We start from the raw sequence: 57671 nt of genomic DNA on the forward strand, positions 1-57671 counted from the left end.
AACCGCCGCCCCACCAAACCCCTACCCTCGACCTAACACACGCACTGTCCGACATGTCCCTTCACCGACTGTCCGACATCTCCCTTCACAGCACAGCCCGATTCGGGGGTGGGATCCTCCCCGCAGTGGACTCGGCAAGCGCCCTCACCCGCGACCTGGTGTCGCCGGAGTGGGTGATGCTCGAAGCGCTTTGTGGCGGCGGCGTGTAGTCGCGGCGACGACGGTTGGGGACGACTGCGGTGCGAGTGCGTCGGAGGCGCCCAACGGGCTGTCGCGGCGGAGCCGTGTTCTTCGGGCGCGTGTCTTTAGTTCTTGGTGGCTAGGAGGGCGGCGATCAGGCGTTGGTAGTCGCCTAGGTCTTCGGGGGCATCGGGGTTGCGCCAGAGGGCGGCGGGGACCAGACCGGGCTCTTCGATGGAGAAGCCTTCGCCGAGGAGGGCGCGGATCTCTTCGTCGGTGCGCCAGCGGCCGCGGCCGAGGGAGCCTTGGAGGACCTGCTCGAGCTCTTGGCTGCGGGGGTCGTTCTCGCTGCGGAAGTGGCTGATGAACAGGTAGCTGCCGGAGACGATCCGGTCGTACCAGAAGCGGACCAGGCCGGCCGGGTCCTCGTCGTCGTTCACGTGGTGCAGGGTGGCGCTGAAGATGACGGCGACCGGCTGGGTGAAGTCGATCAGCTCGCCGGCGATCTGGTCGTAGATCGCCTTCGGCTCGCGCAGGTCGGCCTGGATGACGATCGTGTTCTCGTTCTCGGCGAGCATGGCGCGGCCGTGGGCGAGCACGATCGGGTCGTTGTCGACGTAGACGACCTTCGCGTCCGGGTCGAAGCGCTGCGCGACCTGGTGCACGTTGTCGGCCGAGGGCAGGCCGCTGCCGAGGTCGATGAACTGCCGGACCGGCGTGTTCGTGACGATCTCGCGGACGGCCCGGATCAGCACGCCGCGGTTGTCGCGCGGGATGTCGAGCGAGCCGGGCAGTTCCTTGATGAACTTGTCCCCGAAGGCACGGTCGACGGCGAAGTTGTCCTTACCACCCAGCAGGTAGTCGTACGTGCGGGCGATACTCGGCTTGGTGATGTCGAAACCGGGGAACGGCTTCTCGGTCACCTGCTCGTCGTCGTCGGCCATCGCGGCGGTCCTTCCCATCCGGTACTGACGGTAGTCACTCTATGCGATAGAGGCACTACCCCGCCGCCACCCCAGGACTCTTTACCTAATGCGGCCTCATGCGGCCTAATGCGCTCCGGCAGCAGCCAGTACGTCGTCCGCCAGCAGCTCGCGGAGTTCGTCCGTGGTCGGCATCCGGCCGAGCAACCGCAGCCGCTGGGACTGCGCTTTACGCATCCCCTCGACCAGCCGGCGTGCCTCCCGGGCGTTGCCGAAGTTCGGTCCACCGGAGATCCGGTCGAAGTACGACGTCAGCGGCGCGCCCGCCGCCGGGTCGAGCAGGTAGTCCCCACCCGCGACCATCCGATCGGTGATCAGCAGCAACTCCTCGGCGCTGTAGTTCTCGAACTCGATCGTCTTCGAGAACCGGGAGCCCAGACCGGGGTTGGCCGCCAGGAAGTCCGTCATCTCCACCGTGTATCCGGCGACGATGACCGCGATCTCGTCGCGGTGGTCCTCCATCAGCTTGACCAACGCGTCGATCGCCTCCTGGCCGAAGTCCCCGCCGCTCCCCGCGGAGCGCGACAGCGTGTACGCCTCGTCGATGAACAGCACTCCGCCGAGCGACTTCTCGAACACCTGCGTGGTCTTCTCCGCCGTGTGCCCGATGTACTGCCCGACCAGGTCCCGCCGCGACACCTCGGTGAACCCACCGTCCGGCAATACCCCGAGCGCCTTCAGCAACTTCCCGTACAACCGGGCCACCGTGGTCTTCCCGGTCCCCGGCGCCCCCGCGAAGATCAAGTGGTGGCTGACGCCGCCCACCGACAACCCCGCCGTACGACGCCATTCGTTGACCTGGATCTCGTCGACCAGCGCCCGGACCTCGGCCTTGACCCCGGGCAGCCCGACCATCTCGTCGAGGTCCGCGAGCAGCTCGTCGATCGGGCCGCTCGACGCGGCCGTCAGCGGACTCGCCTCGATCACCTCGACCGTGGCGCCCGGAGCAACCTGTACGGCGGGTTCCGCCGTGTTGGATGCCCGCAACCCCTCGATCGTCCCGCCACACCCTGGTCCGACGGTGACCGCCGGCCCGCGCGTGTCATGCACGGTGACCCGGCGAAGTACCGGCGTACTGCCGTGGGCGACGCCGATCCCCTCAGCCCCCGTGTTCCCGATCTCCACATCCGCCACCGAAGGCCGGCTGTACTGGTAGACGTAGAGGCCACGACCGCCACACCCACTGACGTCTCCACCAGAGACCGTCGGGTCGGCGCCGAGCGCGAACACCATGCCGTCGCCGGACATGTTCCGCACCGACGTCTCGGTGATCTCACCGCCCGCACCCTCGACGATGATCCCGGTCGCCGCACCAGTCACGGTGCACCGATCGATCCGGACGCCCGGTCCCGCGTGCACGCTCACCGCGGGCCGCGAGCCACCCGTGATCGTGCACTGCACCATCCGGAGAGCCGTCCGCTCGGTCGACACCGTCAAGTTGTCGGCCGAGCGGACGACGACACCGTCCAGGGTCAGTGAGCCGTCCACCGCCCTGATCGTCGGCCAGTCCGCACCCGAACCGTCGATCACCACCTCGGCGCCGGGCTCGGCGCGCAGCGTGACCGTGCGTCCGGTCAGTTCCAGCGTCTCGGCGTAGGTCCCGGCCGCGATCATCACCGCGGCACCGTCCGGAGCGTCGAGCAGGGCCGCGCCGATCGTCGGGTACGCACCCGGCCGATCGGTCGCGACGGTCAGGATGCGCGACATCAGCTCGCCCGCTCCAGCAGCCAGCCACGGTCGGCCGCCTTCACGCCGGCCTGGAAGCGGCTCCGGGCGCCCAGCCGATGCATGATCTGCGCGACCATCCGCCGTACCGTCCGGACCGAGATGCCCAGCTGGGCCGCGGCCGCCTCGTCGGTGGCACCGAGCCCGAGCAGCCGGAGCATCTCGCGCTCGCGCATCGACAGGTCGGTGTCGTCAGGCAGGTCGTCGGCAGCCAGCGGTACGGCGTCCGGCCACACGCGCTCGAACAGCTCGAGCACGGTGATGACCACGCTCGACAGCCGCAGTACGGCGACGCTCCCGTTGGCTGCATCAGCCGGCAGTACGGCGACCTGACCGTCGATCACGAGTGCGTTCATCGGCACCAGCGGCATCGTGCGGACGGCAGCACCGGCCATCGACATCGCACCGAGGTGGCGGCACAGGTTCGGCGCCGTACGGGCGGTGTCGGGGTAGATCGCCCGGTAGCGGACGCCGTGCTTGACGTCGCGCGGCCCGAACGCCGGCCCGGCCGGGGTGAGGTTGCTGAGGGCAATGACCTCGTCCTTGGCGCCGGCCAGCAGTTCGGCGATGGCACCCTGAGCGGGGACGTGGTGGAAACCGGTGGGCCGGTTGATCAACGTGACAGTCATGATGCTGGTACCCCCAGAGGAAGCGTGGCGGCGACACCGGACGCGTGCCGGCCGTCGAGGCGTTCCGGCTCGATCCCGAAGGACCGCGCCAGTGTGATCAGGACCGACGTCGCCGAGTCGAGCGTGGCGGGATGTGCCGCGGCCAACCGGAGAACGACGTCGTGACGGGTAGAGGTGGTGTTGCCGGCGGCCGCGGTGACGGTGATCGCGACGGTCTGCGCAGCGCCGGTCCCGGTGCCGAGCAGGCTGCCGACCAGCGCCTCCAACGTTGCTGTGGGCAACGAGGCAGAGCCGGCCAACCGGATGGTTACTTGATGGACGGGGCCGCAGGCCCAGGTCGACCAGCGTTCTTGGAGCTGACCGCGGCCGGCGTTGGCATGCGCAAGGGCACCGATCGAGGCCAGTACGTCGGACTCGTCGAGCGCGAGGTACTCGACCTGCTCCCGGTCGAACCGCCGTACCAGCCGGCGAACGGTGTTGGCGACCACCTGACGCAACTGCTCGTCGGTGGCGATATCCGGCGTCCGCTCGGCGGCGACCGCGATCCAGGTCCGCGGCTGCCGGTTCTGCTTGAGACCCGAGTGCAGGATCAGCTGCAGTCCGACACCGACCGGCTGCTCGTCGGCCGCCTCGGCGAGCGAAGCGAGCTGCGGAAGCAAGCGATACTGGGCATCCGGGCCGAGCCGCAGCGCGACACTGACGCCCGCCGGTCGACTGAGGACGCCGTACGGCTGTTCCCGCACGGTCACCACATCGGTCGTCGTACGGCCGAGAAAAGTGCTGACCAGGTTGAGCGCAACGCCGTCACCGAGGTCGATCCGGCGCCGCCGCAGGGCGAAGATCAGCAGGACACCGATCCACTTGTACAGCCACAGTCCGCGAATCCGGACCGCCGTCAGCAGCACCAGCGACAGCGCGGCAACCGACGTCAGGATCAGCACGGTCCGGGAGCCCGTGGTCGCCGCGGCGACCATCACCAGCGCGAGCTGCCAGCACACGATCTGCCCGACCCGAATCACCCGATCCGGCCGCTCGACCGGATCCGCGACAACTTCAGGCGTCGGCGGCTGTACGACGATCGCCGAGCGCGCCACCGGCCCCGGTTCCGGGGAAGCCACCGCAATAGGTGCTGAGGGCAACTTCACGGATGGACGAGTCAGCGGGACGCCGACCGCCGTGGCCTGCGGAACCCGAGCAGCAGCAGGGGTTGCGGAGTTTTGACGATCAGCGGTCGGAGCGGCCGCCGTGGCCTGGGACCTCATGCGACCAGCTCCGCCGTGGGCCGACGCCCTTCGGTTGCCTGCAGCAACCGATAGGCGTGGTCGCGGACGATCGGCAGCAGCTCGAACCGACCCGGCGCCGACTCGGCCACCAGATTCAGATCCATCAGGTGATCGACCATCGCCTCGGCCTCGTCCGGCCGCACGCCCGCGAGGCGAGCAGCCTGGGTGAGATCGAACCGGACCACTGTGCTGATCCGCCGGTACAGCTGCTGCGCCGGCTGCAGCGCCAGCGCGTGGTACTCGCCATCGAACCGGGTGAGCACCTCGCCCAGCGCGTGGCAGCGACCAAGCTGGTCCTCAAGCTGAGTGATCATCCGCGCCGCGGTCCACGGCTGCCGGTTCCGGATCCGCTCGATCAGGTGCCGGATCGCGCCCGGGTGGCCGCTGGCCGCCGAGAGAATCTGGGCATTGTCGGTCAGCTCCGCGGCCTCGCTCGGCGCCAGGAAGTCCAAGGTGATCGCACCGCTGCGGTTCAGCCCGGTCAGTCGCCGACGGCTGATCACCAGCACCAGCGCGGCCGGGTCGTTCGGCAGCAGCGACCGCACCTGCTCGGCGTGCTCGACGTTGTCCAGGATCAGCAACCCACCGGTCGGCGCGACCACGCTCCCGGCGCGGAGATCGACGTACTGCTGGGTCTCGTGACCGGACAGCGCCGCCGCCTCGAGCGCGAAGGCCGTCTTGCCGATGCCCGGCATCCCGTCGATCGTGACGACGCCGGTCGCGCCGCGCAGTGACTCCAGCTCCGGCTCGCGGCCGACGAAGTCGGCGACCCGCGGCGGCAGGTTCGAACTGACCGGCGCCGGCACGGGTCGGCGGGTGTCCTCGCTGAGGATCTCCAGGTGCAGCGCGGTCAACTCGGCACCGGGCTCGATCCCGAGATCGCGGACGAGCGCCGTACGGGCTCGCTGGTACGCCGCCAGTGCGTCGTGCCGGCGTCCGACCAGGCGGTACGCCGCCATCAGCCGGGCCCAGGCCAGCTCGCGCAGCGGCTCCTCGTCGGTGAGCACCCGCAGTACGGCGATCGCCTCCGACGGCCGACCGAGCGCGAGGTGCGCGTCAGCCAGGTCCTCGCGGAGCGTCCGGTGCAGTTCAGTGAGCCGGTCGACAGCCGAGGCCGCGTCCTCCGTGAGGCCGTCGTACGGCCGACCGCGCCACAGATCGAGAGCCCGCTGTACGACGGTCACCGCCTCCGCAGCGGATCCACGGGCGAGCAGCGCCCGGGCCTCGTCGCCAAGCGCCGAGGCGGCGTCCGCGTCGAGCTCGCCGGACAGGACCCGGACCCGGTACGCGCCCGGGCGGCTCTCGATCCGGTCGTCCGGGAGGGTCCGGCGCAGCTGCCAGACGTAGGTCTTCAGGTTGTTCTGCGCAGAGGCGGGCACATCGCGGCCGGACCAGACAGCATCGATCAGTTGATCGGTGCTGACCCAGGCGTTGCGGTGCAGCAGGAGCAGGGCCAGCACGGTGGCGGGCTTGCCCCCGCCGACGTCGATCTGGGTGCCGTCCGGGCCGTCCACCTCCAGCGGCCCCAGCACGCGGAAGGCCGGTGACAGGGCCGATGGGTGCGCTGAGTGACCGTTCATGACACATACGATCCGGGGTGACGATGACATTTCGATGACACACGATCCGTGAGGGGACCCAGTGCGGGTATTGGTGGTCGAGGACGACCCGGAGCTGCAGGTCGCCGTCCCGGCGGCGCTGCGTTCCGCGGCGCTCGCAGTGGACCTGGCCGGCACCATCGCGGCCGCCGACGAGGCGCTGTTCATCAACGCCTACGACTGCGTCGTGTTCGACCGGATGCTGCCGGACGGCGACTCGATCGGGTACGTTCGCAGCCGCCGGCAGGAAGGCTTCGCCGTCCCGGTGCTGTTCCTGACCGCGATGGACCAGCTCGCCGACCGGGTCGACGGGTTCGAGCACGGCGGGGACGACTACCTGGTCAAACCGTTCGCGGTCGAGGAGTTGATCGTCCGGGTGCTCAGCCTGAGCCGGCGCGGCCCGACCATCCGGCCGCCGATCCTGCGGTACGCCGACGTCGAGCTCGACACCGGCCGCCGGGAGGTCCGGCGGGCCGGCGTCCTGGTCACCCTGCGAGCGAAGGAGTTCTCCGTGCTGGAGTTCCTGATGAGCCGGCCCGAGCAGACCGTCTCCCGGAGCGACCTGATCGAACACTGCTGGGACGCCGCCGCGGACCCGATGTCGAACGTCGTCGACGTCACCATCACCCGGATGCGAGCGCGCCTCCGCCCCGGCCCCGACCTCATCGAAGCCGTCCGCGGCCGCGGCTACCGCCTGATCGCCCCGGCCGGCAAACGGTGAGAGGACCCGCCGCCGACCGCCTCCGCCGTCTCCGCTGGTGGCTCACCGCGGTCTTCACCGTCGCCAACACCATCGGCCTGCTCATCCTCGCCCCGGTAGTAATCCGCCAAGACGCCCAACGCGACGCGGCTGCGGCAGACTCCGAACTGGGCGTCGTCACCGCCCCGGTTCTCCGCCTGGCCACTTCCAGCGGCAGCAGCACCACCACCGACCTCATCAACACCGCTGCGATCACCCAAGATCCGCTCTACGGGCGGTGTCCGGACTTTGCGGTCCTGCCCGGTGGCGGCACCCCGTTCACTCCGCGATACAACGTTCCGACCTGCATCGCGGTCGACCCGGCGATACTCAACGAGCTGGCCACCCAGGCGACTGCCACCGGTGATGTGACCTTCTTCGACCGGAAGGCGACCAACGGTCACGCGATCCGGCTCAAGGCCGAGCCGTTCAGGCTCCCGGAGAGCAAGCAGAACGACGGAGCGGTGATCGCCTGGCTGGACGTTCAGGACAAGGCTGATGGCCATCAGCAACTGGTGTGGGTTGTGCTGGCTTTGTGTGCTGGGCTGATCGGCGCAGCAGCGGCGGCCAGCTACTGGTTATCGGGCCGCGCGATTCGTCCGGCGATGGCTGCCCTCGAACAGCAGGAGACCTTGCTCGCCGAGACCGCACACGACCTCCGCACCCCCGTCGCCGCACTCCGTGCACTCGCGGAGACCGCCGTACGGGATCCTGGGCAACGAGCCGAACTGCTTCCGCGAACCGTAAGACTGGCCGGACGGATGGGCGACATCATCGACGGTCTGCTCGTGCGGGCCCGGTTGGCGGCCGGTGTGGAACAGCTCGCCGTACAACCCGTTTGGCTGGACCAACTGGTGGCCGGCGTGGTGGAGGACTTCCCCACCGAGGGCGCGCGGATCTCACTCGTGACTGCACCGAGCATGGTGCGCGCCGATCCGACTCTCCTGCAACGGGCCATCGGCAACCTTCTCGACAACGCGCTCAGGCACGGGCGGCTGCCCGGTGCGCCCGAAGCCATCATCACGGTCACGGTCGCCGACGGCCGGATCACGGTGGCCGATCAGGGTCCCGGGATCGATCCGGAGATCGGTGAAGACCTCTTTGAGCGCTTCAACAGCGGCGGTGGCTCGAGCGGTCTCGGGCTGTCGATCGTCCGCTGGGTCGCACTGTCCCACGGTGGTGATCTGCGGGTGTACAACGGCGACGAAGGCGGCGCGATCTTCGAGTTCCAGTTGCCCACCACGCAGCAATAGACCGGACCTGGACGGCGTCTGGACCACGGCCCTCTACCCTCGGCGAGATGCTGAGGGGAGATCCATCATGAGTGCCACGATTCCACCGGGCGAGGCGTACCGGCTGGTCGCCGACAACCTGGGCAAGGTGATCCACGGCAAGCCGGAGGTGATCCGGCTGGCGCTGACGGCGCTGTTCGCCGAGGGCCACCTGCTGATCGAGGACGTACCGGGTCTGGGCAAGACCACGCTGGCCCGCTGTATCGCCCGCAGCATCGACGCGACCTGGAACCGGATCCAGTTCACCCCGGACCTGCTCCCCGGTGACATCACCGGCGTGATGGTCTACCACCAGGGCAACGAGACGTTCGAGTTTCATCCGGGTGGTATCTTCGCCAACGTGGTGGTCGCCGACGAGATCAACCGCGGTACGCCGAAGACGCAGTCCGCGCTGCTCGAGGTGATGGCCGAGCGCCGGGTCACGGTCGACTCGAACACCCGCGCGGTCCCGGATCCCTTCCTGGTGATCGGAACGCAGAACCCGATCGAGATGGAAGGCACCTACCGGCTGCCCGAGGCGCAGCTCGACCGGTTCCTGATGCGGATCGAGATCGGTTACCCCGATCACGACGCCGAGGTCCGGATCGTGCTCGGCGACACCGGCCGGATCGGACCGGACTCACTCAGCCCGGTAATCGACGTACCGGCGTTGCGGAACGCGATCTCGGCCGTCCGCTCGGTCCACGTCGACCCCGCGATCAGCTCGTACGCCGTCAAGCTGGCTGCCGCCACTCGCGAACACACCGCGGTCCGGTACGGCGCCAGTCCGCGCGGCAGCATCGCGTTGGTCCGCGCGGCCCGGGCGTACGCGGCGACGGACGGGCGCGCCTTCACGACACCCGACGACGTCAAGCAGGTCGCGCATCCGGTCCTCGCACATCGACTGGTCCTCACCCCGGACGCCGAGCTGAGCCAGCGCCCGCCGGCCTCGGTGGTCGACGAGGTGCTGGCAGCCACTCCGGCGCCGACGGCGGGCGTCAACGCAGGCTGACGAGGCGACTGGGGAGGCCGGTAATGCAGCTCAATCAGCTCAAGGCGATCGTCCGCCGACGCAAAGAGGCGGACGGCCCGACGCAGTGGCGTTCGCGCGCCACTTTGGCAGCCGTCGTGGCGATCTGCGTGACTGCGACCACCCTTGCAGTGACGACAGCGGGTGCGGACTCGTCGGGCCAGAAGTTCCTGCAGTCCGGCCACCTGATCTACAACAGCACCATCGGTGCGGTCTTCCACATCGATGGCGGCAGCAAGCACGCGGACGGCTCGGTCGCGGTCCCCGGACTCACGCCGGGGACCCAGGCAGTACAGACCGACACCCAGGGCTATGTGCTTGCCCGCGGCACCATTACCGCCTTCGAGAAGTCGACGCTGCAGGTCGAGGGGGCGCAGGCCGCGCCGTCGGACGAGGTGCCGGTCGGCCTGACAGCTTCTGGCGTCGCGTACGCCGTGTATCGCGCGGCCGGATCGATCGTCCGCCTCGGCCCGACCAGCCTTGTCCTGAAGGACAACGGGGCACTCGGTCGGCCGGTCGTGACACCGGACGGGACTCTGTGGGTGCACCGGCTACTCAACAGTGAGCTGTGCCTGCTGCCGTCCCAGGCTGGTCGTCTGAGCTGCCCAGCCGAGCTGCAGCGCGGCAACGTCGGTTCGCTCGCCGTGGTCGGCGATCGGGTCGTGTTCGTCGACACGACGGCGGGCCAACTGCGCACGGTCTCCTCGTCGGGACTCGGGCGACCGCTGACAGTTCCCGGCCTGACCCTGTCGCCCCAGTCGATCATCGTGCCGAACGACGTCGACGGCCGGATCGCGATCGTCGACCCGGACAAGTCCAAGCTGCACCTGGTCGACACCGCGGCGATCACCGGAGCAGCCACGACCGGGACGGCCACCGTGGAGCGGCCGATGCCGCCGGGCAAGTTCACCCAGATCGAGTCGTCCGGCCACACCCTCGCGATGGTCGACGAAGCCGGTCAGAACCTGGTCACTTTGGACGCCGACGGCAAGCAAAAGGACAGCAAGCCGATCCCGGCGCCGTCCGATCAGGTCAAGCCCGGACCGAACGACCGCCCGCTGCTCGTCCGTGGTGCCGACCAGCGCCTGTACGTCGACACTGTCGGCGGAGAGCAGGCACTCGTGGTCGACCGCGACGGCTCGGTCTCCAAGCCGGTCCCGGCCTCGGGGCCGACCAAGACCCCCACGGCACCGGTGACGACGCCGACGGTCACCCCGCCGTCCACACCTCCGGCCGTGGATCCGACCATCCCGCCGCAGCACACGATCGATCCCGGTGGTGACAAGACTGTTCCGCCGCGCCATACCGAGCCTCCTCGGCGCACGGCGGAGCCGCCGCGGACCCAGCAGCCGCCCCCGCCGAAGCCAAAGCCAAACCCCAAGCCGAGGCCGTCGACCCCGAAGCCCTCGATCCCGAAGCCACCGCCGCCTTTGGTCGCGACGCCGGCCTCGGCCCCGCTCTCGCTGCGCGCGACGGGCGGCAACGGCAAGGTGACGCTGACCTGGAAGCGGCCGAGCCTGAACGGTGGCACGTTCCTCAGCTACAGCGTCCTCCGCGTGAACGACAGTGAGCCGGACACGACGACCTCGGCCCGCTACACGTCCACCGGTCTCGCCGACGGGAAGCGCTACACCTTCCAGGTCCGCACGGTCACGCGTGGATCCAACGGCAAGACACTGATCGGCGCCACCGCGACCGTGTCGGCGACGACCCTCGGTGGGGTGAACCCGGACCTCACGATCAGCAAGGGAACCAAGTACACCGGTTCGGATCCGTGCGACAACGTCGATCGTTGCTACAACATCCACATCGTCGCGACCGGTCTGAAGCCGAACACCAGCTACTCGTTCAGCGGCTACACGTCGGGGTACGGACGGCTGCACACCGACAACGTCACGACCGACGCGAACGGCCGGATCAACATCCAGAAGTTCTACAACGACGACGACGGCAGCCAGGTCTGGGTGACCGCGATCGTGAACGGCAAGACCATCAAGTCCAACGAAGTGACCTGGTAGGGCGGACATGCGACTGACTGGGCGAGGGATCGCCGTACTGCTGGGCTCGATCGCGCTCTACGCGCTGGGCGAGCTCGCCGGGTACGCCCTCTTCCGGGCGCTGGCGGGGATCGGGATCGGGGCGCTGATCGCGGCTGTCGTCCTGACCTTGCGGCAGCCGCAAGTGACCGTCCACCGGGTGCTCTCGCCGGATCGCGTCGAGCGTGGGCGACCGGCGTTGGCGACGCTGCGGGTACGCAACGAGGGCACCCGGCGGCAGGCGTCGTTCTCGGCGCGGGACTCCGCGGGCGCGGCCTGGAAGGAGGTTCGGGTTCGCCAACTGGGTCCCGGGATCGAGGCGACGTACCGGTATGAGCTTCCGACCTCGCGGCGCGGCCGGATCGCGGTCGGTCCGCTGACGCTGGAGCGTCGGGACCCACTCGGCCTGACCCGCAACAGCAAGGCGACCGGCGAGGTCGGCACGCTCTGGGTGCACCCGCGCCGGCACCCGACGAAGACCGTGGTCGCCGGCCGACCGCGGCACCACCACGTCGGCCGTACGGCGGACGACTCGCTGCGGGGATCGGCCGATCTGCGCGATGTCCGCCCGTACGTCGTCGGGGACGAGGTGCGCCACCTGCACTGGAAGGCGACCGCGCGGACCGGGCAGTTGATGGTCCGCGACTACGCCGACCCGGACCAGCCGCGGTTGACCGTGCTGCTCGACACCCGGACCGAACCGTTGCCTGAGGCCACATTTGAGGAGGCTGTCGAGGTGGCGGCGTCGATCCTGTTTGCTGCCTCGACCGCCGGGCACCGCTGCCGGTTCGTCACAACGGCGGGCGCTGACTTCGCGGCTCCGGGTGGAGCGGTGGCGTCGCGGATGTTCCTTGATGAACTGTGCATCGTGCAGCAGCGCGACGAGAAGGCTGCGCTGGTGCCTCCGGTGCTCACCACCGGTACGTCGGCCGGCGGGGCGATCGTGGTCGTCACCGGCGCCCGCGGCTCGGCCACCGATCTCGCGCCACTGCTGACCCGTTATTCATCAGTCACCGCCATCGGCCTCGGCCCGCTCCAAGGAGTCGCCCCCATCTTGGGAGCCCAAGTAGTGCTCGCCGGAACCGCCCGAGAAGCCCTGACCCAGTGGACCGGAGTGCTGCGATGAGCTGGGGATCAGATCAGAAGCCGGCGGACACGAAGGCCGCAACACGTGGCAGCGCGACCGCCAAGACGGCGGTGCGTGGAAGCGCGAGCGCGAAGACGGCCGGGCGCGGCAGCGCGAGCGCGAAGACGACGGTGCGTGGAAGCGCGAGCGCGAAGACGACGGTGCGTGGAAGCGCGAGCGCGAAGGGATTGGCGCGCGCCCTCGACACCACCCCGCCCGCGAAGAGGCGGCGGACGGTTGCTGTGCTGGCTGGGATTGTATTGGGCGGGCTTTGTTTCGCGCCTGTTTTCGGGGTGCAGCACCTGTGGCTCCCGGTGGCGTTGGTATGCCTGGTGTCGTTCCTGGTGACCGAGGCGTGCCGCCGGTGGACCGGTCTGCTGGGTTGGCGGCCGTTGGTCGTGGTGGCCGCCGGGCTGCTCGCGATCACCGAATCGGTGCTCCAGGCAACTACCTTGGCGGGACTGCCGACGCTCTCCTCGATCCGTGCGTTGGGTGATGGGCTGACCGCCTGGCGGTTGACACTCGAGTCGACCTGGCCGGCTCGCCCCGAACCCGAGTTGCTGATCTTCGTTCCCCTGCTCGCGTTGGTCGCCTGCGTACTGACGATCGAGCTTCTCGACCGCGCCCCGCCGCTCGTCGCCTTGCTCCCCGCGCTCGCCGTCATCGGCGTCAGTCAGCTGTACGTCGCCGCCGAGGGCCTCACCGCCGTCTTGATCGCGATCGCCTTCGGCCTGCTCGTGATCGCCGTACTGATCCCCGATCATTTCGAGTACCGCAAGCTCACGCCATGGGCGACGACCGCCGCGGTCACCCTGGCTGCCGTCATCTGTGGGACGTTCGTGAGCACGATCGACCCGCACGGGCGGACGCCGTACTCGCTGCAGCGGGTGCAGTCTGCCAGTGCGCCGACGACCCGGCAGACGAGTCCGCTCGACGAGCTGGCCGGTCGGCTGAGCCCGAGTGCCCGGGACAAGGTCGTGTTCAAGTACCAGACGCCCAAGCCGGTCGACCGCTGGCGGCTGGTCGCCCTCGACAGCTTCGACGGCGTGAACTGGACGACGGATCACCCACTGCTGCGGATGGGTTCCCAGCTCGCGCCCGGCCCCGAAGTACGGGTGGAGACGGAGTCGCAGAGTGCGACGATCCGGCCCGAGGACGCGCTGGAAGGGCCTTGGCTGCCTGGACAGCTGCTGCCGGAGACCGTCGGCAACGCCGTCGACCCGCAGGTCGAACCGATCGGCAGCACCCTCGTCGTACCGGAGCGGCCGGACTACTACAAGCTGACCTGGGCCGAGCCGATCATCGACGCGGCCTACCTCGGCAGCGCGGGCCTCGACAGCACGGCTCCCGGCGGCCTGAATGACATGGGTCCGCTGCCGCCCGAGATCGCCGACCTCAACCCGCTCCAGGACAAGCGCGCCACGATGCAGACCGCGATCGCGCTGGAGAAGTGGTTCCGGAAGAACTACCGGCTGCCGGACGCTTCGAGCCCATCGCCGACCGGCTACAGCTGGCCGCAGCTGCGGACGTTCCTGAAGGGGCAGAAGATCGGCAGCAGCGAACAGTTCGCCGCCGCGTACGTCGCGCTGGCTCGGCAGAACTCGATTCCGGCCCGGCTCGTGGTCGGGTTCCGGGCACCCGAGAAGCCCGATGCGGCCGGCTGGTACACGGTGACGAACGCGGATGCGTACGCCTGGCCCGAGGTGGCGGTCGCCGGGCTCGGCTGGTGGCCGCTCGACCCGGCGGCTGGCGCCAAGACCGGCAACACCAACTCGGCCGGTTCGGCAGCCTCCATTACCGACCAGGCTCGCGCCGCGGTCCCGGAGATCAACAAGATCCAAGACCCCGAGCAGCAGCCGCCGTCCGCCGACGATGCGGACGACGCGAACTCCGGCGCCTTCCACATCCCGCTGACTCCGGTCTTCGGTGTCTCGGCGGCATTGCTGCTGCTGTGGCTGGCCGGCGTACCGCTGCTGAAGCAGTTCCGCGCTGGTCGTCGCCGTCGGCGCGGTGGAAGCGCAGCGGTGGTTGGCGCTTGGGCCGAGGCCCGGGACCGGATCCGCGCGCACGGCATCCCGGTCACCGCCGGCATGACGGTCCGGGACCTCGCCCACGCGGCCCGCGATCTCCCGGACACCGGTCCGGGGCTCGCGAACGTCGCGCGAGCGGTCGACCAGGCGCTCTGGTCAGGTGGACCAGCTACCCCGGACACAGTTGGGCAGGCCTGGACCGGTGTCCACGCCGTACGCCGGGCTCTGCGCTCCCGGCCCTGGCTCGATCGGCTCCAGGCCGCACTCGAACTACGAACCCTCGTTCCGGGTCCGCGTCAGAAGTAGCTGGTGGGGTGACCAGGTCTGGCGGGCCGTGCCACCCCTCAGATCATCAGCTGCGTTTGGGTTTGTCGTGCGCTGCAGGACGGCGATCGTGTTTCGCCGTGGCGGAATCGGTGGTCCGTGGCGCCGGGCACACCGGCCCGCGTGGCACTGGCCCCCCGCCGAGCCTTCGGCTCTTCCACTGCTTCTCGTCGTAATCGTAGTAGGTGTCGACGCCTCCGACTGTCATGTACGTCCTCCCGTCGCCCCGCTCCCGCTGCTGGCGAATTCAACACTCCGTTACCGGGAGTCAGGACACAAGCGATTCCGGAAATCGACACCGAAGAACAAACTCGAACGCCGTGTTCTGTGCGTTTCACCCACGAATACGAGAGATTCCCCGGACAAGCACCCCCACCACCAAACACCCACCCCTCCCGTCCCCGCCTCCCCACTGCCGGCGCAGATCCCGCCCAACCCGCTGTGGGGGCGGATCCCCACCTGCCCAGCCACCCCCTCAGGTCCCGACCCTCGGCCGTCCGCACTGTGAACGGATCTCCCCTCAGGTTGTCCCTTCTCCCCTCAAAATTTGAGTGGAGAACCAGCACATTGAGCGGATACCCCCTGAAATGCCCAAGTGCCGTGGGGCGCGAAGGCGGCGGCCCACACCATGGCCGACCCACATCCCTCCCCAAACCGCTTTGGGGAGGATCCCGGACCGGATCGGGGGGTGGATGCTCCCCGAACCGGTTTGGGGAGGCGGGCGGGGGCTAGCGGGTGAGGACGATTGCTACGGAGTGGGGTGGGAGGCGGACGGCGTCGGCGAGGAGGGTGGGTTGGCCGAAGGCGAGGAGGGTGTAGGACGCGCCTTCGACGGGGATCAGGGACTCGTCGGGGCTGAGGTTGACGACGATGCGCAGGTTGCCGCGGCTGATGATCAGCCGGCCGGGACCTTCGCTGACGGCGACCGAGGTCAGTTGGTCGTCTTTCAGTTCGGGGGTTCGGGCGCGGAGGGCGAGGAGATCGCGGTACCAGGTCAACAGCTCGCGGTGCGGCGCTTCGTCGACCTCGGACCAGTTCAGGACCGAGCTTCGCCAGGTCGCCGGGTCCTGCGGATCCGGGATCTCCTCGGCGTTCCAGCCGAAGGCGGCGAACTCCTGGCGTCGCCCGGTCCGGACCGCCTCGGCCAGCGCCGGCTCGTCGTGGTCGGTGAAGTAGCGCCACGGTGTGGACGCACCCCACTCCTCGCCCATGAACAGCATTGGCGTGTACGGCGAGGTGAGCACGAGCGCGGCACCGATCGCGTACTGCCCCGGGGTCAGCGCTGGTCGATCCCCCAGCGCGCGGTTGCCGATCTGATCGTGGTCGGACGTGTAGGCGAGGAATTGACCACCGCGATGCATGGCCGGATCGACCGGGTGCCCCCAGTCCTTCCCGCGGAACGTCGAGTAGGCGCCGTCATGCAGGAAGACGCGAGTCAGCACCTTCGCGAACACCCCGGGCTCAGCGAAGTCCTCGTAGTACCCAGCCCGCTCGCCGGTCAGCATGGTGTGCAGCGCGTGATGGAAGTCGTCGTTCCACTGCGCAGTCATCCCCAGTCCGCCCTCGGCCACCGGGTCGACCATGCGTGGGTCGTTCAGATCGGACTCTGCGACCAGTCCGAGCGGACGGCCGAGCTCTTCAGCCAGACTGGCGGTTTTGGTCGACAACTGCGCCAACAGGTGCGTCGGACTCTCATCCAGCAACGCATGTACGGCGTCCAGTCGCAGCGCGTCGATGTGGAAGTCGCGGAACCACCTCAGTGCGTTGTCGCAGATGAACCGGCGTACCTCGGTGCTGCCGGTGTCGTCGAGGTTGACCGCCGGTCCCCACGGAGTGGTGTGCTTATCGGTGAAGTACGGGCCGAACGAGTCCAGGTAGTTCCCGCTCGGTCCCAGGTGGTTGTAGACGACGTCCAGACAGACGGCAAGTCCCACCTCGTGACAGCGATTCACGAACGCCTGCAGGGCTTCCGGACCGCCGTACGGGTCGTGGACGGCGTACAGGTCGACGCCGTCGTAGCCCCAGCCGTGGCGGCCCGGAAACGCGGCCACTGGCATCAGCGAGACGATCTCGACGCCGAGCAGCACCAGGTAGTCCAGGTGGTCCGCAGCCGCGGCCAGCGTCCCCTCAGGAGTGAAGGTGCCGACGTGCAGCTCGTAGAAGACCGCACCGCGCACGTCCCGCCCGGCCCACTCGCTGTCGGTCCACCGGAAGCGACTGGTGTCGAAGACCCGACTGAAGCCGTGCACACCGTCAGGCTGCCAAGGGCTGCGCGGATCCGGCAGGGGATCACTACCGTCGATAGTGAACGCGTAGTCCGTGCCATGGTGCGCTTCGACCACCTCACGCGCCCACCACCCATCAGCAGCCGCGCGCATCGGCAGTACGCCGTCTCGGAGGACCAGGTCGACAGTGGAGGCCTCGGGTGCCCAGACGGTGAAGGTGTGCAAGCGGTCAGCTCCTCACGAGCAGTGCCACCGGGAGGTCCTCCAGCAGCTCCTGAATCCGAGCCGCTCCACTACCCACGACCCGGCCGGTCAACACGTTCTTCCACTCACCACTCGGCAGTACGACGGTGCTGTCGCCCCAGCCGCCCAGCCGGTACAGAGCGGCCGGCAGTCGCGTGGCGATCGTGATCACCTCATCGCCACGAGCAAACGCGACCGCATGCCCGTTGGATGTGGGCAGTGGGGTGTAACCACCGGCAAACGCCTCCGGGTACTGCCGACGCAGCCGGAGCGCCCGTGCCGTGACCAGCAGCTTCTCGTCGGACAGGTCGTCCGGCTTCGCTCCCTCGTCCAGCCGGCGCAGCCGCGCGATCCGGTCCTCGTAGTCGACCTCACGCCGGTTGTCCGGGTCCACCAGCGACAGGTCCACCAGCTCGGTGCCCTGGTACACATCCGGTACGCCGGGCATCGTCAACTGCACCAGCTTCTGGCCAAGCGTCGCCGCGCGAACGAACTCGGTCTGCTTGTCCACAAAACGCCGTACCGACTCAAGAACCTGTGAGTCAGCCAGGACCGCAGTCACGAAGGACGCGACGGCCTGCTCGTACTCCTCGTCCACCTCGGTCCAGGTGGTGTGCCGCTTGGCCTCGCGGATCGCCTTGACCAAGTAGCCCTGCAGACGGTCCTCAGCGATCGGACCGTCGCCCCACGTGCCGAACAGCGTCTGCCAGAACAGGTACTCAGTGCTGCCGTCGAGAAGCGGACTGCGGTGGTCCTCAGACAGCCGCCGCCACTCACGCACTGCCTCAGCCCAGGCAGCAGGCTGCTCGGACAGTACGCCGAGCCGCGCCCGCACGTCCTCGGAACGCTTGGTGTCGTGTGTGGACAGTGTGGTCATCGTCCGCGGCCAACGCCGGTTCAGCTGCGCCGAGAACGCGTGGAACTCCTCCGGTGTCACACCGAAGTGCTCCGGGTCCCCACCGACCTCGTTGAGCGAGGAGAGCCGGAACCAGCGGTAGAACGCGGTGTCCTCGATCCCCTTGGCCATCACGGGCCCGCAGGTCTGCTGGAACCGCACGATGAGTTCATGCCGCGCGTGCTCGTCGATCCGGCTCGCGGTGCCGACCTCACGACCCATCAGCAGGTCCAGGACGACGTCCAGCGTCTCCTGCCGATCCTCATCGAGGTGCTCACGAACCTTGGTGGCCGCCCGCTCCAGCACGCGGATCGCTGACGGCGCCGGCGGCTCCCCCGGTACGACGTACGCCCGGTAGACGTCGAACTGAACGAGCAACTCGGCCACGACCTCATGGAAAGCCCGCCGGGTGTGGTCACGCAGTCTGACGTCGTCCTGGCAGATGCGTGCCAGCAACTCGACCAGCCGGTGCACTTCGGCGTACTGGCCGTGTTTGACGATCTCTCGCTTCGCTTCGACCACTACTGGACTGAAGTCGGCCGGCTCGCCAGTCAGCTCAGAGTGCAGTGCTGCAAGGGGTGCTGCGCCTGCGGGGTCGATGAACAGACCGCCTACCCGCAGCAGCGCGTCATAGCCGGTGGTACCGGCGCACGGCCAGTCGGGCGGCAGCTCCTCCTCACCCTCGAGGATCTTCTCCACCACAACCCATGCACCGCCGGTCCGCTCGGCCAGCCGACGCAGGTAGCCGCGTGGGTCAGCCAGACCGTCCGGGTGGTCGATGCGGAAGCCGTTGAGCTTCCCCTCCTGCAGGAGCTCGAACAGCAAGGCATGCGTGGCTTCGAAGACCTCTTGCGTCTCCACGCGTACCGCGGCCAACGTGTCGACGTCGAAGAAGCGCCGGTAGTTCAGCTCCTCGTCAGCGACTCGCCAGTGCGCCAGCCGGTACCACTGCTCCGTGACCAGCTCGGCGATCGGGAGGTCCGCCGTACCGGGTCTTAGTGGGTACTCGTGGTCGTAGTACCGCAGGACGTCGCCGTCGACCGCCAGCTCGCCCTCGGCGAGCACCTTGCCGATCCGCTGCCCCAGGACAGCCATCAGCAACGGCTGGTTCCCCGAACCCCAGTCGACGTCGAACCACTCCGCGTACGGCGATCCTGGGCCGTCCCGCAGGACTGACCAGAGCGCCTTGTTGAGCCGGGCCGGTGTGGGCACCGCGACGTGGTTCGGGACCACGTCGGCGATCGCGCCCATCCGCAGCTCGGCCAGCCGGGCGGACAGCCGCTCGAACCCCCGACGGCCGCCCATCGGCTCGGACAACCGGCTGTGGTCCACCACGTCGTACCCATGGGTGGAACCGGGCGCGGCCTGCAGGATCGGAGACAGGTAGGCGTGAGAGATCCCGAGGCTACTCAGGTACGGGACAACCCCTGCCGCATCCTCGAACCCGAACTCGGCGCGCAACTGCAGCCGGTACGTCGCCTGCGGGATCTGGTTCATCCTGCGGTCCGCCGCGGCCGGGTGAGCACCAGCATGCCGTGGTCCTCGAGCCGGATCGTGCTCCCTGCGGGGTGCTCCCCCTCCTCAGCCCGGCCGGTCGGGCGGACGGTGTCCACCACCACCGTCCAGACCTCGCCGAACTCGCTCCCGGGCAGCAGGAACTCCTCCGGCTCGTAGTTGCTGTTCAGCAGGATCAGGAACGAGTCGTCGACCACCGGCTCGCCGCGCGGGTCCGGCTCGGAGATCGCGTCGCCGTTGAGGAAGACGGCCACCGCGCGAGCGTCGTCGCGGCTCCAGTCGCCGTCCTGCATCTCCTTGCCGTCCGGGGTGAACCAGACCAGGTCGCCCAGCCCGTCGACCCCCTGGTCGCCGTGGAAGAAGCGGCGGCGCCGGAAGACCGGGTGCTCGTTGCGCAGCCGGACCAGCTGACCGGTGAACTCGAGCAGGTCCTTCTGCTCCTCGTCCAGATCCCAGTTCACCCAGGCCAGCTCGTTGTCCTGGCAGTAGACGTTGTTGTTGCCGGACTGGGTCCGGCCCAGCTCGTCGCCGTGCGCGAGCATCGGGACGCCCTGCGAGATCAGCAGCGTGGCCAGGAAGTTGCGCTGCTGCTTGGACCGCAGCTTGCGCACCTCCGTGTCGTCGGTGGGTCCCTCGACGCCGCAGTTCCAGGAGCGGTTGTGGCTCTCGCCGTCGTTACCGCCCTCGCCGTTGGCCTCGTTGTGCTTCTCGTTGTAGGAGACGAGGTCGCGCAGGGTGAAGCCGTCGTGCGCGGTGACGAAGTTGATACTCGCCAGCGGCCGCCGGCTGTCGTCGCGGTACAGGTCCGACGAACCGGTCAGCCGGGAGCCGAACTCGGCCAGCGTGTACTTCTCACCACGCCAGAAGTCGCGGACGGTGTCGCGGTACTTGCCGTTCCACTCGGTCCACAGCGGCGGGAAGTTGCCCACCTGGTAGCCGCCGTCGCCGACGTCCCACGGCTCGGCGATCAGCTTCACCTGGCTGACGATCGGGTCCTGCTGGACCAGGTCGAAGAACGCCGACAGCCGGTCGACCTCGTGGAACTGACGGGCCAGCGTCGACGCGAGGTCGAAGCGGAACCCGTCCACGTGCATCTCGGTGACCCAGTAGCGCAACGAGTCCATGATCAGCTGGAGGACGTGCGGGTGCCGCATCAGCAGGCTGTTGCCGGTGCCGGTGGTGTCGTAGTAGTGCGACTTGTCCGCGTCCACCAGCCGGTAGTACGCCGCGTTGTCGATGCCCTTGAACGACAGCGTCGGGCCCATCTCGTTGCCCTCGGCGGTGTGGTTGTAGACGACGTCGAGGATCACCTCGATGTCGGCCTCGTGCAGCGCCTGCACCATCGTCTTGAACTCGGTCACCTGCTGACCGCGCGTCCCCAGCGACGAGTAGGAGTTGTGCGGGGCGAAGAACCCGATCGTGTTGTAACCCCAGTAGTTCGTGAGGTTCAGCTCCTGCAGATGCCCGTCCTGGGCGAACTGGTGCACCGGCATCAGCTCGATCGCGGTCACCCCGAGCTCCTTGAGGTGCTCGATCACCGCCGGGTGCCCGATCCCGGCGTACGTGCCGCGGATCTCCTCCGGCAGCCCCGGGTGGGTCTTGGTCAGCCCCTTGACGTGCGCCTCGTAGATCACCGTCTCGTGGTACGCGTGCCCCGGCGGCCGGTCGTTGCCCCAGTCGAAGAACGGGTTGGTGACCACCGAGAGCATCGTGTGCTCGCGGTTGTCCATCGTGTTCAGCTCGCTCGGGTTGCCGAACCGGTAGCTGAACAGCGACTCGTCACCGTCCACCTGCCCGTCGATCGCCTTCGCGTACGGGTCCAGCAACAGCTTGGACGCGTTGCACCGGTGCCCGTCGGCCGGGCTGTACGGCCCATGCACCCGGAACCCGTACCGCTGCCCCGGCTGCACCGCCGGCAGGTACGCATGGTGGACGAACCCGTCCACCTCCGTCAGCTGCACCAACTGCTCGGTCCCGTCGTCACCGATCAGGGCCAGATCAACTCTCTCGGCCACCTCCGAGAACACCGCGAAGTTCGTCCCGGAGCCGTCGTACGTGGCTCCGAGGGGATAAGGACGACCAGGCCATTTCTGCACCTGAAGACAGTAGCCACCTCCACCCCCAGACCTCGCATCCCGGTCTCGATTACTACCGAGTGTTCACCCGCGATCGCGTGTTCATCCGACTACGTGGAGTAAGTTCAGGCGCATGTTCAGGCGTTCGATGATCTTGGGTACGGCGTTTTTGATCGTGGCGGCCGGGTCGGCCGCCGCGACCCCGGTGCGGCCGATGGTGGTTGGGGGGACGTTGGCGAGTGTTGCTGAGGCGCCTTGGGCGGTGGCTATTACCAATTCGGGGGCCGCGCGGGCGAGCAAGCGGTGGTGTGGTGGGGTGCTGGTTGCCCCGAACAAGGTGCTGACTGCGGCTCACTGCGCCGCGCGGCCGCTGGCGTCGTACGGCGTGGTTCAGGGGCGAGCCGATCTGGCCGACCTGTCGAGTGGGCGGTACTCGGCGGTCAGTGCGGTGTGGGTGCATCCGGGGTACAGCACGACGACTAACCGCAACGACTTCGCCGTACTGACCTTGAAGAAGCCGATGACCGGGGTGCCGGTGATGGGGTTGGAGACGAGCGCGAAGGCCGACCGGCGCGGCGCCGTACCGACTGTTTACGGGTGGGGTGACACGGCGGGGACCGGGCCGGAGGACACGCTGCAGAAGGTCGCGGTGCCCGATCTCGGGGACGCGACGTGCCTGGGGATCGAGGGGTACGCCGAGAACGGGTACGCGGCGGCGGCGAACGTGTGTGCCGGTTATCTGGATGGAACAGGCGACGCGTGCCAGGGCGACTCGGGTGGACCGCTGGTGCTGAACGGGCGGTTGCTCGGGATCGTCTCGTGGGGCAAGGGATGTGCGGAACCGCACTATCCCGGCGTTTACGCGGAGGTCGCACCGGTGGTCAAGACCCTCCTTCAGCAGGTATCACTGGGGGTATGAGTGAGCCTGTTCGGGTGATCAAGGCGGGTGACCTGGTGGCGGCGGATCCGACCAGTGGGATGGTGCGGATGCGGGCGTTCGAGCTGCCGTTGTTGTGGGCGGGGCAGGTCACGACGGAGCCTGGGGCGATCTCGGGCTGGCATCACCACGACAAGAACGAGAGCAGCCTGTACATCGTTTCCGGCGTACTGCGGCTCGAGTTCGAGGGCACGGACGAGTACTTGGATGCGGTGGCCGGGGACTTCGTGCATGTGCCGGCGTTCACCGTTCATCGGGAGAGCAACCCGGCCAAGATCCCGTCGCTGGCGATTATCGCGCGGGCCGGCGGCGGGATCCCGACCGTGAACGTGGATCAGCCGAAGCGGTCGTAGGCGGGCAGCGTCAGGAAGTCGACGTACTCGTCGGCCAGGGCCACCTCGAGGAAGAGCGCTCGGGCGGACTGGTAGCGCAGTGACTCCGGGAGAGCGTTGATCTCTTCGTCGGCGATGCGCTCGACGAGTTCGGTCGTGACCGTGTCGCCGGTGTCGAGGACGACGCCGTTCTTGCGCCACTGCCAGATCTGCGAGCGGGAGATCTCGGCGGTGGCGGCGTCCTCCATCAGGTTGAAGATACCGACCGCGCCGGTGCCTTCGAGCCAGGCCGCGAGGTACTGAAGCGCGACGCTGATGTTGTTGCGCAGACCGGCTTCGGTGACCGAGCCAGGAGTGGCGGCGACGTCGAGGAGCTGTTCGGCGGTGACGTCGACGTCTTCGCGGAGCTTGTCGACCTGGTTGGGCTTGTCACCCAGTACGGCGTCGAACACCGCGCGGCACGTCTCGACCATGCCCGGGTGGGCCACCCATGAGCCGTCGAAACCGTCGCCGGCCTCACGGGTCTTGTCGGCCTGGACCTTCGCGAAGGCCTGCTCGTTCACGGCCGGGTCCTTGCTCGGGATGAACGCCGCCATACCGCCGATCGCGTGCGCACCGCGCTTGTGGCACGTCCGCACGAGCAGCTCGGTGTAGGCGCGCATGAACGGCACGGTCATCGTGACGCTGTTGCGGTCCGGGAGCTGGAACTCGACACCGCGGTCGCGATGCGTCTTGATCACGCTGAACATGTAGTCCCAGCGGCCCGCGTTCAGACCGGCCGAGTGCTCGCGCAGTTCGTAGAGGATCTCCTCCATCTCGAACGCGGCCGGGTACGTCTCGATCAGCACGGTCGCGCGGATCGTCCCGCGCGGAATCCCGAGGGCCTCCTGCGCGGTGACGAACACGTCGTTCCACAGCCGCGCCTCGAGGTGCGACTCCATCTTCGGCAGGTAGAAGTACGGGCCCTGGCCGCGGTCCAGCTGCAGTTGTCCACAGGCCGCGAAGTACAGCGCGAAGTCGACCAGCGAACCGGAGACCGGCACCCCGTCGACCAGGATGTGCTTCTCCGGCAGGTGCCAGCCCCGCGGCCGGACGACGATGGTCGCGAGCTCCTCGTCGGGCTTCAGCGCGTAGGACTTGGTGTCGGTGCTGAAGTCGATCTTCCGGGTGATCGCGTCGAGCAGGTTCAGCTGACCGCCGACCACGTTCTCCCAGGTCGGGGTGTTCGCGTCCTCCTGGTCGGCCAGCCACACCTTGGCCCCGGAGTTGAGCGCGTTGATCGTCATCTTCCGGTCGGTCGGCCCGGTGATCTCCACCCGGCGGTCGACCAGCCCGGGCGCCGCCGGCGCGACCCGCCAGTCCGGGTCCTCCCGGACGGCCTTCGTCTCGGGCAGGAACCCGAGCGACGCCCCACCCGCGATCGCGGCGATCCGCCCGGTACGGCGGTCCAGCAGGCCCAGCCGGCGTTCGTCATACTCGCGATGCAGTGTCTCGATCAGGGCGAGTGCCCGCTCGGTCAGGATCTCGTCGTACCGGTCGCCCTTGGTTCCGATCACCTCGATAGCCATGCCGGTCAGCCTAACTTCGGGAGCACGTCGCGGAGGACCTGGGCGTGGTCCTCGGGACGGGACAGGCCGTAGTTCATCGTGTTGACGCAGAGGTGGGTGGCGCCGAGCTCACGCCACGCGTCGGCGTACGCACGCCAGTCCTGCTGCGGTACGGCGTTCAGCGACAGGCGGGCCTCGATACCGATCTCGGCGGGATCCCGGCCGGCCTCCTCCGCGGCGTCCCGGATGATCTGGATCTGCGCGCGCATCGCGTCGTCCGGAGCACCCTGCGGCATCCAACCGTCCCCGATCCGACCGGTCCTGCGCAGTACGGCGTCTGCACCGCCCCCGAACCAGATAGGGATCTTCCGGCCAGGCAGCGGGTTGAGGCCGGCCTCATTCACCTGGTCGTACTTGCCTTCGTGGGTGAGGACCGGGTCGGCCCAGAGCTTGCGGAGCAGCTCGACCTGCTCGGTCAACCGCGCTCCGCGCTGCGTGAACGGTACGCCGAGAGCGTCGTACTCGACCTGGTTCCAGCCGATGCCGACGCCGAGCCGCAGCCGACCTCCGGAGAGCACGTCGATCTCGGCCGCCTGCTTCGCGACGAGCGCGGTCTGGCGCTGCGGCAGGACGAGTACGCCGGTCACGAGCTCGAGCGACGTGGTGATGGCGGCCAGGTAGCCGAACAGCACGAAAACCTCGTGAAACAAGGACTTGTCGGTGTATCCCTTCCAGCCCGGCCGGTTCGTGGGGTCCGCACCGAGCACGTGATCGTAGGCGAGCGCGTGCGTGTAGCCCGCCTCCTCGACCGTCAGCGTCCAGTCCCGCACGACAGCCGGGTCCGCGCCGATCTCGAGCTGCGGGAAGACTGCACCGATCCTCATGCCTTGATCAACTCCAAGAGTCCTTGAACAGCCTGCTCGAACGGTTCCGGCGATCCCGCCGCGCGGGCGAGTACGTACCCACCCTGCAGGACGGCGGCGATCGTGGCCGCCAGTCGCGGCGGGTCGACGGTGGTCGCGAACTCACCGTTGCGCTTGCCCTCGGCAATCACTTCGGCCAGCCGGCCGCGCAACCAGCCCAGCGTCTCGTCGACAGGTGCCCGGAGGTCGGGGTCCGCAATCACGTCCGGGTCCGCGGCGAGCCGGCCGACCTGGCATCCACGCAGGACCTCGCGGTCCCGTTCGAGATAGCGCGTGATCCGCTCGGCCGCCGTACCGGATCCGTCGAGCTGCTCCTCGGCCGCGGCGCGCAGCTCGGCGCCGGACCGCTCGATCGCGGCCTTCGCCAACTCGGCCTTGCCGCTGAAGTGGTGATACATGCTGCCCTGACCGGCCCCCGCGGCCGCCTGGATCGCCTTCGGGCTCGTCCCGACATAGCCCCGCTCCCACAACAGCTCCTGCGTACTGCGAATCAACCGCTCGACCGTCTCCACCCACTCACTGTACCCAGAGGTACACAGCCACGTCAGGTGGCTGAGAGTTGAGGGGGACCGATAGTCTGCAGGCCTATGAGTACCAGTGTCGCCATTGCGGTAATCACGTTTAGGCGGCCTGGTCTGTTGCGTGGACTCCTGACGAGTTTGCAGGCCCAGGAGCTGCCCGAGGGCTCGGATTATGCGGTCCGGATCGTCGTCGTGGACAACGATGCCGACGGCACCGCGGCCCAGGTGGTGGCCGCGTTCGACGGCGATCGGTACCCGATCGAGTCGGTGGTGGAGCCCGAGCCGGGGATCCCGTTCGCGCGCGAGCGCTCGGTGGAGCTCTGCTGGAACGACGACGCACTGATCTTCGTCGACGACGACGAGGTCGCTCCGTCCAACTGGCTGGCGACGCTGCTGGACGCCTGGGAGAGATCCGGTGCCGACGTTGTCACCGGCCCGGTGAAGGGCAATCTCCCCGACGGCGCCCCGCCGTGGAACCACTACAGCGACGTCCACGACTCGACCGGCCGGCACACCACCGGCCTCGAGATGCGCAAGGCGTACACGAACAACACGCTGGTCAGCCGGCGGGTTTATCACACGATCACGCCGGGCTTCCATCCCGCGTTCCGCTACACCGGCTCCAGCGACCTGCACTTCTTCCTGCGGGTGCACCGGGCCGGCTTCCGGATCGTCTGGTGTGAAGAGGCCGTGATCGCCGAGGAGGTCCCGCCCGCGCGGACCACGCTCAGTTGGCTGGTACGGCGTGCCTTCCGCTCCGGCAGCGGGGACACGATCAGCCGCCTGCTGATCCGTCCGGGCGCGGTCAGCTACGTGCTGGTGCTGGCCTATGCTTCCGCCCGGGTGGTCTCGGCGATCGGCTACGCGCTCGCCGGACTGCTGCTCGGCCGGAAGACGCACCTGCTCAAGGCAGTCCGCCGGTTCTTCTCCGGGGTCGGCAGCCTGGCAGGCATAGTAGGGATCAACCATGACGAGTACCGGGAACGGCACGGCGCCGAACACGACGGTGGCGAGCCTGTGCCGGGCGATCTGGCAGGTGGAGCAGGACCTGAGTCTGCTCGACTGGCAGATCCGGGGCGCGCACCCGTGGCCGATCATCCGGATGCGCGTCTTCCATGAGCTGACCCGTCGTTCCGGCATCCACGGTGTTCCCCATCCGGTCCGCCGTTCCACCGGCGCCAAGCTCGGCCTGGTCGGGCGGCATGTGGCCGGTCTCGCGACCCGCAACCCGTTCCTCGGCCGGTACGACGCTCTCGTCGTACCGCATCCGCGGAAACCGGACGGTGTCGAGATCTACACCGACGAACTCCGCTCTGCGTTGGGCCCGTCCGCGTTGATCCTCGACTCGGGGATCAATGGGGTACCGCTGCCCGGCAGCCGCAATCTCGACTTCTTCACCTCGGCCGCTGGTGCGGTGCACTCACGGTCGGTCGACGACCGTGGGGTCGGGGCGGCGTTATCAGCGTTGACCGGAGTCTCGGTGCCGGTCGGGGCGCTGCTCGCTCGCGAGGTGCCCAAGCATCTGCGGCTGCGGGCGCTCTACCGTCGGTTGCTGAAGCGGCACGACATCAAGACCGTGTACGTCGTCGTGGCCTACTTCCACCAGCACATCGTCGGCGCCGCCCGTGACCTCGGCATCCGTGTCGTCGAACTCCAGCACGGCGCGATCAGCCCCTTCCACCTCGGCTACAGCTACCCAGGCCGCCCGGTCGTCGCTGACCAGCCCGACGAGCTGTGGACCTTCGGCTCGTACTGGTCCTCGGTCGCCGACCTCCCGGCCGGAATGCAGACCTCCGTCGTCGGGGTGCCGTACCTGCCTGCTGTTGAGCCGAAGGACCCTTCGCTCGCGGTCTTCCTCTCCCAAGGAACAACCGGCGGCGATCTCCTCCACGTCGCGTCGTCAGTTGCCAAGGCCAACCCTGGGTTGAAGGTCCTCTTCCGCCTCCACCCCAGTGAACATGCCGCCGACTACACCCCCGCGCCCGGCGTCGAGCTCTCGACCACAGGCAACACCCTCGACCTCCTAGCGCGAGCGACGTACCAGGTAGGCGTCTCCACCACCGCCCTCTTCGAAGGCATGGCCCTAGGCTGCCGCACCGCCGTAGCCAACCTCCCCGGCCACGAGTACCTGGCCGGACCCATCACCGCCGGCCACGCCGTACTGCTCACCGACCCAGCCGACCTCCCGAACGCCCCTCTCTGCCCCACTCCCGACATCTACTACGCCCCCAGCGCCCTCCCCCCACTTTGAGCACCCACCGACCATTCGCGGGCGGCTTGGGTGGTTGAGCCGTGCTCAAGGTGGATTGTCGGTGGGGGCTTTTAGGGTCGCGGCATGCGGAGTGTGGAGTTGGGGCGGACGGGGTTGCGGGTCAGCAGGTTGGGGTTGGGGCTGGCTTCGATCGGGGGGATGTTCGCGGCGGTGCCGGAGTCGCAGGCGATCGCGACGATCGACCGGGCGTGGGAGCTCGGGGTGCGGTTGTTCGACACTGCGCCGGTCTACGGGTACGGCGTCTCCGAGCAACGGACCGGGTTGGCGCTTCGCGGGCGGCCGCGGAATCGGTTCGTGCTCTCCACCAAGGTCGGGCGGCTGATCGAGCCCGGCGGACCGGACCTGCAGCCGATCTGGGCCGAGCCACCGGCGGGTGTCGGGCCGCGGCTCGATTACTCGTACGGCGCGGTGATCCGCTCGTTCGAGGCGAGTCTGGAGCGGATGGGGATCGACCGGATCGACATCCTGCACATCCACGACCCTGACCTCGACTTCGCGACCGCCTCGACCGACGCCCTCCGCGCGCTCAACGAGCTGCGTGGCCGCGGCGCGATCCGGGCGATCTCGCTCGGCGTGAACCACGCGGACGTCGCCGCCCGGTTCCTCCGTGAGACAGGTACCGCCGGACCGGACTGCATCCTGCTCGCCGGCCGCTACACGCTGCTCGACCGCTCCGCGACTGACGAGCTACTCCCACTGTGCTCGGACCTCGGCGTGGCTGTCATCGCGGCCGGGGTGTTCCAAGGCGGGGTGCTCGCCGACACCGCGGACGGCGCTCCCCACGGGTACGCCCGAGTCCGACCCGAGCTGCTCGCCCGGATCGACCGACTCCGCGCGCTGTGCCGCCAGTACGACGTACCGGTGCTGGCGGCCGCGATTCAGTTCCCGCTCCGGCATCCCGCCGTACCGGCTGTGGTCGTCGGGGCGCGGAGTCCGCGGGAGATCAGCGAGGCCGCGGGGTGGCTGGAACACGCCGTCCCCGAAGCATTCTGGGCGGAGCTGGTCACGCACTAAGGTCGGCGGTATGCGGTTCATGCTGCTCCACAAGACGAACGACTCACTCGAAGCCGGCAACCCGCCGTCCGCGGAGATCCTCGCGCGGGCGGACGCGGTCCTCGAAGAGATGCGGCAGGCCGGCATCCTGCTGGTCGCCGAGGGCCTGATGCCGAGCGCCCACGGCGCCCGCATCTCGGTCGCGGAACCAGGCCCCGCACGCGTCATCGACGGCCCCTTCGCCGAGACCAAGGAGCTCGTCGCCGGGCTGTCGATCATCCGCGTCGACTCCAAGGAGGACGCGGTCCGCTGGGCCCTGCGCTTCGCCGAGGCCGACCCCTACACCGAGATCGACATCCTCGAGATCGCCGGCTAAAGCTTCAGGTGCAGGATCGGGGAGGGCTTGTTGGTCGAGTCCCGCTCGCTCCGGCCCACCAGCTTGAACCCGTAGTGCTCGTAGAAACCAACCGCCTGCGGGTTCTGCTCGTTCACGTCCACAGCCGTCGCCGCAAACTCCTTGCGCGCGTGGTCGAGCAGTAAGGTCCCACCGCCCTGCCCGCGGTACGCCGGATCCAGGAACAACATCTCCACGTTCCCCTCGGCCACCCCGACGAAGCCGACCAGGTACCCGTCGTCGGTCCGCAACCCCGCCAGCTGCGGGATCTCCGCGAACGCACCTCGCACCAGCGGCCGGAACACGTCGAGATCCGCCTCGGTCACGAAGTCGTGAGTAGCCCGGACCGACGCCTCCCACAACTCGGCCGCCCGCCCGTACTCCTCCGCCCGAACCTCCCCGATCTCCATCCCCACAAGGTAAAGCGGCCCAGCCTCTTCGGCCATCACATTTCTGCGGACCGCCATCACCCACCAACCTCTGCGCCTCGTGCACCTCCACGCCTGGCGACCTGTCAGCAAGCCCTTCCCGCCGACGTCAGTGGGTGGTGGAGGTCCACCTGGGCCCGGCTGAGGTCGCGTGAACGAGCAGCTGCATCGGGAGGAGGTGGGGGTTGGTGTCGGGGGTGCCGGTCATCAGGTGTTCGAGGAGGTTGGCGGCTTGGCGGCCTAGGTCGTCGCGGGGCATCGCGACGGTGGTCAGCGTGGTTTGGCCGGACCAGTCGAGCGACAAGTTGTCGAAGCCGATGACCGAGAGATCATCCGGTACGGCGACGCCCAGCTGCGCGAGTTTGTTGAGTGCACCTTGGGCGACCAGGTCGTTGTAGGTGACGACTGCGGTGGCACCCGTCGGGAGGATCTGGTCGGCGGTCGCGTGACCGTCGGCGGCGGTGGCGCCGCAGGGGATGACCGTCACGTGGAGGCCGAAAGCGGCAGCGGCCTCTAGCGCGCGGATGCGTTCGCCGTTGGCCCAGGAGGCTTCCGGCCCGCTGAGGTAGGCGACCTCGCGATGGCCGAGTTGAGCGAGATGCCCGCAGATGAGCGTCGTACCGCCGTAGAAGTCCACCGAGATCGACGGTACGGCGAGGCCGGGGACGATGCGGTTGACGAGCACCATCGGGTGCCCGCGGTCGGCGAGGTCGACGAGCTGGTCGCGCGGCATGCGGGGTGAGCAGAGCAGGAGGCCGTCGCAGCTGCGGAGGAGGTCGGCGACCAGCTCTGGTTCGACGGCCGGGTTCTCCTCGGACTCCATGATCATCACGCGGTGACCGTTCGCGCGGGCGACGGCGCTGACGGCTTTGAGGATCTCCGGGAAGTACGGGTTGGCGAGGTCCGGGACGAGCACGCCGATCGTGCCCCAACGCCCGCGCGCCAGTCCTTGGGCGGCGGCATTCGGGCGATAGCCGAGGGTGCGAACCGCCGTCTGGACGCGGTCCGCGAGGGCCGCGTCGACCTTCGCCGTGCCGTTCAGGACCCGAGAGACGGTGGCCGGCGAGACCCCGGCGGCCGCGCCGACGTCGGTGATCGTCACCCGCTGCATGGCTCGCGACTGTCTCACCTCCTTCTGAAATCCCTTTCTCAGGATCACTGATCCACAAGGTCATGCACAACCTGTGGATATGAAACCGCTTTCTCAGCTCTTGCCGCGAGCGACCCGCCGGATCTACCCTGAATCCGGCAAGCGCTTACCAACGAGGGAGTGTGCAGCAGTGGGCCACGGCGTGTTCGCGTACACCTGGGACCTGATCGGCGACCCGGACGCCGCCGTACGGATCGCTGAGCTGGGCGCCGACACGGTCACCCTGCAGGCGGCGTACCACGCGGTCCGCGGCATCACCCCCTGGCACCCGGCCCACCGCGTCGTCCACGCTGAGCACGCGGCGGCGTACTTCCCGATCCGCCCAGACCGTTGGTCCGGCCTGCGCCCACTTGCCCCCAGCTGGGCTGTGGATAACCCCGACCGCTTCGGTACTGCGGCCGCCGCGCTCACCGCCGCTGGGCTGTCGGTCGAGGCATGGCTCGTGCTGACTCACTCATCTGCCGTCGGTGCTGCTCACCCGGACGTGACCGTGCGGAACGCGTACGGCGAGCGGTATCCGTATGCGTTGTGCCCGTCGCACCAGGCGGTTCGTGAGTACGCGCTGACACTCGTGAGCGAGGTCTGCGACCAGTACGACGTCGGCGCGCTGATGCTCGAGGCGTGTGGCTGGCTCGGCTTCGACCACGGCAGTCACCACGAGAAGACCGATGGAGCCGAGCTGTCGGCCACCGCCCGCCGCCTACTCTCCCTCTGTTTCTGCCCTGCCTGCCGTACGGCGCTGGGATCCGACGCCGACCGGATGGCCCAGTCGGTGCGAGCCGCCGTCGACGCCGAGCTGCACGGCTCTCCCGCGCCCAACATCGACGCCACTGCCCTCCTCAACCACCGAGCCACGGTCATCGCCGACCTGGTCCGCGAAGCAAAGTCGCTAGCGGGAGGAGACCGCCGAGTGTTGCTCATGGCAACAGATGACCCCTGGGTGACCGGGCCAGATGTAGGCGTTGACTTCCAGAGCGTGCAGCCCGATGCCTTCGTCCTGAAATGCTGGGGCGACGCCGGCGCCGCCGCCCGCCAACTGAAGGCAGCAGCCCAACGAACCGACGTCCCGCTAGTGGCCAACGTGACAGCCCTCAACGAGCACTGGGACGGCGTCACCGAGTTGCTAGAAGCAGGAGCCGCCGAAGTCAGGTACTACCACGCGGGCCTGGCCTCGCAAGCACGTCTGGAACGGATCCGCACCGCCATCACCGAGGCACGCTCATGACCTTGGTGCTGGTGATGTTGCCGCCTCTGAGTGCGGAAACTGCTGAGTGGCCCGGGCGGTTGGAGGCCGCCGTACCGGGGGTGCGGGTGGTGACAGATGCTGAGGCGATCGAGCGGGCGGATGCGGCGTATGGGGTGTTGCCGGAGGAGTTGCTGAAGCGGGCGGGGCGGCTTCGGTGGTTGCAGGCTCCGCAGGCTGGGCCGGCGCCGGACTTCTACTACCCGGCGTTGGTTGAGCATCCCGTGGTGGTGACGAACATGCGGGACACGTACACCGATCATGTGGCGACGCACACGCTCGCGTTGGTGTTGGCGATGGCTCGGGGGCTGCCGCGTTACGTCCGCGAGCAGCAGGCTGCGCGGTGGGCGCCCGACTGGGATCCACAGGCGGTCCTGCCACTGGGTGAGGCGACGGCACTGATCATCGGAGGGGGAGCCGTCGGGGCTGAGGTTGGGCGGCTACTTGCAGAGTTCGGTACGACGGTCATCGGGGTTGATGCTCGGATCACCGAGCCACCGAAGGGGTTTGCCGCGCTGCACCCCGTGGACCACCTGGACGAACTGCTGCCGACCGCGGATGTGGTCGTACTGACCGTGCCGCACACCCCGCAGACCGAAGGCATGATCAACGCCGAACGCCTCAAGCACTTCAAGCCGACCGCCCTCTTCGTGAACGTCGGTCGCGGTCCCACCGTCCGGCTCGATGACCTGGCCGAAGCTCAGCTCGGCGGCATCGCGCTCGACGTGTTCGAGACCGAGCCACTACCGCCCGACCACCCGCTGTGGTCGCGGCCCGACGTACTGATCACTCCGCATGTGGCCGGGGCAGGGCCACATGCGGCCGAACGACGATTCGCCGTACTGCTGGAGAACACCCGTCGGTTCCTCGCTGGGGACCCGTTGATCAACCAGGTCGACAAAGCCCAGCGGTTCTGATGATTGCCCACCGCCCCCGAAGGAGAACAGCATGTTCGTCCGAGCACTCCTCGCCACCGCACTGCTGGCCGCGTCCGCCGCGGCCGTACCCGCGACTGCAGCAACAACGGCCTGTACGACGCCGGCCGACGTACTGAATCTGGCCAACTGGAAGGTGCAGTTGCCGGTCGACAACCCGAACCAGTCCGGCACGCAGGTGCTGGAGGTCGGCCAGCCCCAGCTCGACGGCTACGAGTTGAGCCCGTGGTTCATCGACCAGCCCAACTGCAACGGCGTCCGCTTCCGCAACGCGGTGAACGGCGTCACCACGCCGAACACCACCTATGCCCGCTCCGAACTGCGCGAGATGAAGGGGTCGTCCGCCGCCTCGTGGTCGTCGACCTCCGGTACCCACACGATGATCATCGACGAGGCGATCACGCACCGGCCGAACACCAAGCCGCAAGTCATCGCCGGCCAGATCCACAACGGCAACGACATGTCCACGTTCCGCCTCGACGGCTCCAGCCTCTACGTCACGAACGAGAACGACACGCACTACAAGCTTGTCGACGGCAACTACACGCTCGGCAAGCGGTTCCAGGCGAAGTTCGTGGTCAGCAACGGATCGATCAAGGCGTACTACAACAACGTGCTGCAGACAACGATCCCGAAGTCGTTCAGCGGCGGCTACTTCAAGGCCGGCGTCTACACCCAGGCGAACTGCACCAACTCCTCGCCCTGCGACACCAGCAACTACGGCGAGACCGTGATCTACAACGTCACCGTCACGCACAGCTGAACCGACGGGGCCCCGCGACCCGGGGCCCCGGTCCGTCAGGCCAGCGTTCCCTCTTCGGCGACCACCAGCGAGTCGATCGCCGCGAAGAACCGCGCGATCCCTGGCAGGTTGCCGCCCTTCTCGCGCGACGCCGCGAAGTCCTCGGCGGTCTCCCATTCGACGATGTCGAGCCACTCGTCCCCCGGCAGCTGCACCAGTCGCGCGTTCAGGAACCCGGCCCGATCAGCCGCGAAATCCTTGAGCATCTCCGCCCGTGCCTCCAGCAACTCGGAGGTCTTCTCCGGCAGCACGCGGAAGCGGGTCAGTTCAACGGTGGTCATCTCAGTCCTCTCAAGACAGGTTGGTCGAGGCCCAACCGGTGATGTCGTCACGACGAATCGCGGCCGCCATCAGGTCGGGAAAACGATCAGGTGTACAGGCAAAAGTCGGTACGCCGAGCTCCACGAGCGCCGCGGCGTTCTCGGCGTCGTACGACGGTGTCCCGGAGTCGGCCAGGGCCAGCAACGCGATCACCTGGACACCTGCTTCAACCAAACCACGGGCCCGCCGCAACAATTCCTCGCGCACTCCACCTTCGTAGAGATCGGAGATCAGCACGAGAACGGTCTCCGAAGGCTTGGTGACCAACTGCTCGCAATAAGCGAGCGCCCGGTTGATATCCGTGCCACCACCCAGCTGGGTCCCGAACAGGACGTCGACCGGATCCTCCAGCTGATCGGTCAGATCGACCACCGCCGTGTCGAACACGACCAGGCTCGTCTTCAACGTCCGGATCGACCCGAGCACCGCCCCGAACAACGCGGCGTACACGACCGACTCCGCCATCGACCCCGACTGATCAATCGCCAGTACGACGTCCCGCTGCACGCTGTGATTCCGCCGCGCGTACCCGACCAGCCGATCGGGGACGATCGTGCCGAGCGCCGGTGAGAAGTGCTTGAGGTTGGCCCGGATCGTCCGGTCCCAGTCGATGTCGGAGTGCCGCGGCCGACCCGTCCGGCCAGCTCGATCGAGTGCACCGGTGACGGCCGCCTTGGTGCGCTCGGCCAACCGGGCCTCCAGCTCGGCGACCACCCGACCGACCACCTCGCGCGCGGTCTGTTTGGTCTCCTCGGGCATCACCTCGTTGAGCGCCATCAGCGTGCTGACCAGATGCACGTCCGGCTCGACCGCGTTCAGCAGCTCCGGCTCCATCAGCATCCGCGTGATGCCGAGCCGGTCGACCGCGTCGCGCTGCATCACTTGGACGACAGTGCTCGGGAAGTACTGCCGGATATCCCCCAGCCAGCGGGCCACTCTCGGGGCGGAGGATCCGAGTCCGGCAGCTCGTTGACCACCGTGGTCGCCCGGTGCGGCGTCGTACAGGGCGGCGAGCGCCTTGTCGATCGACTGGTCGGTGCTGGACAGCGTCGTACCGGTCTCGGGGTCGGCCTCGCTGCCGAGCACGAGTCGCCAGCGCCGTAGTCGCTCGTCCATCAGACCCCCAGCAATTGCGCGACCACCGGCAGCACAGAGGCGGCCAGCTCGGCGTCGAGATCGTTGTCATCAGCAACCACAGCACTCCCGGGATCGGCCAGCACTTTCGCCCGCGCGCCGATCGTCCGCCGCTCGGGGGCCGCGAAAGTCCCGAAAGTCCTTCGCAGCAACGGCAAAACCTCGACGAACGCGTCATCCGGAATCCCACCCAGCCAGGCGTCGACCAGACCCAGCAACCGCTCGTCGTGCACGAGCAGCAGCCCACCACCGGCGAGGAACCCCTCGACAAACCCGGCCGCGTCGACAGTCGGTGTACCGGGTGAGAGCGCGCGACCAAGCCTGAGGGCGATCTCCTGGTCCGGCAGGCGCGACGTGTCGAGCATCAACCGCGTCAACCGCCCGCGGATCAACGGCGGCACCGACGGCCGATCGCTCAACCCCTGCAGGGTTTCCAGCCACTCGGCCCGCACATCCTCGGTCAGTAGCGCGGTCGCATCCTGCACCCCGTCGATCAATTCCTGTACGGCAGTCGCCGCGTCCGGATCGAGTCCGTGCACAGTGCGGTCGAGGCCCGCGCAGATCCGTGACACCATCCGGCTCGCGACCGCGGCCAGCCCGGCGGTATCGGTACCACGCACATCGCCGTACCGGGATGAGCGCGCCAACGCGGGCAGCGCCGCCATCAGATGCCCGACATCCGCATCGGCCGCGGCTCTTGTATCGACGCCGGCCAACAATGCGGGCAGGGCGTCATCAAGGGCCGCGAGCAACGACTTCTCCAGCGCTGCGGTGACGTCTGCCAAGGTGTTGGCGTCATCGGCCGCGCGCAACATCACCGTGGTCGCGGCGCCGACTACCGTCGTACCGTGGGCGCCCGCGGCAACGAGTTCGACCTCGAGACCGGGGTCCCAGATCAGCTTCCACATCTCGCGGAACGTGCCCTGGGCCCGTCGCTCATCGGTTGCCGGCACACCCCAATGCACGCCGAGGATCCGCAGCCGATGCAGGAGCCGCGACTTCTGCAGGTCATTGGCCTTCCGCAGATCGAGCTCGATCACACGCTCGGTCGCATCCCTACGCAGTCTTAGCCGCCGCGCTTGAGCCGCGAGATCAGCGGCCACCGGCGCTTGTGGCGTCTTGCCCGGAACCGTCCCGAGCAGCTCACCGACGACCGCTTCGCGAGTGACGAGATTCAGCAGTACGTCGTTGCCTCCGCAGAGGACTGCGCGTGTTGCTTCGGTCACCTCGCTCAGCCCGGCCAACGGCCGTTCCCGCAGCGCAGCCAACGTGTCGGCGAGGCGGACGGCCTCGATCACGTGAGCGCTCGACACGGGGAGGTCCTCGGCCCGCAGTACCTGGGCGACCTTGGTTAACCAGCGCGTGGTGATCTGATCCGGCGCGGTGAACAGGTGGTGGTACCAGCCCGGCGAGGTGATGCCGGCGCCGTACCCGCTGGCCGCCGCGAGCCGGCCATGCGTCCACGGCACCCAGGTGCAGGCGACCTTCCGCTTCGGCAGGCCCTTCAGGATGCGGGCGTCATGTGTTGCCGGGGGCAACGGAGCTTCCAGCGCGGGCACATGCCAGGCCCCGCAGACGACCGCGATCCGTTCAAAACCTTCGCGGATCGCCTTCCGCAGTACCGTCCGCATGTACGCCTCACGTTGCGCCTCACGACCACTCGCCACCTCGTCGTGACGCAGCTCGCGCATCGCGTCCGCGATCACGGTGAACGGCTCGGCGCCATCCCGCCGCGACTCGATCACGTCGTCCCACCAGCGCTCGGGATCGTCGTACCCGCCCGCGTTCGCCAGCGTCGCCAAGGGATCCATCGACGCACCCCGGCGCCCCTCGCGACCTTCCGATGCGAACTGGTGTGCGGCCGGCAGATCGCAGAACCGCACCGGTACGTCGGCCGCGAGCGCGTACTTGATCGCCTGCCACTCCGGACTGAACACCGCGAAGGGCCAGAACGCGGCCCGGGTCGAATCGTCCACCGCGTAGGCCAGCAACGCGACCGGTGGTTCCATCTCCTCGGATGCGGCCAACTCGACGACCTTGTCCGCCTCGGGCGGTCCTTCGATCAACACGATGTCGGGCTGGAGTTCAGCGAGGGTCGTCGCGACCGCGCGCGCCGACCCCGGCCCGTGGTGCCGAATCCCGAGCAGGTGAACGGTCATCCGGAGATCTCTCGCGCAGCGCGATAGAACGGCGCCCAGTCGTCGCGCTCGCGAACCACGGTCTCCAGGTACTCCGACCAGACCACGCGATCGGCGGACGGATCCTTGACGACCGCGCCAAGGATGCCGCCGGCAACGTCTGTCGGTCGCAGGACACCGTCCCCGAAGTGCGCGGCCAGCGCGAGACCGCCGGTCACCACGCTGATCGCCTCTGCGGTCGACAGCGTGCCGGACGGCGACTTGACCGCCGTACGGCCGTCTTCGGTGCGGCCCGAACGGAGTTCGCGGAAGATCGTCACCACGCGACGGATCTCGTCGAGCGCGTCGTCGGCCTGCGGGAGTTCGAGCGCCGAACCGAGTTGCGCGACCCGGCGGGAGACGATCTCGACCTCGTCCTCGGCGTTGTCCGGCAACGGGAGTACGACGGTGTTGAACCGGCGGCGCAGTGCGGACGAGAGCTCGTTGATGCCCTTGTCCCGGTCGTTGGCCGTCGCAATGACATTGAATCCCTTGCGGGCTTGGACTTCCGTCGCCAGCTCAGGAATCGGCAGCGTCTTCTCGGACAGGATGGTGATCAGCGCATCCTGGACGTCGGACGGCATCCGGGTCAGCTCTTCGATCCGGGCGATCTTCGCCTCGGCCATGGCCCGCTGGACCGGACTCGGCACGAGCGCGGCCTCACTGGGGCCCTGGGCAATCAACTGCGCGTAGTTCCACCCGTACCGGATCGCCTCCTCGGCCGTGCCCGCCGTACCTTGCACGAGCAGCGTGGAGTCCCCACTGATCGCGGCCGCGAGATGCTCGCTCACCCACGTCTTCGCCGTACCGGGGACACCGAGCAGCAGCAGCGCCCGATCCGTCGCGAGGGTCGCCACCGCGACCTCGATCAGCCGCCGCGGACCGACGTACTTGGGTGAGATCTCAGTGTCACCGGCGCGTCCGCCCAGCAGGTAGGTGACCACCGCCGCGGGCGACAGCAACCACGCCGGAGGCCGCGGCCGGTCGTCCGCTGCCCTGAGCGCGGCGAGCTCCGCGGCGTACTCGGTCTCGGCGTGCGGCCGCAGTACTTCAGTGGTCATGACAGCTCCTCATAAAGCTCGCGGCGGAAGGTCAGGGTTTCGACGAGCCGGCGGCGCCAGGTGTCTTCTTCGCCGGTCGGTTCGCGGGTGATCGGATGGTTCAGTACGTCGGGAGGTACGGCGCGGGCGGTGACGCTCGCCAGGCGGGCCCAGTCGCGGGCCGTGCCGACCTTGGCGAGTTGGTCGAGCAGCATGGTGGCAAGGCTTGTCGGCCACGGGACGGGCAGGCCGCCGACGAGTTCGGTGATGTCGACGGTCTTGCGGAGTGCCTCAACGGCGCGGGCCCATTCGTCGGGCGGGAGGAGTCTCAGGAGCTCCGCCGGGCTGCGCGTGCCGGTGTTGGCGCCGGTTCGGAGTAGCTCGCGAGCCCACTCGGCCGAGCCTTCACGGATAGCCGCCTCGGTCCAGGCCGCCTGGAGAACCTCAGGGGCAACGCCCTCCACCGGCAGCTGCAGCCAGCTGAGTTCCATCGCCGCGAGCGGACTAGCAGCAACAATCTGGCGGAACCAGTTGGCCCGCTTGCCGATCCCTTCGGTGAACTGAGAGTCGAGCCCGTCGCGTTCCATACTCGCATTGAGCTGCCGCGGCAGGTCCGCCTTAAGCACGTCCTGCGTGACAACCAGATGCGCGTTGAGCCGCTCAACCATCCGCCGACTAAGACGGCTGCCGGTCAGTCGGGTCAGCAGAGTCGCCGCGATCCGTCGTACCTCCCGGGAGCGATCATCAAGCGTTGCCTCGAGAAACTCCTCGTCGGCATCGCTCAAACCTTCGGTCAGCAGGCCGAGGAAGTCGGTACGGGTGGCGGCGGACTCGGTCGGCCAGACCTCGCGGAGTTCTTCCAGGGCGGCGGCCGGATCGGTCCGGCGGAGGTCGCGCAGCCAGCTTCTCCGTTGGATCGGATCACCGTGGGTCCAGAGGTCAGTGTTGTTGCTGTCAGCAACCGCTGCATGCAGGAATCGCCAGTCAGGGTTGAGATCCGCGAGCCAGTGCGCTCGTCGACCCGCGGCCGCGATCACCAGCGGGCGGTATTCCGCGCGGTTGCGGGCGTGGTCGGCCAACGCCGGCAAGTACTCCGGGGGCACACCCCAACCGCGCGCGTCCGCAGCCCTCAGCCACTCACCGAGCGCGGTGGACTGGAATCCGCCAAGCATCGCCGACAACCGTCGAATCGCCACCGGCCTCGGCAACGGCCGATCCTCACCGGGGACCTGCGGGAGCGGCTCGACGTCGCGGAGAGGTCTGCGCCCAGCGCGGCGGTAGAGCGTTGCCAACGCTGCGGCGTCGAGGAGCCCGCCCTCTCCGAGTTGCTCCTGGATCGCCTCGGGCAACTCCTCGAAGTGCGCGGGTCGGCGCTCGGTTCCGAGGAGTGCAGAGCTGACCAGCCCGTCCCAGCCCTTCATAGGATCACCGGGCGGTCTTCGTGCCAGCAGGTCATAGGGCGGAAGCCGGCGCGGTTCCATTCGCCGGCGACGGTGATGGGATCGCCGGCGGATACGGCGAGGAGTTTCCAGGGGTCGATGCCGGGGAGGAGTTCCAGGGCGTCGCCTTCGAGATCGACGAGAGCCCAGCCTTCGCCGTACCGGGCTGGGCGGACGTCTTGGAGGACAAGCGGCCAGCGTTCGTTCCAGGGGTCGGCGGCGACGGATTCGACGTACGACGCTAGTGCTCGGTGGGCTGTGGTTCCGGCGGGGCGCGGTGCGGGGAGGCGGGGTGCGGACTGGGTGAGCAGCGCGCGCATCGGCAGGGCTCCGGGGTAGTAGGACAGGACGCCGGGAACGTACTCACCCGGTCGGGCCGGCAGCGGCTCGAGGGGACGACCGCCGGCAGCGAAGTTGAGGAGGAGACCGAGGCGACCGGTTGTTGCCCCACGCAACCAGACGCGACGGACGGTGAGGTGGTCGTCGGGTTCGATGATGCGGCCGAGGACCAGCCAGTCGTCCTCGACCTTCTCCCCTTCGGCCAGGACGCGAGCGGTTTCGACGGTCCAACCGATGCGGGATTGCACGGTGTCCGCGAGCGCGGGCGGGAGGTCGGCCAGTCGCGCGTGCGCGGAGACGATCAGGTGGATGAGCGACAACTCCTCGAGCAGCTCACCGGGCCAACCGTGACCGCGCCCGACCACCGCGGCAGCTCGCCGTACCGCACCTGCAACGCCACCTGCCTGCGCATCAACCATCCGGGCGGCCAACCGGCTCAGCTCGGTATACGCGCGCTGGTCGAATCCACCCAGCCCCTGGCGCACCTGGTCATCCAGCCAACTAGCCAACTCCGCCATCCCCGCCGACACCCGATCAGCCCGCCGCGACGCGCGCTCCTGCGCAGCCAGCGGATCAGCAACCTCCCCCGGCTTCCGCTCCGGCCGCTCAGCCCGCTTGCTGACCCACGAGTCCACCCACTCCGGCTCGTCCCCCGGCGGAACCTCACCGCCGGCCCACACCAACAGCAACCCCAGCGCGTGCTTGCACGGAAACTTCCGGCTAGGACAAGAACACTTGTACGCCGGCCCGTTCAGATCGACCGCAGTCTGATACGGCTGCTTCCCACTCCCCTGGCACAACCCCCACACCGCCCGCGCCGAACTCCCCACCCCCGACCACTTGGCCGCCCGCCCCAACCCCTGCCCCGCCTTCGCAGCCGCAGAATCAGGCGCCAACCCCAGCACCCGCTCCACATCCCACGTCTCCACCCCGAAAGCATCCCACCCACCCCCGACACCCCAACGACAGGAGGTAGTCGCCTACGCACACCCCCATCCCCGCCTACACCACCCCGCAGTGGACACATATGTCCTGTCCCTGCACCGATCACCCACCAACCGCCGTACGACGAACTCGCGCCCATCCCCAGGTCCGCCACGTCCCGTCCCCCGGATCCCATCTCATGGGTTGACCCCCGAGATGGTGGGTTCTGGACTCTCATGCGGGTGCAGAACCCACCACCTGATGGGTGAACCCACCAGCTCCCGTACGACGAACTCGCGCCGGTCGGTTCGTCAGGCCAACCCCGTCCCGTCAGATGTCATCTCGTGGCTGAGCTCGCGGTCCCCGAGCTAACGTCCGAAGGATCGGAGACCCGCCCTCCGCCCGTTCGGACGTTAGCGGCGCTGGGCGCGACTCGGCCGGCGGCGGCCGAGTGGAGCCTTCGGGTTGCGGTGGTCTGTGGCTGAGGCGGATGGTGCGCTCGGCGACCCCGGTAGCGGTTGTTTGTAGTTAACGGGCTGTGGCTGAGGTAGTGGTGCGGTCGTCGGTTGGGTGTCCGTTGCGGGGGCCGGGGACATCTGCCTGTCGATTCAGGTCAGTTCCGCTCCCCAGCCCAGTGGGGGGCGCGCCACCAAGCGCCCGCGGCTGCATCGGCGTCACAACGTCCGAAGACTCGCCGACCACTCCCGCGCGTTCTTCGGACGTACGGCGTTTGAGGTGGTCACCGCCGCGAGTCCGCACTCGCCGACGGACGGGCGCTCGCCTGCGACCACCTTGAGCACCCACCGACCACTTGATGGCCGGGGATGTGGTTGGCGGGTGCACAAGGTCGGTGGGGCTCGTCATGTTGTGCACCCACCGACCGTTCTGTGGTCGGGGATTGGTTGAGGGGTGCACGAGGTGGTCAGCCGAAGGGTTGGCGGTGTTCTACCTCGGGGTAGCCGTTGCCGTGGTGGGACGGGGGGAGGACGACGTGCGGCGCCTGGGCGACCGGCGGGTGTGCAGCCGTCGCGCCGGGAGAAGCCGGTACGCCGGTCTCCGCGGCCGGCCCGGATTCCGTCGGTGCGGCATCCCGTACGGCGGTCTCCGCGGGCGCGGAGGGAGCAGCGCAGGTGGTTGGGGTGATGGGGGGTGGGGTGGCTGGTGGGGTGGGGGTGTTGGAGAGGCCGTCGCGGATGTTGGTGAGGAGGCGGTGTTCTACGGCTTCCAGTTCGGCTATGCGGGTGCGGATCTCTTGTTCTTCGGCGCGGGCTTCGGTGAGGAGGTGGTCGGCCTCGGCCTTGGCGGTTTCGCGGAGGTGGTCGGCGGTGCGTTGGCTGGCGCTGAGGACGCTGAGTTCGTAGCGGCGCAGTTCGTCGGACAGTTCGCCGGGACCGCGCTGCGCATCGAGGATGGCCGCGGCCGGTTGCGGGATCGCATCCGGCAGGGTGCCTTCCAGCTCGGCGATCTGTTGGTCGACCCGGGTGAAGAGGTCGGCCACGTCGGTACGCATCTGGCGGATGGTGGTCGCCGCGGCGTGGACCCGTTCATTCGCTTCGCGCTCGCGTTCGCGTGCGGTCCGCTCCGCCGAGGTGATCACGTTCAGCGCGATCACCGCAGCCCGTTCAGCGGGGTCGTCGGGCGAATGCCCCGCGTCGACCAGCAATCCGTCGGCGTCCAGTCCAGCGCCATCGGCTCCTGCCCCATCACCCAAGACACCCGATCCGGCACCAGAGCCCGCAGCAGCGGGCGAGTGACCGGCCCCGTGCACACCCCCACTCACACCCGATCCGTCGCCTGAGTCCGCGGCACCCGATGCGGCACCTGAGCCCGCCCCACCCGGCATAACGCCCGAGCCGGGAGCACCTGGTACGACGGCTGGGGTTGGGGCGGCTGGGGCGGTGGGGGCGGCGAGGTCGGGGGCTTGGTCGGTGATGGCTACGGTTCGGCGGAGGGGGACTTCGCGGATGAAGAGGACGGCTAGGAGGCTGACGGCCGCGGCGGCTGCGGCTATGACGAAGATGTGGCCGGTGGCGTCGCCGTAGGCGTGGCGGACGATGTCGGCGACCGGGGCGGGTAGGGAGTTGACGTCGAGGACCGAGCCGCCGGAACCGCCTGGTGCGGCGCCGGCCGCTTCTGGGCCTAGGGCTCGGAGGTTGCGGGTGATGAGGTCGGTGACGCGGTTGGCGAGGACGGCGCCGAGGACGGAGACGCCGACGGCACCGCCGAGGCTGCGGAAGAAGGTGACGGTGGCGCTCGAGGCGCCGACCTGGCTGACGTCGACGGTGTTCTGTACGGCGAGCACCAGGTTCTGCATCATCATGCCCATGCCGATGCCCATCGAGAGCATTCCGGCGCCGACGTACCAGTACGGGCTCTCGTGGTCGATCGTCCCGAGCAGCCCGAGACCGGCGGTGAGGAACAGTCCACCAAGAACCAGGTACCGCTTCCACTTGCCGAACCGGGTGATCAGCTGACCCGATCCGACCGACCCGAAGAACGAGCCGAGCATCATCGGGATCGTCAGCAGACCGGCTTCGGTCGGGCTGTAACCACGCGCGACCTGGAAGTACTGCCCCAGGAACACCGCGCTACCGAACATCGCGATACCGACCGACAGACTCGCCAGGATCGCTAGCGCCGTCGTCCGTTCGCGGACCACCGTGACGGGGACGAGCGGGTCACGTGCGTGGGTCTCGACGATCACGGCGAGCAGCGCGAGCAACGCCGTACCGCCGAGGTAGGCACCGGTCTGCCAACTCCACCACGCGAAGTGGGTGCCGGCGAACGAGACCCAGATCAGCGGAAGACTGGCAGCACCGGCGATCAAAACAGCGCCGAGGTAGTCGAGCTTGATCTGTCGTTTGATCACCGGCAGGTGCAGGAAGCGCTGCAGCACGATCAGGCTGATGACCGCCAGCGGGACGCAGACGTAGAAGCACCAACGCCATCCCAGCCACGAGGTGTCGACGATCACGCCACCGACGAGCGGACCGGAGACGGTGGCGACCGCCATGACCGCGCCCATGTAGCCGGAGTACCGGCCGCGGTTGCGGGGTGGGATCGCGGCGCCGACGATCGCTTGGGCCAGCGCCATCAGGCCGCCCATCGCGAGGCCTTGCAACACCCGCGCGCCGATCAGGAACGGCACGTTCTGAGCTGCGCCGGCGAGCGCGGAGCCGACCACGAACATGATGATCGCGAGCTGCACCAGCAGCTTCTTGCTCATCAGGTCGGACAGCTTGCCCCAGACAGGCGTGGACACGGTCATCGCGAGCAGGCTGGCAGTGACGACCCACGTGTACTGCGTCTGCGAACCCTCGAGGTCGGCGATGATCGTGGGCAGCGCGTTGCTGACGATCGTCGAGCTGAGCACCGCGGTGAAGAGCGCGGCCAGCAGCCCGGCCAGGATCTCGAGGATCTCCCGGTGGGTCAGCTCAGGATCGGCGCCCGGAGCAGGAGGCGCCGGTATGACGGCCGCCGGCTCCTCGGAGCTGTACTTGGAGCGATAACGGGTGGGGGCATCGAACTGCGCCGTTGCCGAAGCGGTGGCCTCGGTGCGGGTGGCTGACATCGGGTTCCGTTCGTCCGCGGGGTCGCTTCGGCCGAGAGCAGTGGATCAGCACTGTCCTCGGGGCGGAAAGCGGCCGGCGTTGCCTCACCCAGCCAGATATTGGTTGCAACTACCAACGATAAACCCGCTGCGTCAGCAACCCGTCACCGGCTGCCCAGGTGATCTCTTTCTGAGACGCCTCTCCCGGTGAGAGCGTTTGCCACGTACGATCCGGTGCTTGTTGAGTCAGTTAACTAAGCCACCCCGGCGGAGCTGTCAGGGCCCGCCGGGGTACCTAAGCGCAACAGTCGACGGCCACGAAGTTCTTCCAGACCGCCGTGTCCCCGCCGGCCGCCTCGACGCGGTCCGCAAGGCACGGCAGCAACTCGCCGTGCGAGACACGAAAGCGGATGTCGGGGTGCCGCGTCAGTACGCCGGTGAGTGTCAGATCGGTCACCGCCCGAGCCACCTCGAAGGGGAACTCGATCAACGCGCGGGCCGATCCAGCGCGACCTGTCGCCACTGCGGTGGTGAGGTCGGATGCAGAAGCACTTGGGCGGACCGCGCATTGAGCGCTCGCCACACCGGCTCCCACGAGGGCTCACCCGGATAGAGCCCAGTCACGTTGCTGAGCAGGATCACGCCGTCCGCGTGCAAGACGTCGTACGCGTAGTCGAGTTCTGCCAGCGCCGCGTCGACGTCCGGCAGCGGCAGGCTCGCCAGGAAGGTGGAGCCGGGTCGCTGCGCGCAGAGCTCGGCGGCCAACTCGTTGACCCGACGCGACAGCACCCGCGCGCGGAAGTCGTCCCCGAAGTGAACACCTGGCGACGGGATCGACAGCACATCACCTGACGGAAAGGTCGGCCAGCCGGGCAGTCCGTCAGGACGGAGATGCCCGGCTCGCTCCGCAGCCGCGACGTACTCGGCCGGCAGGAAGTGCGTGTAGACAGTCATTCGACCGGGTGCAGGAGGTCTTCCAGTCCGATCCGATGCAAGAACTCGGACCGGACCCGATCGGCGACCGCGTTGACCACGATCGCGCCGTCGTCCGACGGGTCGTAACTCGCGCGGAACGGACGCTTGCCCTTCTCGGTGTCGACCACCGACACGATCAACCGAGCGACCTCGGCAACGTCCGACCACTCCGGCTCCAGCTCGGCCAGGCGCTGGCCAACCTGATCCATCAGCCCGGCGTACTTGGTCTCGTACGCCGCGACCACGTCCGTGTCGGCCGGTGAACCGCTGTGCAGGAAGTGGTTCGTCCCGTGCGTGAAAGCACCCGGTACGACGATCGTCGTCTCGATCCCGAATCGCGTCAGCTCCAACGCATAACTCGCAGCCAGCGCGTCCATCCCAGCCTTCGCCGCAAAGTACGGCGCCAGGTACGGCGGAGTCCCACCGCGCGTACTCGAGCTGCCGACCCACACGACCAGCCCGTCGCCCTGCGCCCGCAGTACCGGCAGCGCCGCCCGGTTGAGCCGCTGAGTCCCAACAACGTTGGTGTCATAGAGATCCAGCAACTGCTGCGGAGTGAACGCCTCGGCCGGCCCGGTGACCATGTGACCCGCGTTGTGGATCAGTACGTCGAGTCGCCCTTCGGCACCGACGACCGTGTCGACCGCCTGCTGCGCCGAACTCTCTGAGCTGACGTCCAGCTCGACAACTCGCAGACCAGCCTCCGTCGCCTCGGCCGCCGGGCCCGCATTCCGGCCGGCGAGGTCACGCATGCCGGCGTACACGGTGTGACCGGCGTCGGCGAGAGCGCGGGCAGTCAGGGCACCGAAGCCGCTGGACGCGCCACTGATCAGAACGATCATGCTGCCGAACCACCGTTCGCGTAGATGACCTGGCCGTTGATCCACCGCGCGGGGCCGGCCAGGAAGGCGATGATCTCGGCGATGTCGGACGGCTGGCCGAGGCGCTCGAGCGGCGGCTCGGCGGCGATCCGGTCGATCAGTTCCTGCGGCTTGCCGTCGAGGAACAGCGGGGTCGCGGTCGGACCGGGGGCGACGGCGTTGACGGTGATGTCGCGGCCGCGCAGTTCGCGCGCCAGGATCAGCGTGATCGCCTCGACGCCACCCTTGCTGGCGGCGTACGCCGAATAGCCGGGCCGGGCGAGCCGGGTGAGCGAGCTGGAGATGTTGACGATCGCGCCACCGTTGCGAACCCGCCGGCTGGCCTGCTGGTCGACCACGAAGGTGCCGCGCAGGTTGGTGCGGATGATGTCGTCGAAGACCTCCAGGTCGAGCTCGGCCAGCGGCGCGAGCGGCATGATCCCGGCCGCGTTGATCACCACGTCGACCCCACCGAACTCCTGCTCGGCCCGGTCGAACAGCGCGGTCACCGCAGCCTCGTCGGCGACATCAGCCTGTACGGCGATCGCCCGGCCGCCGTCGGCCTCGACCTCCTTGACGGCCAACTCGGCCCGGTCCTTGCTGCCGGAGTAGCCGATCACCACCGCGAACCCGTCCCGGCCGAGCCGGGCGGCAGCCTCGCGGCCGATCCCACTCGAGCCGCCGGTCACGATCGCGACCCTGCTGTTCTCAGTCATCGTCATGCGCCTTTCGAGAATGTCGTTTCTTGCTGACACCTCCAGCGTGCGTCCGGCGATGGATCAAATCCAACGACTCAAATCGATGGCAGGATCAATTCTGCTGATGCATCTGCGCACCCAGCGAGGTCCCCGGCGGCTGCTGCAGATGAGTACCGACCAACCCGAGCAGGGCCCGCAGCGCTGCGGTCGGCTTCCGCTTCCGCAGCGTCGCCATGTAGAGCGACCACTGGAAGGTCTCGTCCACGATCGGTACGACGCGCACCGCGTCCAGCCCGGCGACGGCGTACTCGGGGAGGATCCCGAGGCCCACTCCCTGCGCCAGAAACTGGACGCCGTTCTCGATCCCGAGCGCCTCGACCACCACTTGGCGCTCGATCCCGGCCGCCTCGAAGGTCTGGTCGATCAGCGTCCGGGTTCCGAACCCCGGAGGGAAGTCGACGAACTCCTCGTCGGCCAGATCGGCGACCCGGACCGATCTGCGCCGCGCCAGCCGATGCCCGACCGGTACGGCGAGCACCTGCGGAACCTGGAGCAACTCCCAGGTCGTCAGCTCCCGCGGCACACTGCCCTGCGGTACGCCGAGGAATCCGACATCGATGTCACCGTTACGCAGCGCGACGATAATCCCGGCTGAGCCCTCGGCGTTGACTCTCAGTTGCAGCTCGACATTCGGATACCGTCTGCGAAATTCGGCGGCCGCGGCCGGCAGATCGATCAGGCCGAGTCCGGGCAGCAGCCCGACGCGGACCGACCCGCGCAGACCGGCGCCGAGTTCGTCGACGACATCACGGGCGCCCTGGACGGCGTCCATCACCGCGAGCGCTTCCGGGAGCAACGCCGTACCGGCTTCGGTGAGCACGACGCGTTGGGCACTGCGCTCGAAGAGCGTGACCTTCAAGTCCCGTTCAAGTGCTGCGATCGCAGCGCTCACCGCACTCTGAACAACGTGCAAACGCCTGGCAGCCAAGGTGAAGCTGCGCTCGTGCGCCACCGCCACGAAGTACTCCAGCTGCCGCAGTTCCACTCCGGCAGTGTGTCACTGCGCGGGGCGGACCGCCTCGCGGTCGACCCAGACGAGGTGACCGTGGTGGCTGACCAGGACCTCGTCGGCGCGACGGCCGAGCTCGTGCCCGGCGACCCAGCGGCCGCCGACGCGGATCTGGACGTCGCCCGTGGACCGGGTATCGGAGGAACCTTTGGCCGGGGAAGAGGCGAGAGGCATAGCGACCTGACTTCGTGACAGGGGCGGCGTGGGGGGGGTGGCAGCGACAAGACTACAACCGCATTGTGACGCGGCGTTAGCGGTAACTCGAATTGATCACGAAGCACAACGAAGCTGTAAGTGCCCCGAAGATGCATAACGGGGTCGAAGTGGGGTAGGAATGTGGGTGCAAGGTCCTGACCGTGGTCCAGACATGTGCCGCGCCGTGACTCACGTCGCGAGGTCAGAACATGAACAGCACTGCAGTTACCAGCGCCGCCCGGCATCGTGCCGATCAGCGAGACAGCGAAGCCCGGGCTCTGTTGAGCGAACGGGCCGCCAGTACCGACGAAGACCACCGTCAGCAGCTGCTCGATCAAGCGATCGAGTTGCATCTCGCGGTGGCCCACAGCATCGCCTCCCGCTTCCGCAACCGCGGCGTGGAGTCCGACGATCTCGACCAGGTCGCGTACCTCGGTCTGGTCAAGGCCGCCCGAAGTTTCGACCCGTCGACGGGTACGCCGTTCCTCGCGTACGCCGTCCCGACCATTCGCGGCGAGGTGAAACGGTACTTCCGGGACTGCTCCTGGACGGTCCGGATCCCGCGTCGCCTGCAGGAGCTGCAGGGCTCGATCGCCTCCGTCCGGCCGCAACTGGTCCAGGACCTGCACCGCGAGCCCACCCAGGCGGAGATCGCGGCCGAAATAGGGGCCGAGGTCAACGAAGTGGAGGACGCGATCGCGGCCGACGGCTGCTTCTCCGTGCTCTCCCTGGACCGTCCGCTGGACGGTGACTCCGCGGCCCGGCTCGGTGACACGATCGCCGACGACGACACGGCGTTCGAGCAGACCGAAGCGGTCGCCGTACTCGCTCCGGCGCTGACCATGCTGAAGCCGCGCGAGCGGCGGATTCTGGAACTGCGGTTCGTCGAAGGACAGACCCAGGCCGACATCGGTGCCGAGATCGGGGTGAGCCAGATGCAGGTCTCGCGCCTGCTGCGCGGCATCCTCGACCGGCTCCGGGACCGGCTCGAACCCCCTGCGGCAGCTGCCGCTTGAGCCACCGGCCGATCTTCGTAGTGCAGTTGCACGATGCACGGCGCCTGCACTACGACGTCCGGCTGGAGGTTGACGGCGTCCTGAAGTCGTGGGCGGTCCCGCGTGGACCGTCCTTGGATCCGGTGGTGAAGCGGCTCGCGGTCTTCACCACCGATCACGACCTGGAGTACGCGTCGTACGAGAGCAGCAACGTCATCGTCTGGGACGCCGGCGTCTACACGAACCTGACGCCGGGGAGTGCGGCCGAGGCCATCGACCACGGCCACCTCAAGGTGCAGTTCCACGGCATCAAGCTGACCGGCGCGTGGGCTTTCACCCGCACCAACCAGGACTGGTTGCTGGTCAAGGTCCGCGACGAGGCCGCCGATCCGGAGCGGGATCTGACGATCACCGAGCCACGATCCGTCCTGAGTGGTCTAACCATCGAGGAAGCGGCCGCCTCGAAGCCCTGAGCGTCAAGAGACCTGACCGAATCCGGCCAGTGACGCACCTTGACCACCCTCTCGGCCCCCACCGACACTGCATGCGTAGTTCTGACCATCCTCGCCGCCCGGAGGACAAGAATGCGCAAGCTCGCCGTCGCCCTTTCCACCGTCGTACTGACTGCGCTGTTGCCACTACCGGCTCACGCCGCGCCACCACCGGTCTGGACCCACAACTCGTCCGACCGGCTCTTCCCGTATGCGACCCGCCCGGCCAACGCGCCGACCTCGATCGATCTGTACGCCGCCCGTAACGAGGTCGAGGCCGCCCAGATCGCGATCCGCCCGACCGCCCCGACCGACAACGTCTCCGTTGCCACGAGCAACCTCATCGGCCCCGGCGGCGCGACGCTCTCGGACATCACCGTACGGCGCGAATACCTGCACCCGAACGTCGTCCAAGCCGGTGACGCCGAGCGGGAAGGCACCGGTACGGCGTACTACGACGCCCTCGTCGAGAACACCCCACGGACCCTGGCCGCCAACGTCACCCAGCCGTATCACTACAGCGTGCGCGTGCCGACCGGCGCGACGCCCGGCCTCTACACCGGTACGGCGACCGTCCAGAGCAGCGCCGGGAACGTCGTGATCCCGGTCCGGGTGACGGTGGCGCCGGCCACGCTGCCGCCGACCAACCAGTCGACGTTCAAGATGAACAACTGGACGACCTCGGCCGGCTGGGACTACACCGGCACGATCCAGGCGATCCCGCTCCAGTACGACAACGCCGAGATGTACAGCCCGAACTGGTGGCGAGTGATCGAGTCGATGGCTCGCGATCACGCCAAGCACCGTAACAACGTGGTCTTCGCGGACTTCCAGGCACTGCTCATCCCGAACACCACGATCGATGCTGCAGGCAACTACACGTTCGGCTGGGACACCTTCGACCGGTTCATCAAGATCTACCAGGACGCCGGCGCGCTGCAATGGATCCACACGCCGCACCTGCTGATGACCAGTGACCCCGCCAACGGTCTGCCGAACCGGGTGGAGACGCTCAAGCGGGCCGCCGACGGTTCCACCCAGATGGTCCCGCTGACCTCGGGATCCGCGGAGGCGACGACGTACCTGAACAAGGCGTTCGCCGCCCTCAAGCAGCACCTGGACGCCAAGGGTCTGACCGACCTCTTCTACATGAGCGCGAACGACGAGACGACGCGCGCCGAGGACGTCACCGCGGCCAACTGGATGTACGGGATCTACCGCAAGTACTTCCCGAACCCGAAGCTGAACGAGGCCGAGCTCGCCGTCCTGAACCCAGGCACGGCAACCACGGCGAACACTCCGATCATCAACCTGTACGAGAACAACGTCGGCGTCTTCCAGACCAAGCGGCTGGCCGGGAACGAGCTGTGGCTCTACAACTGCATCGGTCCGCAGGGACCGTACCTGAACCGCTTCTTGATGTCGCACCTGGCCAAGACCCGGCTGACGCCGCTGCTGGCGTGGAAGGCGAACGCGGTCGGCTACCTGCACTGGGGCTGGAACTACTGGTTCGGCGAGCTGAACAAGCGGTTCGATACCTTCGACGGAGTTCAGAACGGCGACAACTTCATCGTGCGGCCCAACCGGCCGGCGTACGGCCTGTACGACAGCATCCGCAGCGAGGCACAGACGGACGGGCTCGAGGACTACGAGCTGTTCACCCAGCTGGCCGCTACCAAGCCGGTACTCGCTCGCGCATTGGCGAACTCGCTGCTGATGAACTCGTACACGGTGGACAAGTCGGGTGCCGCGGTCGACGCCGTCCACCGGCAGGTTCTGGACGCGCTCGCGTCCGGTGGACCCGACCAGGTCTACCCGTACGCCGACGACTTCAGCTTGGGCTCGCAATCGTGGCAGTCCAACGCGGGTGCCTGGTCTGTCTCCGGTGGTGCATTGACCCAGACCGCGACCGACAACTGGAACTACGTCGCCGGTCTGGAAGGACGCGCGTACGCCGATGTGTCGGCGAGCGTGGACCTGCAGATCCGCGGCGTGAACTCCAATGGTGGCAACACGAACTGGGCCGGTCTGGTGGTACGCAACCTGAACCCGACCGACTTCGAGAGCGGCTATCTCGTGGCCCAGCGCAACAACGGCGAGGTCTTCGTCTTCAAGGCCGGTGCGACGCTCGGCAAGGGACAAGCCGTCGGCTACGCACCTGGTCAGTTCAACCGATTGCGAGTGGTTGCGCGCGGCAACAAGATCACCGTGTACGCCGGGACTGGCAAAGACCCTGTGGTGTCGGTGACCGACTCGTCGTTCACCGCCGGTGGAATCGGCCTGGCGAGTGGCGGGGTGAACGTGGCCTTCGACAACGTCCGACTCAACCCGGATGTGAACCCGGCCGAAGGCGGCGCGGTATCCGTCTCGTCGTCGTACGACAGTGACGGCTGGCGCGCGATCGCGGCTGTCGACGGACGTCGTACGTCGGATGCCAGCTCAATGGGATGGACATCGGGAGCGGCCACGAGCGCAACCGATCAGCAGACGTTCAAGGTCGATCTGGGTGCGGCGCGGGCCTTGGGCCGGGTGGATCTGTATCCGCGGGCGGACGGGACCAACGTGGGTATTGGGTTCCCGGTCGACTACGACGTACAGGTGTCGGCTGATGGTGCTTCCTGGACGACTGTGGCGTCGCGGGTCAACCAGCCGCGGCCGACCGGAGTGCAGTCGGTGGACTTCGCGACGCAGAACGTGCGCTACGTACAGGTGGTCGGGAAGAAGCTGGCGCAGGATCCGTTCGGGGCCTACCGGATGCAATTTGCCGAGGTCGAGGTCGCCGGCGGCAACCTCGCGGCCGGACGGCCGGTGAGCTCGTCGACCTCCTCGGAGTTTGTGAACGAGGGTTGGCTGCGGGCGAACCTCACCGACGGCGCCCGGCAGTCGCGACTGTGGAACTCGATGGGCTGGACGAGCGAGTCCGTCGCAGCGAACTCACCGCAGTGGGTCCGGGTAGACCTGGGTGCGCCCAGCCGGATCAGCAAGGTCGATCTGTATGCCCGCTCTGACGGCAGCAGCACCGGCAGCGGCTTCCCGGTCGACTACGTCGTCGAGACCTCAACGGACGGGGTCAACTTCACCCCGGTCGCCACGGCGAACGACGTACCGCAGCCTGGTTCTGCTGCGGTGACGCAGACCTTCCCGACGACCACAGCCCGGTACGTGCAGGTGCGCGGGACCGAGCTGCGGCCGGACGGCGAAGGCGGCTATCGCATGCAGCTTGCTGAGCTCGAGGTGAGTTAGAAGGTGTCGATGTGGATGACGTCGTCGAGTGACTGCCGCGGGGCGGGCTTGAAGGTGTCGCCCGTGTAGTACGCGGTCGGGAGTAGCACGGACTGCCGGATCTCCTCCGGCAGTCCGAGCAGCTCCTGGATCTCCTTCTCGTAGACCATGTGCAGCGTCGTCCATGCCGTACCGAGGCCGCGGGCGCGCGCTGCGAGGCAGTAGCTCCAGGCGGCCGGCAGGATCGAGCCCCACGTGCCGGACTGGTTCCCAGCCGGCAGCTTGCTCACCGTGAGACACGGGATGACCAGCACGGGGACCTGTCCCATCCGCTCACCCAGGTAAGCGACGCTGTCCCCAACCCGCCGCTGGACAGGCGCACGCTCAGGGTCGTCAGCGTGCAGCTTGCCGGCAGCACCCGGCCCGGCCAGATACTGCTCAACCGCCAGCCGGTAGTACTCCCCGATCGCCGCCCGCTTCTCCGCATCCGTAACCACCATCCAGTGCCACGTCTGCCGGTTACTCCCCGACGGCGCCTGCACCGCAACCTCGATGCACTCCCGCACCAACTCGATCGGTACGGGCTTCTCGAGGTCGAGGCGCTTGCGGACGGTGCGAGTGGTGGTCAGCAGCTCATCAGGCGTCAGCGTCATCCAGCCAGTGTGTCAGCAGGTGTAGAGGGAGCTGGGGTGGACCTTCTCGCAGAAGCGGACGTGGAGGTGGTTGTCGTGGGCCGGCCACTGGGTGGTGAGGCCTTCGTTGATCAGGGTGGGGTCGTTGAAGAAGATGATCCGCACGTGGCCCGGGGCGGCGGCGTGGATCGCTTGGATCAGCTGGCGGGTGGCTGCGCGGTCGTACGTCGTCGACTGCCAGGTGATGCGGCCGGCGGTGCACTGGCCGTTGTCGGTGCGGATCGGCCAGATGTCGATGTCGAGGCCGACGTCGTGACTGCCGTGGCCGGGGATGTCACCGCCGTGCTCGAACCCGGCATCGCCGTACGGGACCTTGCCCTGGCCGGTGCCGGCGAACGAGCGGGCCGCCTCTTCCAATTGGGCGACTGCGGCTGAGGTGGCCCAGTTGGCCGCCGTACCGTTGCCGTCGGGGTCCTGGTCGCAGAGGTTCGCGGTGAAGTCGGGGTAGTCGTAGTGCCAGGCGAGATTGCGCCAGGTGATCGGACCGACGATGCCGTCCGACCCGATCCCGGCGTGCGTCTGGAAGGTGGCCACCGCGTCGCGGACCGCCGTACTGAAGACTCCGTCGACGGGGAGGCTGAGGCGGCGCTTGGCGTTCAGCTCGACCTGGAGCGCCTTGACGGCGGCGTTGTTGTCGCCGGACCGGATGGTCGGGGCGAGTGCGGCCCAGGTCTGTGGGCCGACGATCCCGTCGACGCCGAGCGCCTTCGCCGTCTGGAAGGCCTTGGCCGCGTCGACGGTCGAGGCGCCGAAGACGCCGTCGGCCGGGGCGGTCTGGCCGTTGTACTGCAGCAGGTACTGGATCGCCAGTACGTCGGCGCCGCGGTTGCCGCTGCTCTGCGTCGGGAAGAAGGCGTTGGCGTAGGCGTTGGCAGCGGTCGGGATGAGGGCGAGGGCCAAGGCCAGGAGTACGACCAGGAGACGTCGCATGAAAGATCCTCCGGGGGCGGTCGAAGAAACTAAGTTACGGTCGTCCGCCACAATCCGGCATCAATTACCCCTCGCGCAACCCCTACTCGAAAGGTTTCGGATCCCCGGCGCCGACCCGGACCACCTCGGCGAAGTCCTCGGAGAAGTCGATCACGGTGGTCGGCTCGGTCCCGGTCTCACCGTCGATCACGGCGTCGACCTGGTTGTCGAGCTCCTCCTTGATCTCCCAGCCCTGGGTCATCGGCTCCTCGTGACCGGGCAGCAGCAGCGTGCTCGACAGCATCGGCTCGCCGAGCTCCTCGAGCAGCGCCTGGGTGACCACGTGGTCGGGGATCCGGACTCCGACCGTCCGCTTCTTCGGGTGCAGCAGCCGCTTCGGGACCTCTTTGGTGGCCGGCAGGATGAACGTGTAACTGCCCGGCGTGGCCGCCTTGATCGAGCGGAAGACGGCGTTGCTGATGTGCACGAACTGCCCGAGCTGGGCGAAGTCCTGGCACATCAACGTGAAGTGGTGCTTGTCGTCCAACTGCCGGATCGACCGGATCCGGTCGATCCCGTCCCGGTTCCCCAGCGCGCAGCCGAGCGCGAAACACGAGTCGGTCGGGTAGGCGATCAGCCCACCGTCGCGGACCAGGTCGACGACCTGACCGACCGCGCGCTTTTGTGGATTCTCCGGATGTACATCGAAATACCTCGCCATGACCGTCGAGCCTACCGCCGGATCCGCGCCAGCCGTTCGATCCCTTCGCGCAGAACGGCCGCCGGCAGCATGAACGGGATCCGGGTGTGATCGTCGACCGCGCCGAACACGGCACCGGGGAGCAGCGTGACGCCGTGCCGCTGGGCGAGCTGGCTCCACTCGGTGGCGGTCCCGTGCGGCAGACGAACCCAGAGCGAAGCGCCGGCGCGCGGCTCTTGCCACGTCCAGCCAGGCAGGTGCTGCTCGACGAGACCAGTCAGCGTCCGAAGCTGCACCGGCAAGCTTGTACGACGTTCTGCCACGGCATCCTCGTAGTGATCGAAGAGCCGCCGAGCCACCTCTTGAGCGACAAGTGAGCTGCCGAGATCGCTGATCCCACGAACCTGCGCGAGTCTTGCGACCGCTTGTGGTGACGCACGGATCCAGCCGAGTCGCAGCCCACCCCAGAACACCTTGCTCAGCGAGCCGATCGTGACCAGCCGCTCGTGAGTCCCCAACACCGAGTCGTTGGGAGCGAACGCCGTACCGGCTAGTGAGGTGTCGTCGGCGAGGACGACGTCGTACCGATCGAGGAGGCGGCTGAGCCGTCGGCGGCGGTCAGCGGACATGACGATGCCGGTCGGGTTGTGGCCGGACGCCTGCACGTAGACGAGTCGTGGTTCCTCGGTTGCGACCAGCTTCTCCAGCGCGTCGACATCCAGGCCGTCATCGTCCATCGGGACCGTCAGCAGTCTGCTGCCGGTCCGGGCGAATGCGTCTAGTGCTCCCCGGTACGTCGGTTGTTCGACGATCACGCGATCACCGGGCTGAAGGCAGCCACGTGCCACCAACTCCAACCCCTGCTGGGCTCCTGACGTGACCAGGACGTCGTCGGCCGTGGTCCCGTCGTCGTACCAGCGGGCGATCCGCTCGCGCAGCGCAGGCAAGCCTTTGAGGTGATAGCCGTGGTGGGTCGTGGTCAGCTGCAGGTAGTCGTCGCGGGTGAGGCTCGCGGCGACATCAGCGACGATGCCGAGGCTCGGCAGCGCGGCCGTCGCGAAGTCGATCGTGGCGGGCGGTCCGTCGAGGAATTGGCTGGCCACGTGGTCACCGGCTAGCTCGCTGCTCGACACGGTGTGCCGGGCCTTCGCCAGGACCCTGGTCCCGCTGCCGCGCCGCCGCTCCAGCCGGCCGCTGTCCTGGAGCTCCTGGTACGCCGCGACTACCGTCGTCCGGCTCATCGTGAGGGCCACGGCCAGCGCACGTTCAGGCGGCAGGACCGCGCCGGGCGGGAGTTCACCGCGGTCGATCAGCTCGGCCAGGCTCTCGCTGAGCCGCCGGTAGAGCGGACCTGTCGGCGTACCGGTCCCTACCAGCATCCGCTGCAGCTGGTCGGTCGTGATCCTGTCCATTCGAGTCCAATTCCGGCGATGTGGCTCTGGAGATCATCGCACCGGACGGGTCAGGGTTGAGCTCATGAGCGTCACCTATCAGTTCGAGTACGCCGAGCGGCTGCGCTGCGCCTTCATCGGCGCCGGCGGGCACTCGTACCGCAAC

50 protein-coding genes (1 of these 50 running past the window's edge) are annotated in these 57671 nt (G+C 68.2%); 19 read left to right on the plus strand and 31 right to left on the minus strand.

Annotated features, from left to right (window positions below):
• Window positions 1-305: 305 nt before the first annotated feature.
• The 5 genes from ACIA49_RS19260 to ACIA49_RS19280 all read right to left on the minus strand — a co-directional run bounded on the left by ACIA49_RS19260 (window position 306) and on the right by ACIA49_RS19280 (window position 6380).
• A complete protein-coding gene (locus ACIA49_RS19260; protein WP_396378558.1) occupies window positions 306-1142 on the minus strand; it encodes an SAM-dependent methyltransferase in 837 nt (278 codons plus the stop codon).
• A gap of 87 nt (window positions 1143-1229) precedes the next feature.
• A complete protein-coding gene (locus tag ACIA49_RS19265) occupies window positions 1230-2870 on the minus strand; it encodes an AAA family ATPase (RefSeq protein ID WP_396378559.1) in 1641 nt (546 codons plus the stop codon).
• Entirely contained in the window at window positions 2870-3517 is a 648-nt protein-coding gene (locus tag ACIA49_RS19270; protein WP_391542457.1) for a LuxR C-terminal-related transcriptional regulator, read from the minus strand. Before ACIA49_RS19270 ends, ACIA49_RS19265 begins: the two co-directional genes overlap by 1 nt.
• Window positions 3514-4635 (minus strand): hypothetical protein, encoded by a 1122-nt coding sequence (locus ACIA49_RS19275; protein ID WP_396378560.1) that lies wholly within the window; start codon window positions 4633-4635, stop codon window positions 3514-3516. The genes ACIA49_RS19270 and ACIA49_RS19275 overlap by 4 nt, the downstream gene beginning before the upstream one ends.
• 140 nt (window positions 4636-4775) lie before the next feature.
• A complete protein-coding gene (locus ACIA49_RS19280; protein WP_396378561.1) occupies window positions 4776-6380 on the minus strand; it encodes a BTAD domain-containing putative transcriptional regulator in 1605 nt (534 codons plus the stop codon).
• Window positions 6381-6441: 61 nt separating this feature from the next.
• Between ACIA49_RS19280 and ACIA49_RS19285 the strand changes: the two genes are divergently transcribed.
• The 5 genes from ACIA49_RS19285 (at window position 6442) to ACIA49_RS19305 (ending at window position 12600) form a co-directional block, all read left to right on the plus strand.
• Window positions 6442-7119: a response regulator transcription factor gene (locus ACIA49_RS19285; protein WP_396378562.1), complete on the plus strand. Its 678-nt coding sequence runs from the start codon at window positions 6442-6444 to the stop codon at window positions 7117-7119.
• A complete protein-coding gene (locus tag ACIA49_RS19290; protein ID WP_396378563.1) occupies window positions 7116-8390 on the plus strand; it encodes a sensor histidine kinase in 1275 nt (424 codons plus the stop codon). Before ACIA49_RS19285 ends, ACIA49_RS19290 begins: the two co-directional genes overlap by 4 nt.
• Window positions 8391-8457: 67 nt before the next feature.
• Window positions 8458-9420, plus strand: coding sequence for an AAA family ATPase (locus ACIA49_RS19295; RefSeq protein WP_396378564.1), 963 nt, complete (start codon window positions 8458-8460; stop codon window positions 9418-9420).
• A 23-nt stretch (window positions 9421-9443) separates the two neighbouring features.
• The gene (locus ACIA49_RS19300) at window positions 9444-11456 is read left to right on the plus strand and encodes a fibronectin type III domain-containing protein (RefSeq protein WP_396378565.1); all 2013 of its coding nucleotides are present in this window, start codon (window positions 9444-9446) and stop codon (window positions 11454-11456) included.
• Between the two features lie 7 nt (window positions 11457-11463).
• Window positions 11464-12600, plus strand: a complete 1137-nt coding sequence (locus ACIA49_RS19305; RefSeq protein ID WP_396378566.1) for a DUF58 domain-containing protein — start codon at window positions 11464-11466, stop codon at window positions 12598-12600.
• A gap of 13 nt (window positions 12601-12613) precedes the next feature.
• On the opposite strand, the gene ACIA49_RS19310 is transcribed toward ACIA49_RS19305, so the two are convergent.
• Window positions 12614-12808 carry a hypothetical protein gene (locus tag ACIA49_RS19310; protein ID WP_396378567.1) on the minus strand — a complete coding sequence of 65 codons (195 nt, stop codon included), beginning with the start codon at window positions 12806-12808 and terminating at the stop codon, window positions 12614-12616.
• Between the two features lie 34 nt (window positions 12809-12842).
• Between ACIA49_RS19310 and ACIA49_RS19315 the strand changes: the two genes are divergently transcribed.
• Window positions 12843-14936, plus strand: coding sequence for a DUF3488 and DUF4129 domain-containing transglutaminase family protein (locus ACIA49_RS19315; protein ID WP_396378568.1), 2094 nt, complete (start codon window positions 12843-12845; stop codon window positions 14934-14936).
• Window positions 14937-15682: 746 nt separating this feature from the next.
• Here ACIA49_RS19315 and treZ read toward each other — a convergent pair.
• The 3 genes from treZ to glgX are packed head-to-tail and all read right to left on the minus strand — an operon-like array spanning window position 15683 to window position 21928.
• Window positions 15683-17404 carry a malto-oligosyltrehalose trehalohydrolase gene (treZ, locus tag ACIA49_RS19320; protein ID WP_396378569.1) on the minus strand — a complete coding sequence of 574 codons (1722 nt, stop codon included), beginning with the start codon at window positions 17402-17404 and terminating at the stop codon, window positions 15683-15685.
• Window positions 17405-17408: 4 nt separating this feature from the next.
• Window positions 17409-19814, minus strand: coding sequence for a malto-oligosyltrehalose synthase (gene treY, locus ACIA49_RS19325; RefSeq protein WP_396378570.1), 2406 nt, complete (start codon window positions 19812-19814; stop codon window positions 17409-17411).
• A complete protein-coding gene (gene glgX, locus ACIA49_RS19330; protein ID WP_396378571.1) occupies window positions 19811-21928 on the minus strand; it encodes a glycogen debranching protein GlgX in 2118 nt (705 codons plus the stop codon). Before glgX ends, treY begins: the two co-directional genes overlap by 4 nt.
• 112 nt (window positions 21929-22040) lie before the next feature.
• Between glgX and ACIA49_RS19335 the strand changes: the two genes are divergently transcribed.
• Together ACIA49_RS19335 and ACIA49_RS19340 are read left to right on the plus strand one after the other, a co-directional pair.
• The gene (locus ACIA49_RS19335) at window positions 22041-22826 is read left to right on the plus strand and encodes a S1 family peptidase (RefSeq protein WP_396378572.1); all 786 of its coding nucleotides are present in this window, start codon (window positions 22041-22043) and stop codon (window positions 22824-22826) included.
• Complete coding sequence (locus ACIA49_RS19340) at window positions 22823-23197, plus strand: cupin domain-containing protein (RefSeq protein ID WP_396378573.1); 375 nt, start codon at window positions 22823-22825, stop codon at window positions 23195-23197. Before ACIA49_RS19335 ends, ACIA49_RS19340 begins: the two co-directional genes overlap by 4 nt.
• Here the strand turns inward: ACIA49_RS19340 and aceB are convergent.
• Genes aceB through ACIA49_RS19355 form a run of 3 tightly spaced genes read right to left on the minus strand, consistent with a single transcriptional unit; the run spans window position 23179 to window position 26158 of the window.
• On the minus strand, window positions 23179-24744 hold the full coding sequence (gene aceB / locus ACIA49_RS19345) for a malate synthase A (protein WP_396378574.1): 1566 nt from the start codon (window positions 24742-24744) through the stop codon (window positions 23179-23181). The genes ACIA49_RS19340 and aceB overlap by 19 nt on opposite strands.
• Before the next feature lie 5 nt (window positions 24745-24749).
• Entirely contained in the window at window positions 24750-25607 is an 858-nt protein-coding gene (locus ACIA49_RS19350; RefSeq protein WP_396378575.1) for an LLM class F420-dependent oxidoreductase, read from the minus strand.
• Window positions 25604-26158 carry a TetR/AcrR family transcriptional regulator gene (locus ACIA49_RS19355; protein ID WP_396378576.1) on the minus strand — a complete coding sequence of 185 codons (555 nt, stop codon included), beginning with the start codon at window positions 26156-26158 and terminating at the stop codon, window positions 25604-25606. Before ACIA49_RS19355 ends, ACIA49_RS19350 begins: the two co-directional genes overlap by 4 nt.
• A gap of 75 nt (window positions 26159-26233) precedes the next feature.
• On the opposite strand from ACIA49_RS19355, the gene ACIA49_RS19360 reads away from it, so the two are divergent.
• The 4 genes from ACIA49_RS19360 to ACIA49_RS19375 all read left to right on the plus strand — a co-directional run bounded on the left by ACIA49_RS19360 (window position 26234) and on the right by ACIA49_RS19375 (window position 29808).
• Window positions 26234-27286 carry a glycosyltransferase family 2 protein gene (locus ACIA49_RS19360; RefSeq protein WP_396378577.1) on the plus strand — a complete coding sequence of 351 codons (1053 nt, stop codon included), beginning with the start codon at window positions 26234-26236 and terminating at the stop codon, window positions 27284-27286.
• Window positions 27270-28418 carry a hypothetical protein gene (locus ACIA49_RS19365; RefSeq protein WP_396379028.1) on the plus strand — a complete coding sequence of 383 codons (1149 nt, stop codon included), beginning with the start codon at window positions 27270-27272 and terminating at the stop codon, window positions 28416-28418. The genes ACIA49_RS19360 and ACIA49_RS19365 overlap by 17 nt, the downstream gene beginning before the upstream one ends.
• 84 nt (window positions 28419-28502) lie before the next feature.
• Window positions 28503-29453, plus strand: a complete 951-nt coding sequence (locus tag ACIA49_RS19370) for an aldo/keto reductase (protein WP_396378578.1) — start codon at window positions 28503-28505, stop codon at window positions 29451-29453.
• A 10-nt stretch (window positions 29454-29463) separates the two neighbouring features.
• Window positions 29464-29808 (plus strand): YciI family protein, encoded by a 345-nt coding sequence (locus ACIA49_RS19375; protein WP_391542483.1) that lies wholly within the window; start codon window positions 29464-29466, stop codon window positions 29806-29808.
• Here ACIA49_RS19375 and ACIA49_RS19380 read toward each other — a convergent pair.
• Window positions 29805-30236: a GNAT family N-acetyltransferase gene (locus ACIA49_RS19380; protein WP_396378579.1), complete on the minus strand. Its 432-nt coding sequence runs from the start codon at window positions 30234-30236 to the stop codon at window positions 29805-29807. The genes ACIA49_RS19375 and ACIA49_RS19380 overlap by 4 nt on opposite strands.
• Window positions 30237-30363: 127 nt before the next feature.
• A complete protein-coding gene (locus tag ACIA49_RS19385) occupies window positions 30364-31365 on the minus strand; it encodes a LacI family DNA-binding transcriptional regulator (protein ID WP_396378580.1) in 1002 nt (333 codons plus the stop codon).
• Window positions 31366-31534: 169 nt separating this feature from the next.
• Between ACIA49_RS19385 and ACIA49_RS19390 the strand changes: the two genes are divergently transcribed.
• From ACIA49_RS19390 to ACIA49_RS19400, 3 genes are read left to right on the plus strand one after another with little or no spacing between them, the layout of a single operon-like run.
• On the plus strand, window positions 31535-32629 hold the full coding sequence (locus ACIA49_RS19390) for a hypothetical protein (RefSeq protein ID WP_396378581.1): 1095 nt from the start codon (window positions 31535-31537) through the stop codon (window positions 32627-32629).
• Window positions 32626-33564, plus strand: a complete 939-nt coding sequence (locus ACIA49_RS19395) for a D-2-hydroxyacid dehydrogenase (RefSeq protein ID WP_396378582.1) — start codon at window positions 32626-32628, stop codon at window positions 33562-33564. Before ACIA49_RS19390 ends, ACIA49_RS19395 begins: the two co-directional genes overlap by 4 nt.
• A 31-nt stretch (window positions 33565-33595) precedes the next feature.
• A complete protein-coding gene (locus ACIA49_RS19400) occupies window positions 33596-34345 on the plus strand; it encodes a polysaccharide lyase family 7 protein (RefSeq protein WP_396378583.1) in 750 nt (249 codons plus the stop codon).
• A gap of 35 nt (window positions 34346-34380) precedes the next feature.
• On the opposite strand, the gene ACIA49_RS19405 is transcribed toward ACIA49_RS19400, so the two are convergent.
• From ACIA49_RS19405 to ACIA49_RS19465, 13 genes are all read right to left on the minus strand, one after another.
• Entirely contained in the window at window positions 34381-34665 is a 285-nt protein-coding gene (locus ACIA49_RS19405; RefSeq protein WP_396378584.1) for an antibiotic biosynthesis monooxygenase family protein, read from the minus strand.
• Window positions 34666-34675: 10 nt separating this feature from the next.
• Entirely contained in the window at window positions 34676-35821 is a 1146-nt protein-coding gene (locus tag ACIA49_RS19410; RefSeq protein ID WP_396378585.1) for a VWA domain-containing protein, read from the minus strand.
• Window positions 35821-37998: a DUF5682 family protein gene (locus ACIA49_RS19415; RefSeq protein ID WP_396378586.1), complete on the minus strand. Its 2178-nt coding sequence runs from the start codon at window positions 37996-37998 to the stop codon at window positions 35821-35823. The genes ACIA49_RS19410 and ACIA49_RS19415 overlap by 1 nt, the downstream gene beginning before the upstream one ends.
• Window positions 37995-39077 carry an AAA family ATPase gene (locus ACIA49_RS19420; protein ID WP_396378587.1) on the minus strand — a complete coding sequence of 361 codons (1083 nt, stop codon included), beginning with the start codon at window positions 39075-39077 and terminating at the stop codon, window positions 37995-37997. Before ACIA49_RS19420 ends, ACIA49_RS19415 begins: the two co-directional genes overlap by 4 nt.
• Window positions 39074-40477 (minus strand): DUF5691 domain-containing protein, encoded by a 1404-nt coding sequence (locus ACIA49_RS19425; protein ID WP_396378588.1) that lies wholly within the window; start codon window positions 40475-40477, stop codon window positions 39074-39076. Before ACIA49_RS19425 ends, ACIA49_RS19420 begins: the two co-directional genes overlap by 4 nt.
• Entirely contained in the window at window positions 40474-41763 is a 1290-nt protein-coding gene (locus tag ACIA49_RS19430; RefSeq protein ID WP_396378589.1) for an SWIM zinc finger family protein, read from the minus strand. The genes ACIA49_RS19425 and ACIA49_RS19430 overlap by 4 nt, the downstream gene beginning before the upstream one ends.
• A 917-nt stretch (window positions 41764-42680) precedes the next feature.
• On the minus strand, window positions 42681-45329 hold the full coding sequence (locus tag ACIA49_RS19435) for an MFS transporter (protein ID WP_396378590.1): 2649 nt from the start codon (window positions 45327-45329) through the stop codon (window positions 42681-42683).
• Between the two features lie 274 nt (window positions 45330-45603).
• Window positions 45604-45765 carry a hypothetical protein gene (locus ACIA49_RS19440; RefSeq protein WP_396378591.1) on the minus strand — a complete coding sequence of 54 codons (162 nt, stop codon included), beginning with the start codon at window positions 45763-45765 and terminating at the stop codon, window positions 45604-45606.
• Between the two features lie 29 nt (window positions 45766-45794).
• The gene (locus tag ACIA49_RS19445; protein WP_396378592.1) at window positions 45795-46262 is read right to left on the minus strand and encodes an amidohydrolase family protein; all 468 of its coding nucleotides are present in this window, start codon (window positions 46260-46262) and stop codon (window positions 45795-45797) included.
• Entirely contained in the window at window positions 46259-47125 is an 867-nt protein-coding gene (locus ACIA49_RS19450; protein ID WP_396378593.1) for an SDR family oxidoreductase, read from the minus strand. The genes ACIA49_RS19445 and ACIA49_RS19450 overlap by 4 nt, the downstream gene beginning before the upstream one ends.
• A complete protein-coding gene (locus tag ACIA49_RS19455) occupies window positions 47122-47859 on the minus strand; it encodes an SDR family oxidoreductase (RefSeq protein WP_396378594.1) in 738 nt (245 codons plus the stop codon). Before ACIA49_RS19455 ends, ACIA49_RS19450 begins: the two co-directional genes overlap by 4 nt.
• 94 nt (window positions 47860-47953) lie before the next feature.
• Window positions 47954-48886, minus strand: coding sequence for a LysR family transcriptional regulator (locus ACIA49_RS19460; RefSeq protein ID WP_396378595.1), 933 nt, complete (start codon window positions 48884-48886; stop codon window positions 47954-47956).
• A 12-nt stretch (window positions 48887-48898) separates the two neighbouring features.
• Window positions 48899-49084, minus strand: a complete 186-nt coding sequence (locus ACIA49_RS19465; RefSeq protein ID WP_396378596.1) for a hypothetical protein — start codon at window positions 49082-49084, stop codon at window positions 48899-48901.
• A 230-nt stretch (window positions 49085-49314) separates the two neighbouring features.
• Here ACIA49_RS19465 and ACIA49_RS19470 point away from each other — a divergent pair, with 230 nt between their 5' ends.
• From ACIA49_RS19470 to ACIA49_RS19480, 3 genes are all read left to right on the plus strand, one after another.
• Window positions 49315-50121 (plus strand): SigB/SigF/SigG family RNA polymerase sigma factor, encoded by an 807-nt coding sequence (locus ACIA49_RS19470; protein ID WP_396378597.1) that lies wholly within the window; start codon window positions 49315-49317, stop codon window positions 50119-50121.
• Window positions 50122-50141: 20 nt separating this feature from the next.
• Window positions 50142-50573 carry a DNA polymerase ligase N-terminal domain-containing protein gene (locus tag ACIA49_RS19475; protein ID WP_396378598.1) on the plus strand — a complete coding sequence of 144 codons (432 nt, stop codon included), beginning with the start codon at window positions 50142-50144 and terminating at the stop codon, window positions 50571-50573.
• A gap of 111 nt (window positions 50574-50684) precedes the next feature.
• Window positions 50685-53834: a discoidin domain-containing protein gene (locus ACIA49_RS19480; RefSeq protein WP_396378599.1), complete on the plus strand. Its 3150-nt coding sequence runs from the start codon at window positions 50685-50687 to the stop codon at window positions 53832-53834.
• On the opposite strand, the gene ACIA49_RS19485 is transcribed toward ACIA49_RS19480, so the two are convergent.
• The 4 genes from ACIA49_RS19485 to ACIA49_RS19500 all read right to left on the minus strand — a co-directional run bounded on the left by ACIA49_RS19485 (window position 53831) and on the right by ACIA49_RS19500 (window position 57526).
• Window positions 53831-54466 carry a nitroreductase family protein gene (locus tag ACIA49_RS19485; RefSeq protein WP_396378600.1) on the minus strand — a complete coding sequence of 212 codons (636 nt, stop codon included), beginning with the start codon at window positions 54464-54466 and terminating at the stop codon, window positions 53831-53833. The genes ACIA49_RS19480 and ACIA49_RS19485 overlap by 4 nt on opposite strands.
• 12 nt (window positions 54467-54478) lie before the next feature.
• Window positions 54479-55435, minus strand: coding sequence for a penicillin-insensitive murein endopeptidase (locus ACIA49_RS19490; RefSeq protein ID WP_396378601.1), 957 nt, complete (start codon window positions 55433-55435; stop codon window positions 54479-54481).
• Window positions 55436-55517: 82 nt separating this feature from the next.
• Window positions 55518-56135, minus strand: a complete 618-nt coding sequence (locus ACIA49_RS19495) for an L-threonylcarbamoyladenylate synthase (protein WP_396378602.1) — start codon at window positions 56133-56135, stop codon at window positions 55518-55520.
• An 11-nt stretch (window positions 56136-56146) separates the two neighbouring features.
• Window positions 56147-57526 carry a PLP-dependent aminotransferase family protein gene (locus tag ACIA49_RS19500; protein ID WP_396378603.1) on the minus strand — a complete coding sequence of 460 codons (1380 nt, stop codon included), beginning with the start codon at window positions 57524-57526 and terminating at the stop codon, window positions 56147-56149.
• A gap of 64 nt (window positions 57527-57590) precedes the next feature.
• Between ACIA49_RS19500 and ACIA49_RS19505 the strand changes: the two genes are divergently transcribed.
• A protein-coding gene (locus ACIA49_RS19505) for a Gfo/Idh/MocA family protein (protein WP_396378604.1) crosses the window boundary here: on the plus strand, window positions 57591-57671 show its 5' end (the start). It continues 963 nt past the right edge of the window; the window shows 81 of its 1044 coding nt (coding positions 1-81); its start codon is at window positions 57591-57593; its stop codon lies beyond the right edge, outside the window.

It is taken from the genome of Kribbella sp. NPDC051587 (genome assembly GCF_044453945.1).
Lineage (GTDB): Bacteria > Actinomycetota > Actinomycetes > Propionibacteriales > Kribbellaceae > Kribbella.

What these genes read in the sequence shown, in the direction of transcription:
- ACIA49_RS19370 (WP_396378578.1), top strand. Translation starts at nt 28,503, where the DNA reads ATGCGGAGTGTGGAGTTGGGGCGGACGGGGTTGCGGGTCAGCAGGTTG.
- ACIA49_RS19265 (WP_396378559.1), bottom strand. Translation starts at nt 2,870, where the DNA reads ATGTCGCGCATCCTGACCGTCGCGACCGATCGGCCGGGTGCGTACCCG.
- ACIA49_RS19300 (WP_396378565.1), top strand. Translation starts at nt 9,444, where the DNA reads ATGCAGCTCAATCAGCTCAAGGCGATCGTCCGCCGACGCAAAGAGGCG.
- ACIA49_RS19495 (WP_396378602.1), bottom strand. Translation starts at nt 56,135, where the DNA reads ATGGCGAGGTATTTCGATGTACATCCGGAGAATCCACAAAAGCGCGCG.
- ACIA49_RS19420 (WP_396378587.1), bottom strand. Translation starts at nt 39,077, where the DNA reads ATGACCACTGAAGTACTGCGGCCGCACGCCGAGACCGAGTACGCCGCG.
- ACIA49_RS19450 (WP_396378593.1), bottom strand. Translation starts at nt 47,125, where the DNA reads ATGATCGTTCTGATCAGTGGCGCGTCCAGCGGCTTCGGTGCCCTGACT.
- ACIA49_RS19445 (WP_396378592.1), bottom strand. Translation starts at nt 46,262, where the DNA reads ATGACTGTCTACACGCACTTCCTGCCGGCCGAGTACGTCGCGGCTGCG.
- ACIA49_RS19490 (WP_396378601.1), bottom strand. Translation starts at nt 55,435, where the DNA reads ATGCGACGTCTCCTGGTCGTACTCCTGGCCTTGGCCCTCGCCCTCATC.
- ACIA49_RS19465 (WP_396378596.1), bottom strand. Translation starts at nt 49,084, where the DNA reads ATGCCTCTCGCCTCTTCCCCGGCCAAAGGTTCCTCCGATACCCGGTCC.
- ACIA49_RS19410 (WP_396378585.1), bottom strand. Translation starts at nt 35,821, where the DNA reads ATGGACGAGCGACTACGGCGCTGGCGACTCGTGCTCGGCAGCGAGGCC.
- ACIA49_RS19295 (WP_396378564.1), top strand. Translation starts at nt 8,458, where the DNA reads ATGAGTGCCACGATTCCACCGGGCGAGGCGTACCGGCTGGTCGCCGAC.
- ACIA49_RS19260 (WP_396378558.1), bottom strand. Translation starts at nt 1,142, where the DNA reads ATGGGAAGGACCGCCGCGATGGCCGACGACGACGAGCAGGTGACCGAG.
- ACIA49_RS19270 (WP_391542457.1), bottom strand. Translation starts at nt 3,517, where the DNA reads ATGACTGTCACGTTGATCAACCGGCCCACCGGTTTCCACCACGTCCCC.
- ACIA49_RS19485 (WP_396378600.1), bottom strand. Translation starts at nt 54,466, where the DNA reads ATGACGCTGACGCCTGATGAGCTGCTGACCACCACTCGCACCGTCCGC.
- ACIA49_RS19435 (WP_396378590.1), bottom strand. Translation starts at nt 45,329, where the DNA reads ATGTCAGCCACCCGCACCGAGGCCACCGCTTCGGCAACGGCGCAGTTC.
- ACIA49_RS19480 (WP_396378599.1), top strand. Translation starts at nt 50,685, where the DNA reads ATGCGCAAGCTCGCCGTCGCCCTTTCCACCGTCGTACTGACTGCGCTG.
- ACIA49_RS19455 (WP_396378594.1), bottom strand. Translation starts at nt 47,859, where the DNA reads ATGACTGAGAACAGCAGGGTCGCGATCGTGACCGGCGGCTCGAGTGGG.
- ACIA49_RS19395 (WP_396378582.1), top strand. Translation starts at nt 32,626, where the DNA reads ATGACCTTGGTGCTGGTGATGTTGCCGCCTCTGAGTGCGGAAACTGCT.
- ACIA49_RS19380 (WP_396378579.1), bottom strand. Translation starts at nt 30,236, where the DNA reads ATGGAGATCGGGGAGGTTCGGGCGGAGGAGTACGGGCGGGCGGCCGAG.
- ACIA49_RS19335 (WP_396378572.1), top strand. Translation starts at nt 22,041, where the DNA reads ATGTTCAGGCGTTCGATGATCTTGGGTACGGCGTTTTTGATCGTGGCG.
- ACIA49_RS19280 (WP_396378561.1), bottom strand. Translation starts at nt 6,380, where the DNA reads ATGAACGGTCACTCAGCGCACCCATCGGCCCTGTCACCGGCCTTCCGC.
- ACIA49_RS19405 (WP_396378584.1), bottom strand. Translation starts at nt 34,665, where the DNA reads ATGACCACCGTTGAACTGACCCGCTTCCGCGTGCTGCCGGAGAAGACC.
- ACIA49_RS19360 (WP_396378577.1), top strand. Translation starts at nt 26,234, where the DNA reads ATGAGTACCAGTGTCGCCATTGCGGTAATCACGTTTAGGCGGCCTGGT.
- ACIA49_RS19375 (WP_391542483.1), top strand. Translation starts at nt 29,464, where the DNA reads ATGCGGTTCATGCTGCTCCACAAGACGAACGACTCACTCGAAGCCGGC.
- ACIA49_RS19385 (WP_396378580.1), bottom strand. Translation starts at nt 31,365, where the DNA reads ATGCAGCGGGTGACGATCACCGACGTCGGCGCGGCCGCCGGGGTCTCG.
- aceB (WP_396378574.1), bottom strand. Translation starts at nt 24,744, where the DNA reads ATGGCTATCGAGGTGATCGGAACCAAGGGCGACCGGTACGACGAGATC.
- ACIA49_RS19365 (WP_396379028.1), top strand. Translation starts at nt 27,270, where the DNA reads ATGCGCGTCTTCCATGAGCTGACCCGTCGTTCCGGCATCCACGGTGTT.
- ACIA49_RS19425 (WP_396378588.1), bottom strand. Translation starts at nt 40,477, where the DNA reads ATGAAGGGCTGGGACGGGCTGGTCAGCTCTGCACTCCTCGGAACCGAG.
- ACIA49_RS19305 (WP_396378566.1), top strand. Translation starts at nt 11,464, where the DNA reads ATGCGACTGACTGGGCGAGGGATCGCCGTACTGCTGGGCTCGATCGCG.
- ACIA49_RS19400 (WP_396378583.1), top strand. Translation starts at nt 33,596, where the DNA reads ATGTTCGTCCGAGCACTCCTCGCCACCGCACTGCTGGCCGCGTCCGCC.
- ACIA49_RS19350 (WP_396378575.1), bottom strand. Translation starts at nt 25,607, where the DNA reads ATGAGGATCGGTGCAGTCTTCCCGCAGCTCGAGATCGGCGCGGACCCG.
- ACIA49_RS19340 (WP_396378573.1), top strand. Translation starts at nt 22,823, where the DNA reads ATGAGTGAGCCTGTTCGGGTGATCAAGGCGGGTGACCTGGTGGCGGCG.
- treY (WP_396378570.1), bottom strand. Translation starts at nt 19,814, where the DNA reads ATGAACCAGATCCCGCAGGCGACGTACCGGCTGCAGTTGCGCGCCGAG.
- ACIA49_RS19470 (WP_396378597.1), top strand. Translation starts at nt 49,315, where the DNA reads ATGAACAGCACTGCAGTTACCAGCGCCGCCCGGCATCGTGCCGATCAG.
- ACIA49_RS19500 (WP_396378603.1), bottom strand. Translation starts at nt 57,526, where the DNA reads ATGGACAGGATCACGACCGACCAGCTGCAGCGGATGCTGGTAGGGACC.
- ACIA49_RS19415 (WP_396378586.1), bottom strand. Translation starts at nt 37,998, where the DNA reads ATGACCGTTCACCTGCTCGGGATTCGGCACCACGGGCCGGGGTCGGCG.